This window comes from Morganella sp. HMSC11D09 (assembly GCF_001807955.1).
Classification (GTDB): Bacteria; Pseudomonadota; Gammaproteobacteria; order Enterobacterales; family Enterobacteriaceae; genus Morganella; species Morganella morganii.
In genome coordinates this window covers 52171-109841 of sequence record NZ_KV791696.1, presented here as the reverse complement: position 1 = coordinate 109841, position 57671 = coordinate 52171, and the positions used below count along the sequence as shown (strand labels likewise).

53 protein-coding genes and 1 tRNA gene are annotated in these 57671 nt (G+C 49.9%); 29 read left to right on the top strand and 25 right to left on the bottom strand.

Going from position 1 to position 57671, the window contains the following annotated elements; all coding sequences use genetic code 11:
• Positions 1-159 precede the first annotated feature (159 nt).
• The gene (locus tag HMPREF3119_RS12110) at positions 160-1794 is read left to right on the top strand and encodes a peptide ABC transporter substrate-binding protein (protein ID WP_004235511.1); all 1635 of its coding nucleotides are present in this window, start codon (positions 160-162) and stop codon (positions 1792-1794) included.
• Between the two features lie 88 nt (positions 1795-1882).
• Positions 1883-2866, top strand: coding sequence for a zinc transporter ZntB (gene zntB, locus HMPREF3119_RS12105; RefSeq protein WP_070579854.1), 984 nt, complete (start codon positions 1883-1885; stop codon positions 2864-2866).
• Between the two features lie 273 nt (positions 2867-3139).
• Here the strand turns inward: zntB and ttcA are convergent, their stop codons facing one another.
• From ttcA to HMPREF3119_RS12085, 4 genes are all read right to left on the bottom strand, one after another.
• Positions 3140-4066 (bottom strand): tRNA 2-thiocytidine(32) synthetase TtcA, encoded by a 927-nt coding sequence (gene ttcA / locus HMPREF3119_RS12100; RefSeq protein WP_032098105.1) that lies wholly within the window; start codon positions 4064-4066, stop codon positions 3140-3142.
• 191 nt (positions 4067-4257) lie between these two features.
• Entirely contained in the window at positions 4258-4599 is a 342-nt protein-coding gene (locus HMPREF3119_RS12095) for a helix-turn-helix domain-containing protein (protein ID WP_004235514.1), read from the bottom strand.
• 53 nt (positions 4600-4652) lie between these two features.
• Positions 4653-5030, bottom strand: coding sequence for a helix-turn-helix domain-containing protein (locus HMPREF3119_RS12090; protein WP_004235515.1), 378 nt, complete (start codon positions 5028-5030; stop codon positions 4653-4655).
• Between the two features lie 922 nt (positions 5031-5952).
• Positions 5953-6246: a hypothetical protein gene (locus tag HMPREF3119_RS12085; RefSeq protein ID WP_223302396.1), complete on the bottom strand. Its 294-nt coding sequence runs from the start codon at positions 6244-6246 to the stop codon at positions 5953-5955.
• A 430-nt stretch (positions 6247-6676) separates the two neighbouring features.
• Between HMPREF3119_RS12085 and HMPREF3119_RS12075 the strand changes: the two genes are divergently transcribed.
• Both HMPREF3119_RS12075 and HMPREF3119_RS12070 read left to right on the top strand, forming a co-directional pair.
• Positions 6677-7276, top strand: a complete 600-nt coding sequence (locus HMPREF3119_RS12075; RefSeq protein WP_070579851.1) for a pentapeptide repeat-containing protein — start codon at positions 6677-6679, stop codon at positions 7274-7276.
• Positions 7277-7449: 173 nt separating this feature from the next.
• The gene (locus HMPREF3119_RS12070; protein ID WP_225902862.1) at positions 7450-8004 is read left to right on the top strand and encodes a hypothetical protein; all 555 of its coding nucleotides are present in this window, start codon (positions 7450-7452) and stop codon (positions 8002-8004) included.
• 53 nt (positions 8005-8057) lie between these two features.
• Here the strand turns inward: HMPREF3119_RS12070 and HMPREF3119_RS12065 are convergent, their stop codons facing one another.
• A complete protein-coding gene (locus tag HMPREF3119_RS12065) occupies positions 8058-8624 on the bottom strand; it encodes a class IV adenylate cyclase (RefSeq protein WP_064483077.1) in 567 nt (188 codons plus the stop codon).
• 186 nt (positions 8625-8810) lie between these two features.
• Between HMPREF3119_RS12065 and HMPREF3119_RS12060 the strand changes: the two genes are divergently transcribed.
• Together HMPREF3119_RS12060 and HMPREF3119_RS12055 are read left to right on the top strand one after the other, a co-directional pair.
• The gene (locus tag HMPREF3119_RS12060; RefSeq protein ID WP_004235521.1) at positions 8811-10103 is read left to right on the top strand and encodes an HAD family hydrolase; all 1293 of its coding nucleotides are present in this window, start codon (positions 8811-8813) and stop codon (positions 10101-10103) included.
• A gap of 110 nt (positions 10104-10213) precedes the next feature.
• Complete coding sequence (locus HMPREF3119_RS12055; RefSeq protein WP_004235523.1) at positions 10214-10402, top strand: hypothetical protein; 189 nt, start codon at positions 10214-10216, stop codon at positions 10400-10402.
• Between the two features lie 31 nt (positions 10403-10433).
• Here HMPREF3119_RS12055 and HMPREF3119_RS12050 read toward each other — a convergent pair whose 3' ends face one another.
• Positions 10434-12002, bottom strand: a complete 1569-nt coding sequence (locus HMPREF3119_RS12050; RefSeq protein ID WP_070579848.1) for an ATP-binding cassette domain-containing protein — start codon at positions 12000-12002, stop codon at positions 10434-10436.
• Positions 12003-12358: 356 nt separating this feature from the next.
• Between HMPREF3119_RS12050 and HMPREF3119_RS12045 the strand changes: the two genes are divergently transcribed.
• The 4 genes from HMPREF3119_RS12045 (at position 12359) to HMPREF3119_RS12030 (ending at position 14922) form a co-directional block, all read left to right on the top strand.
• On the top strand, positions 12359-12802 hold the full coding sequence (locus tag HMPREF3119_RS12045) for a hypothetical protein (protein WP_015422745.1): 444 nt from the start codon (positions 12359-12361) through the stop codon (positions 12800-12802).
• 134 nt (positions 12803-12936) lie between these two features.
• Entirely contained in the window at positions 12937-14157 is a 1221-nt protein-coding gene (locus HMPREF3119_RS12040) for a sugar transporter (protein ID WP_004235526.1), read from the top strand.
• Between the two features lie 97 nt (positions 14158-14254).
• Positions 14255-14587: an SMR family transporter gene (locus tag HMPREF3119_RS12035; RefSeq protein WP_004235527.1), complete on the top strand. Its 333-nt coding sequence runs from the start codon at positions 14255-14257 to the stop codon at positions 14585-14587.
• Positions 14588-14616: 29 nt separating this feature from the next.
• The gene (locus HMPREF3119_RS12030; RefSeq protein WP_004235528.1) at positions 14617-14922 is read left to right on the top strand and encodes a putative hemolysin; all 306 of its coding nucleotides are present in this window, start codon (positions 14617-14619) and stop codon (positions 14920-14922) included.
• A gap of 55 nt (positions 14923-14977) precedes the next feature.
• Here the strand turns inward: HMPREF3119_RS12030 and dsbB are convergent, their stop codons facing one another.
• Entirely contained in the window at positions 14978-15508 is a 531-nt protein-coding gene (gene dsbB, locus HMPREF3119_RS12025) for a disulfide bond formation protein DsbB (RefSeq protein WP_004235529.1), read from the bottom strand.
• A gap of 162 nt (positions 15509-15670) precedes the next feature.
• Positions 15671-17218, bottom strand: a complete 1548-nt coding sequence (gene nhaB, locus HMPREF3119_RS12020) for a sodium/proton antiporter NhaB (protein ID WP_024473200.1) — start codon at positions 17216-17218, stop codon at positions 15671-15673.
• Between the two features lie 236 nt (positions 17219-17454).
• On the opposite strand from nhaB, the gene fadR reads away from it, so the two are divergent.
• The gene (gene fadR / locus HMPREF3119_RS12015; RefSeq protein ID WP_004235531.1) at positions 17455-18168 is read left to right on the top strand and encodes a fatty acid metabolism transcriptional regulator FadR; all 714 of its coding nucleotides are present in this window, start codon (positions 17455-17457) and stop codon (positions 18166-18168) included.
• A 45-nt stretch (positions 18169-18213) separates the two neighbouring features.
• Here fadR and HMPREF3119_RS12010 read toward each other — a convergent pair whose 3' ends face one another.
• Positions 18214-19074, bottom strand: a complete 861-nt coding sequence (locus tag HMPREF3119_RS12010) for an alpha/beta fold hydrolase (protein ID WP_004235532.1) — start codon at positions 19072-19074, stop codon at positions 18214-18216.
• Positions 19075-19469: 395 nt separating this feature from the next.
• Between HMPREF3119_RS12010 and HMPREF3119_RS12005 the strand changes: the two genes are divergently transcribed.
• From HMPREF3119_RS12005 to HMPREF3119_RS11985, 5 genes are all read left to right on the top strand, one after another.
• Complete coding sequence (locus HMPREF3119_RS12005) at positions 19470-20768, top strand: D-amino acid dehydrogenase (protein WP_004235533.1); 1299 nt, start codon at positions 19470-19472, stop codon at positions 20766-20768.
• Positions 20769-20794: 26 nt separating this feature from the next.
• On the top strand, positions 20795-21865 hold the full coding sequence (alr, locus tag HMPREF3119_RS12000) for an alanine racemase (protein ID WP_004235534.1): 1071 nt from the start codon (positions 20795-20797) through the stop codon (positions 21863-21865).
• Between the two features lie 96 nt (positions 21866-21961).
• Positions 21962-24256 (top strand): carbamoyltransferase HypF, encoded by a 2295-nt coding sequence (gene hypF, locus HMPREF3119_RS11995; RefSeq protein WP_070579845.1) that lies wholly within the window; start codon positions 21962-21964, stop codon positions 24254-24256.
• Positions 24257-24389: 133 nt separating this feature from the next.
• A complete protein-coding gene (locus tag HMPREF3119_RS11990) occupies positions 24390-25148 on the top strand; it encodes a MipA/OmpV family protein (RefSeq protein ID WP_070579842.1) in 759 nt (252 codons plus the stop codon).
• A 95-nt stretch (positions 25149-25243) separates the two neighbouring features.
• Positions 25244-25834, top strand: coding sequence for a YiiX family permuted papain-like enzyme (locus tag HMPREF3119_RS11985; RefSeq protein ID WP_036415875.1), 591 nt, complete (start codon positions 25244-25246; stop codon positions 25832-25834).
• 35 nt (positions 25835-25869) lie between these two features.
• Here the strand turns inward: HMPREF3119_RS11985 and HMPREF3119_RS11980 are convergent, their stop codons facing one another.
• Together HMPREF3119_RS11980 and gapA are read right to left on the bottom strand one after the other, a co-directional pair.
• Complete coding sequence (locus HMPREF3119_RS11980; protein ID WP_070579838.1) at positions 25870-26751, bottom strand: D-hexose-6-phosphate mutarotase; 882 nt, start codon at positions 26749-26751, stop codon at positions 25870-25872.
• A 112-nt stretch (positions 26752-26863) separates the two neighbouring features.
• On the bottom strand, positions 26864-27859 hold the full coding sequence (gene gapA / locus HMPREF3119_RS11975; protein ID WP_004235539.1) for a glyceraldehyde-3-phosphate dehydrogenase: 996 nt from the start codon (positions 27857-27859) through the stop codon (positions 26864-26866).
• Between the two features lie 329 nt (positions 27860-28188).
• Here gapA and msrB point away from each other — a divergent pair, with 329 nt between their 5' ends.
• Together msrB and HMPREF3119_RS11965 are read left to right on the top strand one after the other, a co-directional pair.
• Positions 28189-28602 carry a peptide-methionine (R)-S-oxide reductase MsrB gene (gene msrB / locus HMPREF3119_RS11970; RefSeq protein ID WP_004235540.1) on the top strand — a complete coding sequence of 138 codons (414 nt, stop codon included), beginning with the start codon at positions 28189-28191 and terminating at the stop codon, positions 28600-28602.
• A gap of 103 nt (positions 28603-28705) precedes the next feature.
• Positions 28706-28981 carry a YeaC family protein gene (locus HMPREF3119_RS11965; protein ID WP_004235541.1) on the top strand — a complete coding sequence of 92 codons (276 nt, stop codon included), beginning with the start codon at positions 28706-28708 and terminating at the stop codon, positions 28979-28981.
• A gap of 42 nt (positions 28982-29023) precedes the next feature.
• Here HMPREF3119_RS11965 and pncA read toward each other — a convergent pair whose 3' ends face one another.
• From pncA to sppA, 3 genes are all read right to left on the bottom strand, one after another.
• Positions 29024-29662, bottom strand: coding sequence for a bifunctional nicotinamidase/pyrazinamidase (gene pncA / locus HMPREF3119_RS11960; protein WP_070579836.1), 639 nt, complete (start codon positions 29660-29662; stop codon positions 29024-29026).
• 10 nt (positions 29663-29672) lie between these two features.
• Entirely contained in the window at positions 29673-30692 is a 1020-nt protein-coding gene (ansA, locus tag HMPREF3119_RS11955) for an asparaginase (RefSeq protein WP_070579833.1), read from the bottom strand.
• A gap of 105 nt (positions 30693-30797) precedes the next feature.
• Positions 30798-32660, bottom strand: a complete 1863-nt coding sequence (gene sppA, locus HMPREF3119_RS11950) for a signal peptide peptidase SppA (protein ID WP_070579830.1) — start codon at positions 32658-32660, stop codon at positions 30798-30800.
• 162 nt (positions 32661-32822) lie between these two features.
• Here sppA and HMPREF3119_RS11945 point away from each other — a divergent pair, with 162 nt between their 5' ends.
• From HMPREF3119_RS11945 to HMPREF3119_RS11935, 3 genes are read left to right on the top strand one after another with little or no spacing between them, the layout of a single operon-like run.
• The gene (locus tag HMPREF3119_RS11945; protein ID WP_004239158.1) at positions 32823-33374 is read left to right on the top strand and encodes an NAD(P)H nitroreductase; all 552 of its coding nucleotides are present in this window, start codon (positions 32823-32825) and stop codon (positions 33372-33374) included.
• A gap of 28 nt (positions 33375-33402) precedes the next feature.
• Positions 33403-34446, top strand: coding sequence for a selenide, water dikinase SelD (gene selD, locus HMPREF3119_RS11940; protein ID WP_004235546.1), 1044 nt, complete (start codon positions 33403-33405; stop codon positions 34444-34446).
• Between the two features lie 2 nt (positions 34447-34448).
• Entirely contained in the window at positions 34449-36413 is a 1965-nt protein-coding gene (locus HMPREF3119_RS11935) for a DNA topoisomerase III (RefSeq protein WP_070579828.1), read from the top strand.
• A 31-nt stretch (positions 36414-36444) separates the two neighbouring features.
• Here the strand turns inward: HMPREF3119_RS11935 and xthA are convergent, their stop codons facing one another.
• Entirely contained in the window at positions 36445-37254 is an 810-nt protein-coding gene (gene xthA, locus HMPREF3119_RS11930; protein WP_004235548.1) for an exodeoxyribonuclease III, read from the bottom strand.
• A gap of 414 nt (positions 37255-37668) precedes the next feature.
• Here xthA and HMPREF3119_RS11925 point away from each other — a divergent pair, with 414 nt between their 5' ends.
• Positions 37669-38532 (top strand): helix-turn-helix domain-containing protein, encoded by an 864-nt coding sequence (locus HMPREF3119_RS11925; protein WP_036417287.1) that lies wholly within the window; start codon positions 37669-37671, stop codon positions 38530-38532.
• 16 nt (positions 38533-38548) lie between these two features.
• On the opposite strand, the gene HMPREF3119_RS11920 is transcribed toward HMPREF3119_RS11925, so the two are convergent.
• From HMPREF3119_RS11920 to HMPREF3119_RS11910, 3 genes are all read right to left on the bottom strand, one after another.
• Positions 38549-38633: transfer RNA gene (locus tag HMPREF3119_RS11920), tRNA-Tyr, on the bottom strand.
• A gap of 158 nt (positions 38634-38791) precedes the next feature.
• The gene (gene purU, locus HMPREF3119_RS11915; protein WP_024473187.1) at positions 38792-39640 is read right to left on the bottom strand and encodes a formyltetrahydrofolate deformylase; all 849 of its coding nucleotides are present in this window, start codon (positions 39638-39640) and stop codon (positions 38792-38794) included.
• 65 nt (positions 39641-39705) lie between these two features.
• A complete protein-coding gene (locus tag HMPREF3119_RS11910) occupies positions 39706-40182 on the bottom strand; it encodes a YchJ family metal-binding protein (protein ID WP_004238203.1) in 477 nt (158 codons plus the stop codon).
• A 168-nt stretch (positions 40183-40350) separates the two neighbouring features.
• On the opposite strand from HMPREF3119_RS11910, the gene rssB reads away from it, so the two are divergent.
• The 4 genes from rssB (at position 40351) to HMPREF3119_RS11890 (ending at position 44836) form a co-directional block, all read left to right on the top strand.
• Positions 40351-41379 carry a two-component system response regulator RssB gene (rssB, locus tag HMPREF3119_RS11905; protein WP_004238202.1) on the top strand — a complete coding sequence of 343 codons (1029 nt, stop codon included), beginning with the start codon at positions 40351-40353 and terminating at the stop codon, positions 41377-41379.
• A 163-nt stretch (positions 41380-41542) separates the two neighbouring features.
• On the top strand, positions 41543-42448 hold the full coding sequence (galU, locus tag HMPREF3119_RS11900; protein ID WP_032098117.1) for a UTP--glucose-1-phosphate uridylyltransferase GalU: 906 nt from the start codon (positions 41543-41545) through the stop codon (positions 42446-42448).
• 22 nt (positions 42449-42470) lie between these two features.
• Positions 42471-43814: a UDP-glucose dehydrogenase family protein gene (locus HMPREF3119_RS11895; protein ID WP_004238197.1), complete on the top strand. Its 1344-nt coding sequence runs from the start codon at positions 42471-42473 to the stop codon at positions 43812-43814.
• Between the two features lie 8 nt (positions 43815-43822).
• Positions 43823-44836 carry an NAD-dependent epimerase gene (locus HMPREF3119_RS11890; RefSeq protein ID WP_004238196.1) on the top strand — a complete coding sequence of 338 codons (1014 nt, stop codon included), beginning with the start codon at positions 43823-43825 and terminating at the stop codon, positions 44834-44836.
• A gap of 117 nt (positions 44837-44953) precedes the next feature.
• Here HMPREF3119_RS11890 and HMPREF3119_RS11885 read toward each other — a convergent pair whose 3' ends face one another.
• Positions 44954-45364 (bottom strand): H-NS family histone-like protein, encoded by a 411-nt coding sequence (locus tag HMPREF3119_RS11885; protein ID WP_004238195.1) that lies wholly within the window; start codon positions 45362-45364, stop codon positions 44954-44956.
• A 499-nt stretch (positions 45365-45863) separates the two neighbouring features.
• On the opposite strand from HMPREF3119_RS11885, the gene HMPREF3119_RS11880 reads away from it, so the two are divergent.
• Positions 45864-46466, top strand: coding sequence for a thymidine kinase (locus tag HMPREF3119_RS11880; RefSeq protein ID WP_032098148.1), 603 nt, complete (start codon positions 45864-45866; stop codon positions 46464-46466).
• Between the two features lie 349 nt (positions 46467-46815).
• Here the strand turns inward: HMPREF3119_RS11880 and adhE are convergent, their stop codons facing one another.
• A complete protein-coding gene (gene adhE, locus HMPREF3119_RS11875) occupies positions 46816-49476 on the bottom strand; it encodes a bifunctional acetaldehyde-CoA/alcohol dehydrogenase (protein WP_004239173.1) in 2661 nt (886 codons plus the stop codon).
• Positions 49477-50031: 555 nt separating this feature from the next.
• On the opposite strand from adhE, the gene HMPREF3119_RS11870 reads away from it, so the two are divergent.
• A complete protein-coding gene (locus tag HMPREF3119_RS11870) occupies positions 50032-50679 on the top strand; it encodes a YchE family NAAT transporter (protein ID WP_004239175.1) in 648 nt (215 codons plus the stop codon).
• Between the two features lie 53 nt (positions 50680-50732).
• On the opposite strand, the gene HMPREF3119_RS11865 is transcribed toward HMPREF3119_RS11870, so the two are convergent.
• The 5 genes from HMPREF3119_RS11865 to HMPREF3119_RS11845 all read right to left on the bottom strand — a co-directional run bounded on the left by HMPREF3119_RS11865 (position 50733) and on the right by HMPREF3119_RS11845 (position 55801).
• Positions 50733-51458, bottom strand: coding sequence for an ABC transporter ATP-binding protein (locus tag HMPREF3119_RS11865; protein ID WP_004238191.1), 726 nt, complete (start codon positions 51456-51458; stop codon positions 50733-50735).
• Complete coding sequence (locus HMPREF3119_RS11860; RefSeq protein WP_004239177.1) at positions 51445-52293, bottom strand: ABC transporter ATP-binding protein; 849 nt, start codon at positions 52291-52293, stop codon at positions 51445-51447. Before HMPREF3119_RS11860 ends, HMPREF3119_RS11865 begins: the two co-directional genes overlap by 14 nt.
• Complete coding sequence (locus HMPREF3119_RS11855; RefSeq protein ID WP_004238189.1) at positions 52286-53110, bottom strand: ABC transporter permease; 825 nt, start codon at positions 53108-53110, stop codon at positions 52286-52288. Before HMPREF3119_RS11855 ends, HMPREF3119_RS11860 begins: the two co-directional genes overlap by 8 nt.
• A complete protein-coding gene (locus HMPREF3119_RS11850; protein ID WP_070579826.1) occupies positions 53107-54153 on the bottom strand; it encodes an ABC transporter permease in 1047 nt (348 codons plus the stop codon). The genes HMPREF3119_RS11855 and HMPREF3119_RS11850 overlap by 4 nt, the downstream gene beginning before the upstream one ends.
• Before the next feature lie 79 nt (positions 54154-54232).
• Positions 54233-55801 carry an ABC transporter substrate-binding protein gene (locus tag HMPREF3119_RS11845; RefSeq protein WP_070579822.1) on the bottom strand — a complete coding sequence of 523 codons (1569 nt, stop codon included), beginning with the start codon at positions 55799-55801 and terminating at the stop codon, positions 54233-54235.
• A gap of 742 nt (positions 55802-56543) precedes the next feature.
• Here HMPREF3119_RS11845 and HMPREF3119_RS11835 point away from each other — a divergent pair.
• Positions 56544-57671 (top strand): ABC transporter substrate-binding protein (locus HMPREF3119_RS11835; protein WP_246829277.1); only part of this gene is annotated, 1128 nt, incomplete at its 3' end.

Sequence of the window (57671 nt, the reverse complement as noted above, 5' to 3'; positions counted from 1 at the left end):
TATCATCCTCTGTACGGGCTCATAATTGTTGGTATAAATAATACCTGGCAGGTGTTTTCTCACCGGATATCGTTAATAAAAATGTAATATCCGGTTGTTGTGTTTCGGTAATCATCAGATAATCTATCGGTTTACCATTTTTAATACAAGGCGCCCGTTATGTTCAGGCCAGCAAAATTTTCCCGTTCCGCACTTCTTGCCGGGACGTTTTTCACTTTTTCTTCACTGTTTTGTGCAACGGCGGCGGAGATCCCCGCAGGAACACAGCTGGCAAAAGAACAATCTGTTTATCGTCATCTGAAGGATGAACCCGCGTCTCTGGACCCGATTAAAGCGGTCGGTCTGACCGAAGCTCAGATCCTGCGTGATTTATTTGAAGGGCTGACCAGTCAGGGTGCGGACGGCAAACCGGTGCCCGGTGTCGCTCTCTCCTGGGAGACCCGCAACAATCAGGTGTGGACATTCCGCCTGCGTGACGATGCCCGCTGGTCTGATGGCTCACCGGTGACTGCACAGGACTTTGTCTACAGCTGGCAGCGGCTGGTGAACCCGAAAAATCTCTCTACCTTCGCCTGGTTTGCACCGCTGGCCGGCATTAAAAATGCGCAGGCGATTATCGACGGCAAAATGCTGCCGGAAACCCTCGGCGTTGAAGCTGTTGACAACCGGACTCTGCGGGTCACGTTAGACCGTCCTGTGCCGTACTTCCCGAATCTGGCGGCCAATTTCAGCCTTTTCCCTGTGAATCGCGCGGTTGTTGAGAAATACGGCGACAGTTGGATCCGCACCGGGCATCTGGTCGGCAACGGGGCATTTGTCCTGCATGATAGGGTGGTGAATGAGAAAATTGTTCTGACGCCGAACCCGCATTACTGGGATCACAAACACACGGTGCTGACATCGGTTACCTTTGTGCCGATTAACCATGAATCCCAGGCCACCAAACGCTATCTGTCCAATGATCTCGACATTACGGAATCATTCCCGAAAAATCAGTATCAGAAACTGAAACAGGCGATTCCGGATCAGATTTATATCCCGGATCAGCTTGGCACCTATTATTACGCCTTTAACACGCAGCGGGCACCGACAAACGACCCGCGTGTGCGGCAGGCACTTTCCATGACCATTGACCGTAAGGTGATCGCAGAGAAAGTGCTGGGCACGGGCGAAAAACCGGCCTGGCATTTCACGCCGGATGTCACTGCCGGGTTTACACCGGAGCCGGGCCTGTACCAGAAATTTACTCAGGATGAGCTCGACAGCCAGGCAAAAACGCTGCTGGCCGCCGCCGGTTACGGGCCGCACAATCCGCTGAAATTATCTCTGCTGTATAACAGCTCGGAAAACCATCAGAAAATTGCCATTGCCGTCGGTTCGATGTGGAAGAAAAAACTGGGCGCGGAAGTGAAGCTGGTCAATCAGGAATGGAAAACCTATATCGACAGCCGCAATACCGGCAATTTTGATGTGATCCGCGCCTCCTGGGTCGGCGATTACAACGAGCCGTCAACCTTCCTGTCTCTGCTGACCAGCACACACAGCGGCAATATCGCGCAGTATCATAATGAAAAATATGATGCTCTGCTGAAAACTGCTGCGCTGGAAACGGATGATAACGCCCGTAATACCGACTATAACGACGCCGAAAAACTGCTGGCGGAAGACATGCCGATAGCACCAATCTACCAGTACACCAACGGACGTCTGATTAAACCGTGGCTGAAGGGATATCCGGTCAATAATCCGGAAGATGTGGCATACAGCCATAATCTCTATATTATTAAACACTAACCCTGCCTCCGGTTCCCTGCTGCGGACGGCTGCAGGAACCGGCTGAACACACTCAGCAGCTGTTTTCACGGACAATGGGGAGAGACGCATGAGCGCTTTGTACGGATCCGCTTTTCAGGGAACAGATCCCATCTGCCGGGTGCAGTTTGACGGAGAGGGCGGTTGTACGCCGGTGGATGTCAACGCCGTTGCCGGGATAAAAGAACCGGTGTGGCTGCACCTGGACTATTTATCCGCGGATAACCAGCGCTGGCTGCGTGAAACGGAACTGTTGCCGCCGCAGGCGCGTGACGGGCTGACAAACAATGTTATCCGCCCCAGGACACTCCGTATTGGTGAGGGTGCATTAATTACCCTGCAAACCATCAACAATAATGACGGCGACCGGCCTGACCAACTGGTGGCATTCCGTATCTGGATCTGCGGCAGTTATATTATCTCCACCCGCCACCGTAAAGTGCATTCCATTCAGACCATTCAGGATGATTTACAAAACGGTGAAGGTGCAAAAAATACCGGAGAATGGCTGGCGGAAGCGGCGTTCTGCATCACCGACGAAGTGGCAGATTTTATTGAGGACTTACACGATACCCTGATTGATATGGAAGATGCGATACTCGATCAGCATATTCCGGCCCGCGGGGAGCTGGCACTGCTGCGCAAGCAGCTGATTGTCCTGCGCCGCTACATGGCACCGCAGCGCGATGTGTTTTCCCGGCTGGCCTCCGAGCGTTACACCTGGCTCTCAGAGCAGGACAGACATCAGCTGACGGATGTCAGTGACCGCCTGGGGCGGATTATTGACGATATTGACTCCTGTATCGCGCGGACATCGGTTATTTCGGATGAAATCACCAATATGATGGCGGATGCGATGAACCGGCGTACTTACACCATGTCACTGCTGGCGATGGTTTTTCTGCCGACAACCTTTCTGACCGGATTGTTCGGGGTCAACCTCGGCGGGATCCCGGGGGGCGATTTCCCGTTTGCTTTCAGTTTGTTCTGTGTGGGACTGGCGGGTGGTATCGGATTTGTTGCCTGGTGGTTACGTAAGAGTAACTGGTTGTAAAAACGTATATTTTTATATGATTTTACGTACCGGACTTGAGCTATATCAAGAAATACCACGCCCGGTTAGGGCACTATTACTCCCGCAGGTGAATACAACGTTGAGCGATGAACGTTGTGCTCCATAATTGTAGTTTTTCTCATATTGAGTTCTTATACAGAATATTGACCATTATCATGCCGGTGTATTTTATACATCGGTTTTTTTTTGCCTGAAACAAACCCGCCAATATTCAGGCCGTACCCTCCGTGGCACGGCACTATAACAGCGTGATTATTTCACTTCCGTCACATCCAGACGTAATTCTGTGAAATCCGGGCTATCGCCGTCATCATCCTCATCTTCCCATACCGGCTGAACAGGCAGAGTTTCGCGGTCAAATGCGAGATCACCACCGTCGACGACTTCACTGCCGTGATGGATAGATTTGAAATCGAATAATTCAGTGTCACATAAATGTGATGGTACGACATTCTGTGTGGCACGGAACATGGTTTCAATCCGGCCCGGATAGCGTTTATCCCAGTCGCGCAGCAGATCTTTGATAACCTGACGCTGCAGGTTCGGCTGAGAGCCGCACAGGTTACACGGAATGATCGGGAACCCTTTGGCTTCGGCGAAACGCTCAATATCTTTCTCACGGCAATAGGCCAGCGGGCGGATCACCACATGTTTACCATCGTCACTCATCAGCTTCGGCGGCATGCCTTTGAGTTTGCCGCCGTAAAACATATTCAGGAACAGGGTCTGCAGAATATCGTCGCGGTGGTGGCCAAGGGCGATTTTGGTTGCACCCAGCTCAGTCGCGGTGCGGTACAAAATGCCCCGGCGCAGACGGGAGCAGAGGGAACAGGTGGTTTTCCCTTCCGGGATTTTTTCTTTCACAATCCCGTAGGTATTTTCTTCGACGATTTTATATTCAACGCCCAGTTTTTCCAGATATTCCGGCAAAATATGCTCAGGGAAACCCGGTTGCTTCTGATCGAGATTCACCGCCACCAGGGAAAAACGGATGGGGGCGCTCTGCTGCAGGCTCTGCAGAATGGAAAGCAGAGTGTAACTGTCTTTGCCGCCGGACAGGCAAACCATGATGCGGTCGCCGTCCTCAATCATATTAAAATCTGCGATTGCTTTGCCGGTATGGCTGCGCAGGCGCTTTTGCAATTTATTGATGTTGTACTGTTCTTTCGGTGTATTCATGTCTTACTGTTCTTAACGGGTTTGGCTGGTGCCTGTGTCAGGCCGGCCGCACGGCAACGGAAATCTGAAATAAGAACGCAATGATAGCAGAAGGACGGGGGATTCGGATACGTATGGATTAAAAAGGATGACAGCCCGGAACGGAATGATCCGGGATGACGGGGGCGGGCTGCTGGTACTCTCTGGTATGGTTATTTTTTACTGCGGATTTTACCCCTTCCTCTGCTCTTCATATCAATAGTGATCGTGTCATAGTCTGTTTCCTGACTCTTTTTCTCTTTATAGTTAAGTGAACTCAGTTTGCTGTTTTTTTCGATACAATCAGTAAAAAAACTTTTTACATCAACATTAAACAAAAAAGCGATTTGCAGTAATGTACTGGCTCTTATATTGGTAATGCCCTGTTCATAGCGGGATATTTGCTGCTGACTTAAACCCAGTAATTCGGCAAGTGCCATACCTGATAATCCCAGCGATTTTCTTTTCCGTGAAATTTGCTGACCGATAAAGAGGCTGATTTCTCTCTCATTCATATGCTATGCCCTTAAATTAAAAGCTGTGTGTAATCTTAAATATAGTAATTATGTTAATTGTGTTTATATTGTTCAAATGTTCCCAGATAACTGCCGTCAGTATAAGAATTAAGATGATTCGACATATGGGATAATAGTTTTTTTGAATCAGGGTCTCTGTTTAAGATAAATAACACTCTGTGTATAAATTTTTCCGGCGATATATTAAAAATACGCAGTATTAATATCAGTGTATCCAGCGGAATAGCACTGTCACCATTCTCGTAACGGGATATCTGCTGCTGCGATAGCTGTATTATTGAACCTAATTCATGGCCGGTGATACCTTTTGATTTTCGTAATATTCTAATTTCCTGGCCTATAACTGCATGAAGCTCCTTTTTAAAGACCTGGTGTTGACAACTAAGTGCGTGGCAATTATCGGGCTGCATAAAGATACCATCAGGACGTCATTAAACTTAATGTATATTTTAAATACTATTATAGGAAATATCTGCAAGGCAAAAACAGTATATTGTGCATAATATGCAAGCCTTATAATGGTTGTCAATAAATAAAATCCGCAATAAAAATGTACAAAAGAATAAAAAGTAAAATTAAAAACTGGAAATATGCAGATATTACAACGCATATAAAAAAGGAATAAATTGGCTTGATTTTTTATGCATTCATTTGATTTTAAAGAAGAAAACAAAACCAATTTCTGGTGATGTGACAAATAACACTTCTGCGTTGTAGTTATACGCATTTTGCGGGTTTCACTGAAGAGAGGGCAATATGATGATATTCTTTTTGTAATTATAATAATGAAATATGTCAACATTTACGACAATAGTATGCCTTTGTGCAGATAATTATATAACAATAAGTAAAACTAAAAGATTTACAGAGTGTATGACCCTGTGTTTCCGCTCGTCACAAAAAGATGTGTAATTGTAAAAATCAGATATCCGCCGGGGGATTGAAAAGATAACGGCAAAAGCATCAATATCTTTAGTTTTAATATCTTAATGTTTTGTTTTTCTTTACTTTTATGAGTCATGATTAACTCAAAAATATCTTTTATTTCATTGTGTTGATAATGATATTCTCTTTTTGTTCTTTTCCGTTCATACCGGAGTATTGTTTATTAAAAATGATAATTCGTTATGAGGAGGAAAAATTAAACGCTTGTTTGTATCCGAATGGAAACAATTATAACAATAATGCAACCATCCGGGATGGAAGTAATAAAAACCTGCGATATTATTCGTTATTACCTTCTTTTAATCATTCAATGCATCAGTAAGGTCACCGGAATATATGTTATGGCTGACAACAGATCCCTGTGACAGCCATGAGAACGGATAAAATTTAAGCGTGATTTTGCATAATCGTATTGAATGTTTTTACAACCAGCAGATTACCGTTTTTCAGTGCAGCGTAGTTTTCCTTTATTTCGGATGCAGCGTATTCACGGATTGCCGTATTCAGATATTCAATCAGCTCAATTTTGCAATCCTTGTTTGTCTTATCCAGTGCTGAGAACGGTGTGCTGAGATCTCTGTTTTCTTCAATCAGTCGCTGAAGGAGTGATTTATCTGTTGCCCGCTCAAAATACTGGCCGACAGTAATAACCCGCTCAAGGCCGGTCAGCTTCATAACCATCAGGGTTAATCTGGAGCATACAGAATAAACAGTCTTATTGCTGACAGACATACTTACCTCATCTACGAAAATCATATGATTTATGCTGGTGTGAAGGTTTACAGCATTTCCCTTTTTTTAAAAGGTAGAATAATCTGAATGTTGTGTAAAATGGTTAAATTATACCAATACAGATTACGTATTGGTGCGTAATATCCGTTTATTCACGTAGCCATATTATTAAAAGGAATAACAGAGTGACTAAAAAAATACCGGGCCTGTTTATTGTACTGATTCTGTCCGGATGTGTTTCAGAGGGTACACAGCCGGAAAAATATGAAAAGAATAACGATGACCCTTATAAAAACAGCACCGTAAATACTATCCGTGAAAATCAGGAGATTTACAGGGAGCAACTGAGAATAAAACAACACACCGGCGGAGAGGGATAATGACAGTTATTGAGAATAATCATGAGTATACCGGCGGCCGGTATGAAAAAACGGATTTCAGTGACAGAACAATCCGTGGTGTGGTATTTGAGGACTGCACCTTTATCCGCTGTGATTTCAGCTCGGCGGTTGCGCAGCAGTGCCGTTTCACTGACTGTGTGTTTGAGCAGTGCAATATGAGTCTGCTGGCAATTCCGGAAACCCGGTTTTCCGGTACTGAATTTACCGGAACGAAAATGATTGGTATTGACTGGACAAAAGCATACTGGCCGAAGTTTGATTTTTATTCTCAGCTGGTGTTCAAAGAGTGCATTTTGGACAGTAATAACTTTTTTGACCTCAGATTGCATGAATCGCACTTTGAATCCTGCCGGATCCATAATGCCGATTTCAGACAGGCGGAGCTGAATAAATCCGTCATGCAGGACTGCGATTTAACCGACACGCTGTTTATGCACACTAATCTGGAAGGGGCGGATCTTTGCGGTTCCCACTCTTTTTATATCGATATCCGTGAAAACAAAACTGCCAAAGCCACATTTTCCGCATACGAAGCCCTGAATCTGCTGCGGGTGCTTGATATCCGTCTGGCTGATTAAATCGTGCGGCACCGGGTATATATACCGGATATCTGCTGAATAAAGAGTATAATTACGCAGTAACATCTTCATCAAATCTGATTTTGATGAATAAAGCGACAGTAAGGCTTCTGGTCACTTGCCGGTCTTTGGTATGATCAGTAATAAGTAACTCAATGTATACAGGCGGGGCAATGAGAAAATTTATTCTGTCAGGGATTATGGCCGCATTATTATCCGGCTGCGCAGGTACAGGAAGTAAAACACCGGAAGCACCCTGGGGCTTTACATGGGGGCAGACGCCCGCAGAATTAAAAGCCCTGAATCTGGACGATTTTGACTGCACAAAAACCCGTGATGGCGGGCAATTATGCAGCTCACTGGCATCACCGGAGGTTGAAAAGCAATTCTTTATGATGGTCTTTTCACCGGAAGGGCAAAAATTAAATGCAATATCCCGCTTCGGTGTCTGGAGCCATGATCAGGCCGCATTACTGAATGAGTACGATAAAGTGAATGCGGAAATGGAGAAAATCTACGGCAAACCGGCCGGGATAAATGAAGAATATGATCGCAAAACACCGTTCCTGGCAAAAGTCGCCAAAGGAAAAATCGGGCAGTTCAAGCGCAAATATGAATCAGAAGATACCGAGGTTGTGGTGGGGGTGGTCAGTAATGCCAATCTGGTACAGATAAATGATGAAAAAGATGTCACTTATACTGTGCTGACCATGTATACACTGAAATAAACCGGTACTTGCGGTGCTGAATATTATCACTATGATTCAGCACCGTTTTTTATTTATTCTGCGTTACAGTTGTTTTTCTGCATTGAACTAACCAGTTGTTTATAACTCTGTTTTTCAATTATATCGTCTGTCAGACCAAATTCTGCGGCTTTCTCCCGCAGCCGTTCCCTGTATTCTGCTAATTTGGTTTCATCGTGCGTCATAATGGCAAACTCGGCAAACCATCCTGCGCCGTTAATATGATCCAGTGTGATATGAATATCACCGAGAAACCAGACACTGCGGGTTTTTGTTAAGGTCATTGTGCAGCGGTAACCCAGCGTCAGCAGCATATTTCTGACATGCTCATGGTCATCAATATTGATAGCTTTGCATTCGCTGGCGGCGGGGCCTTTTACTATCCACAGCTTAATACCCGAGGGCGTCATTGTTCTGACTGACATACTGACATTACCGTCTGCCAGATGCGTTTGCTGCGTATCGAAAAACCAGTCTGTTTCTTCGTTATTTACCACAAAAGGCTCTGCATGCATTGTGCTTAATTGCGACAAAAAAGCGCTATGATCAGCCAGGCGATATTTTATTTCCGCTTCGTATTTACCATCAAAGTGATTACTCATGAATTTATCCGCTGTAAATAACCGGTTTGTGACTGGCCTGATAATATCACGTAACAGGCGGAACAGCCCCGGTAAAAGAATGTGATCAGTTTCGCTTAATGTCAGCCGTTGCTGATTTTTGATACAGCAAAAAAATAGCCTGTGGTATCCCTTTTATTAGTTTTTTTATTTCAAAGGGGATTATCAATGAAATTTATTAATCGTTACAGTGCAATTGCACTGGCTGTTGGTATGTTATCACTGAATATGACGGCACAGGCTGAGACTGTTTCCCTGAATGCTGCCGCAGCACCGCAGGCTGTGACAGAAATAGCGGTATTACAACAGGGGCAGTGGGACAGTTTTAATAAACAGCGCCTGGATGCCATGATCGCCAAAGTAAAACAGTCACCGGTACATACCTATTATGCGGTGTTTGACTTTGATAACACCACGGCATTTCTGGATATTGAAGAAGCGGTGTTGATTTATCAGCTTGAGCATCTGTTATTTGCCATGACACCGCAGGAACTGAAATCCGTTATTTTCAAAGATATTCCGGCTGGTAATTTTTCCGCTGAGTTCAACAATAAAAACGGTAAACCGGTCAATATTGAGAAGGTCGGCGCCGATATTCTGGAAAGCTACCAGTGGCTGTATGACAACTATGATGGCCTGAAGGGTGATAAGCCACTGTCTGAAATCAAAAAGTCGCCGCATTATCAGAATTTCATCACCAAAATGCGTTATTTATATGCGGCAATCGGCGGCACATTTGATCATGCGGTTTCCTATCCGTGGGTCACCTATTTATTTATGAATATGACACCAGAGCAGGTTGCGGATATTACCGCCAAGACCATTGAATGGCAGAAATCAGAGCCGGTTGAAGGTGTGGTATGGGAAAGCCCTGAATCGTTACCGGGACAGGCGGGTATTGTTGAAATTGACTGGCATAATGGTTTCCGTCTGGTACCGGAAATGCAGGACTTGTATCAGGTGCTGCAAAAATCCGGTATTGATGTCTATGTGATTTCCGCGTCGAACCTGGAAGTGATTAAATCGATTGTCACACAACCACCGTATTCTGTACCGGAGTCACAGGTATTTGCCATGCATTTACTGCGCACCAAAGATAACAAACTGACATCCGAGCTGGATCCGGTTTATCCGCAGACTCAGGGTAAAGGGAAAACAGAGACTATCCGCAAGTTTATTCAGGATAAATATGCCGGTAAAGGGCCGTTATTAGTCGCCGGTGACAGTGAAGGCGACCAGAATATGATGTCTGACTTCCCGGATACGGAGGTGGTGCTGATTATTAACCGCCTGCGTTCACCGGATACCATTATCGGGCAGTTATCAAAAAAGGCAGTGAAAGAGCATGGTCAGAAAGACGCCAAAGTATTATTGCAGGGACGTAATGACAGCACCGGTGTATTCGTGCCGTCACAACTTCATACCCCGTTGGGTGCCAAAGAAGGGCGGGCGTTAAAATAACAGCACTGGCTGTCAGTTTAAGGAAATACTGATAACCCCGGCCGGTAATACACACTATGATAGTAAATAGTTATCATTGCAGGGAATTCAGAAGGATATGGATAAATATATTGTGTTATGAAGGTCTGGGGTTAACCGGCTCGGTATTATTCCGCAGCCATGTGGCTATTAATACCGATATCAGCAGAACGGAAGCGGAACGTTTTATCGCGCTGTTTAATAATGCCGCTGCCGCCGATGCGGCAAAGCATAATATTAACGCGGCACGTTATGTTATCGTGAATATCTGTAAACTGTAGTAATACGGCGGGATTACCGCCGTATTCTTTTTCAGGATAATGCCAGTGTATGGGTAATGGCACAATTTTCAGTAAATGCCTCATCATGACTGACCAGTAATAATGCCCCTTTATAACTGCGCAGTACATTTTCCAGTAATAACCGGGAATCGAGATCCAGGTGGTTATCCGGCTCATCCAGCAATAAAATATCCGGCAAAGGTTCGGATAATGTTAATGCCAGCAATGTGACTTTCAGTTGTTCACCGCCGCTTAACTGTGACAGCGGAATTAACCCCTTATCACCCCGGATCCGCAATGCACCCAGATGGGTGCGCCAGGTTTGTGCCGGAATGGCCGGATCAAACTCGCACAGTGCTTCTGTGACCGGCAGGGCTTTATTCAGCAGCGCCAGGTGCTGATCCAGATATCGCAGACGGCCGTGCAGGGAGTACTCCCCGGATTTTGCCGTGAGCAGGCCCGCCAGTACTTTCAGTAATGTGGATTTTCCGCAGCCGTTGCGCCCGGCAATATGCCAGTGTTCACCACCGGAAATGGTCAGTGACAGAGGCTCTTGTGTGCCGGACGGCAAAATCAGATCACGGGTATTGATCCGCACCCGTTTTTGCTCGCCGGTATAATTAAAGGCCAGCATCTGCGGGGTGATATGCTGTATTTTCTCATTTACTTCCCGGCGCTGGCTGTCAAGCTGAGTCATAACACGGTCATGACGGCCGGTTATTTTTGATTGCTGCTTCTCCGCTTTGTTCTTTTTCATATCCAGCAGCAGGGCAGAGGAGGAGCCGGATGAACGGACTTTCTCGCCCTGACGGCGGCGCTGTGCTTTCTTTTCCAGTGTGCGCTGTAACTCCGTTTTTTCTCTGTTCAGCTGTGACTGTAACTGCTTCTCCTCACTCTGTAATGCGCTGAGCTGAAAGGCTTTCTGCTCGGCATAATGGGTGTTATTGCCGCCGTACTCTTCCAGAGCAGATGGAGTGAGTTCAAAAATCCGCTGCATGGTGTCGAGCAAGCGGCGCTCGTGGCTGATCACCAGTGCGCCGGCCGGATGATTCCGCAGTTGCTCACCGAGCCAGCGGCGTCCGGCGGCATCCAGATGGTTTCCGGGTTCGTCCAGTAACAGGAAGGCACACGGCTGTAAAAAGGCACGGCAGAGTGCCAGCCGGGTTTGCTCACCGCCGCTCAGACTTGTGCAGAGGGTGTCCGCCGGGAGATGCGCCAGCTGCGCACTTTCCAGCAGGGATTGCTGTTGTCGTGGCATATCCCATTTATCCGCCAGAAAATCATAATCCTCTGCGGTGGCGGTGCCGTCCTCTGTGCGGCGCAGTGCGGCCAGAATTTCTGCGGTTCCGAGAGCATCCGCCAGTGTGATACCGGAAAGGCGGGTCAGCTGCGGCACATAATAAAACGGCACCTGCCAGCTGATCATACCGGAGGCCGGTTGCCGCTGCTGCGCGAGCAGCGACATCAGCACGGATTTACCGCGCCCGTTATGACCGGTCAACCCCTGAACCTGACGGGTTAATGTGCCGCTGATGTTGTCAAACAGCGGAATATCGTTAAATGTCACTGATAAGTGCGAAAAATGGCATTGTACGGACATACAAAAGCTCCTGAATAAACAGGGGCGGGCGGATATGCCGGATAAAAAAGAAAATGATGACGAGGATAGCTGCCTGCCCGATATCAAAACAGCGCATTAGTAAAAATGCGGATGATACAGTAATGGGATTCAGGCAATTAAATCATGTCGGCAGACATCCTCAGGGGAAATGAACTGCGGCAATGGTGTCAAATAAATGCCGGATTGTAAACCCCCGGTTTCCGGGATTTCCGCAGAGTACGCAGGAATGATTTTTTCCCGGAATGTTACTGTCAATCGCCGGTATTTTCGTTATTCTGTCCGGCCTTGATATTTTTTTATTTTCCGGCAGCGGAAATTCAGTAACAGGATGGGTTATGAGTTCAGCAGAAACGGTATATCAGGTTGATCAGAAACGCAGAATTATCACCTGTGTCATTACATTCTTTGTGGTTATTGTGCTTTATATCGCACTGGCGTATTTATTTCAGACACGGATGCCGGGTGTGGCTGCCGCACTGGGTCTCACGGTATATGTCTATATCGCGCAGTTCCCGGTGATTAAAGTGTACGGCGATAAACTGACATCCAAAATCGCTGTCGGTAAAGTGGTGGCAATGCCGTTTGACGGCGGGCATTTCTCTTTACAGGAAGTGAAGGGGCTGAAAGCGTTAATGGTCTCGTTTTCCACGGACTCTTATATTCTGAGCTATCATCCGGCAAACAGCCGCCGTGTCCGTATTGTCGGGCCGACACTGAAAAAAGCACAGTTAAAAGCGATTTTTGATGCCATCCCGGAACAGTCAAAACGCGCGTTATAATGCGTTTGCCCAGCGCTGATGCCGGGCATTTGCTTCTGTTCCCTCGTTTCCCGTGAAAACCACATGTGTTACCATGGTCACACTTTTCTGCTCAAAAGCTGTATCGATACAGCTTTTCTTTACGGGGGACCATAATGACTGAAACCCTGTCACGAAATCAGGCCTGGCTGCGGGTGATGGTACTTGCGGTGGCGGCATTTGTATTTAATACCACTGAATTTATTCCGGTTGCACTGCTGAGTGATATCTCGGCGGGTTTTTCGATGCAGCCCGCAGAGACCGGACTGATGATCACCATTTATGCCTGGGTGGTGGCGCTGACGTCGCTGCCGCTGATGCTGCTGACGGCGCGTATTGAGCGGCGCAAATTGCTGCTCTGGTTGTTTACCGTATTTGTGATAAGCCACATAGTGTCCGGGCTGGCGCAGCGTTTTGATGTGCTGGTGGTCAGCCGGATCGGTGTCGCACTGGCACATGCGGTGTTCTGGTCGATCACCGCATCGCTGGCTGTCAGGGTGGCTCCGCCCGGTAAAAAATCTCAGGCACTAGGGTTGCTGGCGACCGGTACGGCGCTGGCAACCGTGTTGGGGCTGCCGATTGGCCGTGTTATCGGGCAGTGGGTCGGCTGGCGGATGACGTTCTTCTGTATCGGCGGTCTGGCGTTGATTACCATGGCGGCAATGGCGCGTTTTCTTCCGCTGCTGCCGAGTGAGCATTCCGGCTCCCTGAAAAGTATTCCGGTTTTGTTCAGACGACCGGCGTTAGTGGGGATTTTTGTGCTGACCGCGATTGTGGTAACCGGGCATTTCACTGCTTATAACTATATTGAGCCGTTTGTGCAGACCGTTGCCGGGAAGTCACAGGATTTCGCCACGCTGTTTCTGCTGATTTTCGGGGCTGCGGGGATTATCGGCAGTGTGATTTTCAGTCGTTACAACACCCGGCTGCCGCTGCTGTTTCTGCCTGCGGCGATAACATTACTGACGGTCTGCCTGATGCTGCTGATGACCAGCCGCGTGACCGATACCGCGCTGATTATCCTCGGGGTTGTCTGGGGGATCGGTATGATGTGTACTGCGCTGGGGTTACAGGTCAAAGTGATCGATTTGTCACCGGATGCCACCGATCTGGCGATGTCTGTTTATTCGGGCATTTTTAATATCGGTATCGGCGGCGGGGCGCTGCTTGGTAATCAGGTGATTATTCATATGGGAATGGAACAGATAGGTTATGCTGGGGCGGTGTTTGCGGTGGCGGGTGTGCTTATCTCACTGTTTGTTTTCAGCCGTTACCGGGCCTTGTTTATACAAAGGCCGAAAGCGGAGAGCCGTATTACCTCGCATAATCCGTCATAAATTAATCATATCCCGCACCGTTTCGCTGCGGGATTTTTTTTCTGATTTCTTTATAATATCCGCCTTACTGAGTGATAAAGATATGAACGGGTGATTTATGAATGGTTTATTGTGGCTGACGCTGGCCGTGGGCGCAGAAGTGGTGGCGACCTCAATGTTACGGGCGGCGGACGGTTTTACCCGGCTGATACCGTCGGTCGTGGTGGTTATCGGTTATTGTGTGTCGTTCTGGGCACTGTCTCAGGTGGTGCGGATGATGCCGCTGGGGATAGCGTATGCTATCTGGTCCGGAATGGGGATTGTGATTGTCTCTGCCGCCGCTTATTTTATCTATCACCAGAAACTGGATTTACCCGCAGTTATCGGGATGGCTCTCATTATTGCGGGTGTATTAGTGATAAATTTATTCTCGAAAAGCAGTGTTCACTGAGCTGCATCCGCAGCTATGAGGCCATAATCATGATATCAGTTCCATTTCTCCGCCGTCCGGGGCGGGTATTGTGCAGTGTTATTGTTGCGGCAGCGGCTTTTGCTGCGGGTTGCAGCAGTTCACCGGATACGGTGCAGCAGAAACAGATCCCGCGCTATCAGCAACCGTTAATTGATTTAACCGAAGATGCCCGTGCCAGCTGCAGCTATGCAGGCGGAACGCCGTCACTTATCCGCGAGCTGAACGGCGCACAGACACCGGGGTGTCAGTTTGCCAACGGCAAACGCTGCAGTCAGCAGTCACTGCTTTCCGGAAGTTGCGGATCGGTATTGTGAGAGATGCTCTGAACAGCCGCGTTATGATAACGCGGCTGTTATTGATTGGGTAAGATCAGAACAGGCGACGCGGCTGTTTGCGGTGAATGAACTGGGATAATAATACCAGCGCACTGATCAGCAGATATACAGCAAAGATACCGATAAGCCACTGCGGCATATCCAGTTTCAGGAATACCCACTGCTGAACGGCACAGTCACCGGATGCTTCAAACACTGACGGCAGCCAGGTATTGAGCGGCAGCCATTCCGGGAAATTCACAAAGAAATCACAGGTATTGAACGGAGACGGGTAGAGCTGGATCATGGTGTGTTCCCATGACAGCTGTAATCCGGCAATCCCGCTGTAAATCCACAGGACAATAGCCAGCCAGCGGATAATGGCGCTGCGCGGCGCTATCCAGCCCAGGAATCCGGCAAAGGCAATGCCCAGAACGGCAATACGTTCATAAATACACATCACACACGGCTGTAATCCCATTCCGTGCTGAAAGAACAGGGCGATACCGTCGAGTGCCAGTGCGGAGATCATCAGTAAAAACCATGCACTGCGGCCCCGCGAACACTCATAAAGATAAGTCAGCATAATTGTATCCGGGTTATCCGATTAATAAGAAACAGATTAACTAACGCAGCGACTGTACGATAAAAAATACAGCAACGCACCCCTTTTCCGCATTTACGGCGGGCAGAAACAAAAAAACCGGAATAACACTGTTATTCCGGTTAGTGCAGTGTAAAAAGGTGGTTACGGCAGTGTAATCACACCATTGGCAGCCATCCATTCTGAAACCGGCACCAGCCATAATTCAACACCGAAGAAACCGACCAGTGTCATCACGATGGTATAAGGCAGCGCCATGATCACCATTTTTCCGTAGGAAAGCCGGATCAGCGGTGCCAGTGCGGACGTCAGCAGGAACAGGAATGCCGCCTGGCCGTTTGGTGTCGCCACTGACGGCAGGTTTGTCCCGGTATTGATAGCAACGGCCAGATATTCATACTGTGTATAGGATACCAGTCCGGCTTTCATCGCCGTCATTGCCTCATTGATATAGACCGTGCCGACAAAGACGTTATCAGAGACCGCCGAAAGCAGGCCGTTGAACAGGTAGAACAGCGACAACTGCGACGACGGATCCGAACTGAGAACGAACTGGATAAACGGTGTGAATAATTTCTGGTCAACAATCACTGCAACAACAGAAAAGAACACGGTCAGCAGCGCGGTAAACGGCAGTGCTTCTTCGAAAGCCTCACCGAGAGCATGTTCTTCCGTGATCCCGCAGAATGCTGTCGCCAGAATAATGACAGATAAACCGATCAGCCCGACTTCGGCCAGATGGAAGGCCAGTGCAGTGATAAGCCAGATACCGATAAGGCCCTGAACAATTAACTGCATTTTTTCCTGTTTTGTCCGGCGTGCTGCAGATTTTTGTGCATTATCCTCCAGTACGGCTCTGACCCGCTCCGGCAGTTCCGCACCGTAACCGAACAGTTTAAACCGTTCCACCAGGTAGCAGACCAGCAGACCACAGACAAATACCGGAATTGTTACCGGCGCCATGCGCAGGAAGAAATTCACGAAATCCCATCCGGCATGTTTGGCAATAATCAGGTTCTGCGGTTCACCGACCATGGTCATCACGCCGCCGAGAGCAGTACCGATACCGGCATGCATCATCAGGCTGCGCAGAAAGGCGCGGAACTGGTCGAGTGTCTGGCGCTTTTCGGTGCTGTCGATAAATTCATCATCACTGAGCGTCACCGTTTCTTTTCCGGAAGAGGCATACTGATGATAAATCGCATAAAACCCGACAGACACACTGATCACCACGGCGATCACCGTCAGTGCATCCAGAAACGCGGATAAAAAGGCACTTGCCAGACAGAAAGCAAGAGAAAGCGCGCGTTTGGAACGGATAGACAGGAGCAGTTTGGTAAACAGAAACAGCAGCAGCTGCTTCATAAAGTAAATACCGGCAACCATAAAGATCAGCAGCAGGATAACCTCAAGGTTATTCACAATCTCATGGCTGATTTGCGCCGGCGATGTCATGCCGATCAGTACCGCCTCAATCGCCAGCAGGCCGCCGGGTTGCAGCGGATAGCATTTCAGCGCCATCGCAAGGGTGAAAATAAACTCAATGACCAGCAGCCAGCCGGCTGTAAAAGGGTCAATAAAGAAGTAAACAACCGGATTTATAATTAAAAAAAGAATAATAGCAAGCTTATACCAGTCAGGGGAGTGACCCATGAAGTTCTTCAGGAAGGCCTGCCGCATTGATATTTCCATTGTTGCTGTGTGTCCTCCGCAGGGGGTGAAAAGATGATCCGCGTATAACTACAGTGCTTTATACTACGCCGGTATTCTGAATTTATTAAGAATTTAAATCAACTGATGGTCACAGGTTGTACCATTGTGATTTATGACCGGATTCACTCTTTCGCAAGCTGATTGCTATATCGCAGCGTCACATTCTGTTATCATCCGGATAATTGGAAGGTTAATTGTTTTGGACGAAGTCACCTATGGTAATCAAGGCGCAGAGCCCTGCGGGGTTTGCAGAAGAGTATATTATTGAAAGTATCTGGAATAACCGCTTTCCGCCGGGATCCATTTTACCCGCAGAGCGTGAGTTATCTGAACTGATTGGTGTGACCCGGACAACCCTGCGTGAAGTGTTACAACGCCTTGCCAGAGATGGCTGGCTGACGATTCAGCACGGTAAACCGACAAAAATTAATAATTTCTGGGAAACATCCGGACTGAACATCCTGGAAACCATTGCCCGTCTCGATCACGAAAGCGCGCCGAAACTGATTGAGAACCTGCTGGCAGCCAGGACCAATATTGCCTCTATTTTTATCCGTACTGCGTTTCGCAATAATCCGGAAAAATCACTGGAAATTCTCAGTCAGGAAAATGAACCGGATGATAATTCCGATGCGTTCAGCCAGTATGATTATGACGTGTTCCGCGGCCTGGCATTTGCCTCCGGTAACCCGATTTACGGTCTGATCCTCAACGGTCTGAAAGGGTTGTACACCCGTGTCGGCCGCTTCTATTTCGCAAGCCCGGAAGCCCGTAAACTGGCGCGAAATTTTTATCAGCAGCTGACCGGCCTGTGCCGCGAAAAAGCCTATGATAAAGTGCTGGATTGTGTCCGCAGCTACGGCAAAGAGAGCGGTACTATCTGGCAGACCATGCAGAGCGGCATTGCACAGGATCTGAATCCGCAGTAACACAGACTGTATATGATGAAAAACCGGCGCTGAGCCGGTTTTTTGTTATGCGCGGGCCAGTGCCTGTAATATCGCCTGTGACTGTGTCCAGAGCAGGGAGCCACCTTCTTCCGCAAACAGATGATGCTCCGCGCGGGGAAAGCGTCCCGCCAGGATTTTGCCGCCATCCGGGGAGTGCACGGTACTGGTGTCCTTTTCCCCGTACCACAGTGACACCGGACAGGTAATTTGCTCCGGTGTAAATCCCCATTCCTGCATGGCAATCAGCAGATCCTGTGTATAGCCTTCATTTCCCTGAGAAAATGCCTCTGTCATACACTGCCGGTAAGCGGGTAAAAAATCTGCCGCCTGATAAACTGCCAGGTCTGTTTCCCCGCTGTAGTTCAGAATGAAACTCATCAGCCAGTCTGCGGTGATATTTTCCCGTACCCATGAGGTAAACCCGTCAGGCTGAGTCCGTGCGTTCTTCTGCATATCAATGATATCAGCAGATAACAGCGCCCGGGTTGGCGGGTAATCGAACTGATCCTGCCCGGAAATCAGTGCCAGCGCGGAAACTTGCGCATAATAGGCCAGTGCCATGGCATAAACCGCACCCTGAGAGAATCCGGCTGCTCTGAACCGGGTGTAACCCAGCGACTGCATCAGAAAAGTGACATCAGCGGCAAAGGATTCCGGTGATTTTCCGGCATCGGGAGAAGAATTACCGAGCCCGGGGCGATCCGGTGTGATCAGCCGGATATTATTGTCTGCCAGGTAAGGAATACCGAAGCCGGCAGAGCCACTCATGCCTGCACCAGTACAGAACACAACCGGAATACCGGTCTCAGGGCCGGAGTCATACCAACTGAAGCGGCGGCCGTCGGGTAAGAGGGTGATGTTTTTACGTTGGTTTTTAATATTCATCGTTATTACCGGAAAATATGCCGGAAGGCATAAAAAAGAAGAGGGGTTTTCTGATAAATAACCGGCGTAACGTAAATATACGGATTATTTATTCAGTCTGGTGTCATCGGCAACAAAGACGGGTGTCCGGTTGCGTTTCGCGATGAGTTCGCAGCGGTGCCTGCGACAGATAGACTGCATACTATTTAACAAATGCTTATATTACAAGATAATAAAACCATTTTCGGATAAAAGGATAATTTAATTAATTATATCAGTGATTAAAAAAAACACTGTTTTGTGACAGGCAGCAAAGAAACAGACTTAATATGACGTGAGGGGATTCCGCTATGTTGGCAAAATGTTTCTGAAATATTATGCTGATGCTAATGTGAAATAAATAACAAGGCGGCAACATGAACATTGTCATCCTGGGAAGTGGTGTTATCGGTGTTACAACAGCCTGGTATCTCGCGCAGAAAGGGCACGATGTGACTGTTATCGACAGGCAGCCGGCGGCGGCGGAAGAAACCAGCTTCGGTAATGCCGGGCAAATATCTCCCGGTTATGCCACGCCGTGGGGGGCGCCGGGTATTCCGCTGAAAGCCGTGAAATGGATGTTTGAAAAACATGCCCCGCTGGCCATCAGGCCGGATGGTTCGCTGTTCCAGCTGCGCTGGATGTGGCAGATGCTGCGCAATTGCGGTGCTGATTATTACGTCATGAATAAAAGCCGCATGGTACGGATTGCGGAATACAGCCGTGACTGCATGAAAGCATTACGTGCCGAAACCGGAATACAGTATGAGGGGCGTCAGGGTGGCACACTGCAACTATTCCGCACACAAAAACAGCTGGATAACGCAGCCAATGATATTGCAGTTCTGAAACAGGAAGGCGTGGCGTACCGCCTGCTGAGTGCCGGTGAACTGCATGAGGCAGAACCGGCGCTGGCCCATGCGGAACATAAACTGGCGGGTGGCCTGCAACTGCCGAATGATGAAACCGGGGACTGTAATTTGTTCACCAAAAGGCTGGCAGAAATGGCGGAGCAGGCCGGAGTGAAATTCCGCTTCGGTGTCAATATACATCGCCTGCAATTCAGCGGTGATCGTGTCAGCGGGGTGATTTGCGACGAGGAAGTGATCACCGGTGACCAGTATGTGGTGGCGCTGGGGTCATACTCGACAAAATTACTGCACGGCCATATCGCTATCCCGGTGTATCCGCTGAAAGGTTATTCTCTGACCATGCCGATTATTGACGAAAGCCGTGCTCCTGCATCCACGGTACTGGATGAAACCTACAAAATTGCGGTGACCCGTTTTGACCAGCGTATCCGTGTCGGCGGCATGGCAGAAGTGGTTGGTTTTAACCTTGATATTGTCAGACGGCGCTGCGAAACACTGAAAATGGTGGTGCAGGATCTTTACGGCGGCGGCGGGGATATCAGCAAAGCCACTTTCTGGACCGGTCTGCGCCCGATGACACCGGACGGCACCCCGATTGTCGGGCCGACTGCGTACAGTAATCTGTTCCTCAATACCGGCCACGGCACCCTCGGCTGGACAATGGCCTGCGGCAGCGGGCAGTTGCTTGCCGATATTATGTCCGGCGATAAACCGGCTATCCGCGCGGATGATCTGGCAGTATCCCGTTATCTGAACGGGTTCAGAACCCGGCTGGTGATCCCGCAGCAGTTACATACCGCATAACCAACAAAATAAGGAGCGGTGATTTTATGCCTCGTCCGATACAGGCTGTGATTGACAGTGAAGCTGTCCGCTATAATCTGGCCCGGGTAAAAGAGCGGGTCAGCCCGTCCCGGGTATGGGCAGTGGTAAAAGCGGATGCATACGGACATGGCATTGAACGGATTTTTCCGGCACTGGCGCAGGCGGAGGGCATTGCGCTGCTGGATTTCAGTGAGGCAGTGAAGGTTCGTGAACTGGGCTGGCAAAAGCCGGTTTTGCTGCTGGAGGGATTTTTTCAGCCAGAAGATCTGTCACTGATTGACCGTTATCAACTGTCAACATCTGTACACAGCGAGTGGCAGATTAAAGCGATAGAGGAAGCTTCATTTATTCATCCGCTGAATGTGTATCTGAAACTGAACAGCGGCATGAACCGATTGGGTTTTTCTCCGGCGGCGTACCTGAATGCACTCCAGCGTCTGACAGTATTACCACAGGTCGGCACTATCACACTGATGAGCCATTTTGCGGATGCGGATTTAACTGCCGGTATTCATAAACAGATGTCGCGCATTGCACTGTTCAGTTCTCTGAACTTACCGCAGTGTCTGGCAAATTCCGCAGCGGCCATGTGGGAACCGGACACCCGCGCGGATGAAGTGCGCTGCGGTATCATCCTCTATGGTGTTTCACCCAGCGGCAACAGTGCGGATATTGCAGAGTTCGGCCTGAAACCGGCGATGACTCTCCGCAGTGAAATTATTGCTGTTCATGATATTGAAGCCGGTGAAACCGTGGGTTATGGCAGTCGTTTTACCGCCGCGGCACCGATGCGGATTGCCACCATTGCCTGTGGTTATGCGGATGGTTATCCGCGCCATGCACCGGACGGCACACCGGTCTGGATTGCCGGACAGCGCTGCCCGCTGGCGGGACGGATCTCCATGGATATGCTGACAGTTGATATCACCCGCTGTCCGGAGGCGGATATCGGTACACCGGTTGAATTGTGGGGCGCGAATCTTCCGGCGGATGATGTCGCACAATATGCCGGGACTATCGGCTACGAACTGCTGACAGCGCTGGCACGGCGGGTACCGGTGATCACTGCCGGGTAATTATACGTCTTTCCGGCTGTTTTTATGATCCTGATAAATACCCGGCCACTCTGTGCGCAGTAAACTGTTCCGGTTGAAATCAGGCAGGAGTGCGTTATGCAGGCGGGTGTGGAAATCCGGGTGAAGGGAAAAGTTCAGGGAGTCGGGTTTCGTCCGGCTGTCTGGCAGATAGCCCATCAGATGGGATTGTGCGGTGATGTCAGCAATGACAGTGAAGGGGTGCTTATCCACCTTCCGGCAGAAGCGGATATCGCCGGTTTTATCAGCCGGTTACAGGCACAATGCCCGCCGCTGGCGCGAATCGACCATATCGGGCAGCAGCATTATACCTTTGAACAGTGTCCGGCGGCATTTACCATCACCGCCAGCGGACAGGGGGAAATGGATACCGAAATTATCCCGGACGCAGCAACCTGTGATGTTTGTCTGAGTGAATTGTTTGCCCCCGGCAACCGCCGTTACCGTTATCCTTTTATTAACTGCACACACTGCGGGCCCCGTTTCACCATTATCAGGGGAATGCCGTATGATCGTCCGAATACCGCGATGTCGGTTTTTCCGTTTTGTCCGGTGTGTCAGCATGAATACCGTGACCCGGCAGATCGCCGCTTCCATGCTCAGCCGAATGCCTGTCCGGATTGCGGACCGCATATCTGGCTGACGGATCCGCAGCAGCAGATTACCGCCCGCTTTGATGATGCTCTGTCAGCCGCAGTCCGTTTGCTGAAAGACGGCAAAATTCTGGCGATGCAGGGACTGGGTGGCTTTCACCTGGTGGCGGATGCACAAAACAGTGACGCTGTGGCCGTACTGAGAGCCCGAAAACACCGGCCTGCCAAGCCATTTGCGGTGATGATACCGTCCGTTGACTGGTTGGCGGAATGCACAGGCAGGAAGCCGGATCCCGGCCTGATTACCCTGCTGAAAAGCCCTGCCGCACCGATTGTGCTGACAGATGAACCGGAAGTAATCGCCGCATTGTCTCCGCTGGTCGCACCGGGATTGTGTGAAACCGGCATTATGCTGCCGTCTAATCCGTTACAGCACCTGTTGCTGCATGATATTCAGCGCCCGCTGATTATGACCTCCGGGAATGCATCAGGCCATACTCCGGCGCTGGATCACGCAGCGGCATTTGAGCAGCTCAGTTCCATTGCCGATGCTTTTCTGTTACATAACCGCGAAATTATTCAGCGGGCGGATGATTCCCTTGTCCGCTATCAGTCCGGTGATATTCAGGTGCTGCGGCGCGCACGCGGTTATGTGCCGGATGCTATCGATGTCAGCACAGTGACCGGCAAAAATCCGCCGGCAGTTCTGGCACTGGGTGGTGACCTGAAAAACACCTTCTGCCTGCTGCATCATCAGCAGCTGATTACCGGGCCGCATCTCGGGGATTTGGCTGATCTCTCCGTACAGGGGCAACTGGAGGCTTCGCTGAAACTGTTTGAGCGGATTTATCAGTTCAAACCACAGGTTATCGCCGGGGATGCGCATCCCGGCTATATCAGTCATCAGATGGGGATGGCACTGGCACAGGCGCATCAGGTGCCGTTCATGCCGGTTTATCATCATCACGCGCATATTGCAGCCTGTCTGGCAGAACATGGCTGGCGTCAGGAAGATGGTGAAGTCGTAGGGATAGCACTGGACGGCCTCGGATACGGCGCGGATAACACACTATGGGGCGGTGAAATCCTGGCGGGTGATTACCGTCATATGACCCGTACCGGCGGGTTACCGGCCGTGAGTTTGCCGGGGGGCGACAAAGCGGCGGTGCAGCCGTGGCGTAACCTGCTGGCTCATCTGTATCACGCCGGTTTGTGGCCGTCTTCACCACTGGCATCGCGGCTTGCCGGGAAGAATGTATCATTACTGATTAAAGCCATTGAGCAGGGTATCAATGCCCCGAAAGCATCATCCTGCGGGCGTTTGTTTGATGCAGTGGCCTGTGCGCTCGGATTAACCGCAGATCAGATAAGCTGGGAAGGGGAAGCCGCCTGTGCGCTGGAAAATTGCGCGTTACAGTGTCACAACCAGAATGAGCTTATTACCGGTGAAACACTGCCGCTGACTGCGGATAACACTATTAATTTACGTCCGCTCTGGCAGATGCTGGCGGATGATACTCAGACAATACCGGAAAGAGCATTCCGTTTTCATGTACTGCTGGCAAATACGGTTGCCGGGCTGGCGGATGATACAGCAACCCGGAAAAATACGGATACCATCGTGCTCTCCGGCGGCGTGTTTAATAACCGGTTGCTGCGCCGTATTATTAAGGGCAGATTAAGCCACAGACAGGTGCGGGAACCCCGTCAGTTGCCATGTGGAGATGGCGGAATAGCGGCAGGTCAGGCACTTATCGCGGCAATGACATTACTTAACTGAAACCGGTGGCACGATTTAGCACAGTAAATATTTGTAATTTTTATCATCGCTGAATTATCATTCACCGTAATATATGCGCCCCGCAAACATTTGTTGCGGTAATTTGTACATGAATTTAACTCAGGAAATGATAATGCATAAGAAATTAACCGGCCTGCTCAGTCTCAGTATGTTAACTGTCATGTCAGCCTCTGCCTTTGCAGACGACGGAAAATGGTCTGTCGGTGCTTCCGTACTTTATCAGGAGCAGGCATACCGCGGCACAAAAACATCTGATAAATTTATGCCGGTTCCGATGGTTAACTATGAAGGTAAAAACTTTTATTTTCATACTTTAGCGACCGGTTATTATCTGTGGAATGACAAAAAAGATCAGCTGTCCGTTGACCTGTTCTACTATCCGCAGGCATACCGTGCCAAAGATAATAAAGATTCCCGCATGCGCAAACTCGATAACCGCCGTGATACTGCCATGGCCGGGCTGAGCTACCGCCATCATGAAGAGTGGGGAACACTGCGTACCAACTTCTCCGGAGATATCCTGGGTAAAAGTGACGGTATGCGTTTTGATGCCGCTTACCTTTACGGGTTTGAGGGCGATAAATGGTCTGTCCAGCCGGGCGTGGGTGTAATCTGGTCCAGCGAAAAACAGAACCGTTATGAATACGGGATCACCGCTGCTGAATCCCGCCGCAGCGGTCTGGATGAATACCGTCCGGTCAGCAGCTGGACACCGTATGTTGAGGTGACCGGTCATTATCAGTTTGATGAAAACTGGTCTGCATTCGCCATGGGCCGCATCGACCTGTTACCAAGTGAGGCCAAAGACAGCCCGATGGTGGATAAAAAACACACCTCTATCCTGTGGACTGGTGTGACTTATACTTTCTGATAATTCAGTGGTATAACAGAACTGCACCTGACCTGTGTCCGGTGCAGTTTTTTTATGGCTGTTAACCATGCCGGAGGACTTCTGTGATCAGTGTATTGCGTCATTGTCTGCTGTTGCTCTGTTTTTTTGCCTCCGCTGTGTACGCGTGGCAGCCGCAGCAGGGCGATATTATTTTCCATACCTCGCGCACCTCTCAGAGCCTCGCCATACAAAAAGCGACCGGGTCGGTCTACAGCCATATGGGGATTATTCTGCTGCGTGACGGTAAGCCGTATGTGTATGAGGCGGCAAAAACAGTCCGCTTTACACCGCTGAAACAGTGGATTGCACGCGGCACCGGTAACCATTACGTGGTGAAACGCCTGAAAAAGCCGCTGAGTGCCTCACAGCAGCAGGCGTTATACCGTGAGGCGATACGGTATCAGTCCCGGCCTTACGACCTGACATTTTCATGGGATGATGAGCGGATTTATTGTTCTGAACTGGTCTGGAAAATCTATAAAAATGCCCTGAATACAGAGGTCGGTCAGTTACAGACATTGCGGGAGTTTGATTTATCCTCACCGGAAGTACAGGCAAAGATGAAAGAACGGTACGGAAAGGCGGTTCCGCTGAATGAAACGGTGATTTCGCCGGTGGCTGTGTTTGATTCACCGCTGCTGACAACGGTATATGAAAGCCGGTAAGCATTCACCGGCTTTATATGTTCCTGAGCAGCCCGTCAGCCGATTTTCGGGTTCAGACGGATACGGACAGAGAGATGGGACGGTTTATCGCCCTGCGGTGCCATAGGACGGTTAATCCGCGCACTTTCGGCACACACCATTGTTTTATAACCGTCATCCGGCATATCGGCCATTGAAGCGGACAATGCTGCACCGGGGTTCCAGCACACCACATCGCTGTGATGAAAGTGTAACACTTCAATATGACGTTTTAATTTCTTATCGTGGATATAGGTGGATTGCTCCGGCTCGGTATAGATGCGGTCGGTACGGCCGTTGAAAACCAGCTTTGTCTCTTCCGTATATTCTTCACGCTGTGACAGATTATCCAGCAGATGCTGCCCCAGCCCGCTGATACTGACCTGTGCAATATCGCCGACGGTAAAATAGGTATGCAGTGCAGCGGTTGCCTGATACTGCCCGTAAGCTTCCAGCTCAACCTCACAGGTGTCTCCCAGGCGGATGCGGGCGATCAGTGTGAACTCGTGCGGCCACAATTTGCGGGTTTCCGCACTGTCACGCAAGGTGAATGTGAGAAATACACTCTCTTCATTTTCATTATGAGCGGTGAACTCCCACTGCATAATACGGGCAAAGCCGTGGGAAGGTGCCTGCACCGGACCGAACCACGGCCAGCAGACAGGGATCCCGCCGCGGATGGCCACACCCGGGGTAAATGCACTGTTTTCACTGAGCCATAATCCCGGCTGTTCTGAACCGGCCGGTTGCCATGCCAGCACCTGTGCTCCCTGAAAACTGACCGCAGCACGGACTTTCGGATGGTCGATCACAATAACCGGCAAATCCCCCATCTGACGCTGGGACAGCGAAGGGGTGATCGGACTGGTAACCGGTAACGCAAGAAGGCGCTCAATCATAATTTACCCTTTTGTAATAAAAACAGGACATTTACTTTCTACTTTACGACTGTTTGCCCCAAAACAAAAGAGCCGCAAAAGCGGCTCTTTGTGAGGATAACAGAGTGCAGACTTATTTGGAGATGTGTGCAATCAGATCCAGAACTTTATGAGAATAACCGGTTTCGTTGTCATACCAGGAAACCAGTTTCACAAAGTTGTCGTTCAGTGCGATACCGGCTTTGGCATCGAACACAGAAGTCAGTACTTCGCCATTGAAGTCAGTGGAAACCACGTCATCTTCGGTGTAACCCATTACGCCTTTCAGCTCGCCTGCTGCTGCCGCTTTGATAGCTTCACAGATTTCAGCGTAAGTTGCTGCTTTTTCCAGACGGACTGTCAGGTCAACAACAGAGACGTTAGGCGTAGGAACACGGAAAGACATACCGGTCAGTTTACCGTTCAGTGCAGGGATAACTTTGCCCACTGCTTTTGCTGCGCCGGTAGAAGACGGGATGATGTTCTGGGATGCACCGCGGCCGCCGCGCCAGTCTTTGTGTGAAGGACCGTCAACAGTTTTCTGGGTGGCAGTGGTTGCGTGAACAGTGGTCATCAGACCTTCAACGATACCGAATTTGTCGTTGATGACTTTTGCCAGTGGTGCCAGGCAGTTAGTGGTACAGGATGCGTTAGAAACGATTTCCTGGCCCGCGTAATCTTTGTGGTTAACACCCATAACAAACATCGGGGTCGCATCTTTGGAAGGACCGGTCAGAACGACTTTCTTCGCGCCTGCCTGGATGTGTTTGCGTGCAGTTTCGTCAGTCAGGAACAGACCGGTTGCTTCAGCAACAACATCAACACCGGCTTCGTTCCACTTCAGGTTCGCAGGGTCACGTTCGGAGGTAACGCGGATAGTTTTACCATTAACAACCAGATGGCCATCTTTCACTTCAACGGTACCGTTAAAACGGCCGTGAGTTGAGTCGTACTTCAGCATGTATGCCATGTAATCTGCATCGAGCAGGTCGTTGATTGCAACGATTTCGATATCTGAACGCTCTTGTGCAGCACGGAATACGATACGGCCGATACGACCAAAACCATTAATACCTACTTTGATAGTCATAGTATTACCACCAGCTATTTGTTAGTGAATTAAAGTTGCTACTAAAGTTACCAAAACCTTGCCAGCCGTCAAGCGGAATCGTGTCAATTAATGTCATTTAACATTTAATCTGCTCAACAAATCGCCACTTTCAGTAAATTTGTCGCCGCTATTATCGGGACTTAGCGGAATAAAGACAGCGTGTATGGGGCATAAATGTGAAACATGTCACAAATAAGTGGTGTCAATGCTGACATGACAAGTTTAGAATAACATCCGGTCATTTGATGTTAATTTTTTGTTATTCTGTATTCTGACTGACCCTGCACAATAATGATAAGGATTCAGCTATGTCTGGGACTGATAAAAAGCGGGATACACCCGCTGAGCTGACAGAGATTCAGCGCTATGTCACACAGGAAGCGGGAACTGAGCACCCGTTTACCGGCCGCCTGCTCTATAATGAGAAACAGGGGGTATACCGTTGTATTTGTTGTGGTTCTCCGCTTTTTTATTCGGATACCAAGTTTGATGCCGGCTGCGGCTGGCCGAGTTTTTATGAGCCGGTCAGCAAAAGTGCAGTCCGGTATATTGACGATACCTCTCATGGCATGCATCGTATTGAGACCCGTTGCGGCCATTGTGATGCGCATCTGGGACATGTTTTTCCTGACGGGCCTGCGCCAACAGGGCAGCGTTATTGTATTAACTCAGCATCACTGAGTTTTGAAGATGAAAAAACAAAAGCAATAACAAACGGTTAGTTTGGTTATATTAAAATTTAACATTTATATAACGATAGAAAAAACGATTCAGCTTCTGATGTGATCAAAAGGTAAAATCAGATGCTTTCGGGGAAGGAGTTGTATGGAAATTGATGATTTATTGTCCGCCATGACGCCGGAAGTCTACGGGCGTCTGGTGACAGCCGTCGAACTGGGTAAATGGGCCGATGGTGTACCACTGACGGAATCTCAGAAAAGCAGCAGTCTGCAGCTGGTGATGCTATGGCAGTCCCGCCATAACGCGGATCCGGCACATATGACGGTGGGGACTGACGGGGAAATCAGCCTGAAAAGTAAGCAGGAGCTGAAAGCGCTGTTTACCGATACGCATCTGGCCACACTGAAACCGCAGGACTGAGTGTAAAACGGGACAGTGTTTACTGTCCCGTCATGACATTTGCTATTCTTTCTCGCCGCAGAACTGAGCCGCTGTCTGCAACCGCGCACCGGCGTTCTCCATCTCCGCAAATGCGGTGAGGCTGTCATCCGGCTGTAAATTAACACCCCGGCAGCCGTCTGTGATCACAGTGACGGCAAATCCTTCCGCCAGGGCATCCAGCACCGTAAATTTAACGCAGTAATCGGTGGCAATTCCCAGAACAGCGAGATGCGTGATCTTCAGTTCTGCCAGCAGTTGCAGCAGGGCGGTCGGCTCCCGGTGGTCGTTATCATAAAACGCGCTGTAACTGTCCGTGGCCTGGTTTTCACCCTTATAAATAATATGAGTGATAGCCTGTTTATTCAGGTCAGGATGAAAATCCGCCCCCGGAGTGTTCTGCACACAATGCACCGGCCACCAGACTTGGGGCAGTCCGTTCAGTTCGCCGCATTCACCAATCACTGTCCCGGAATTGACGGCAAAGCTCAGATGCTCAGCCGGATGCCAGTCCTGACTGGCGATCACCGGGATATTCTGTTGCTGACAACGGGCTATCATCCGGTTCGCTGTGCGGATCACCGCATCACTGTCGCGGACAGCCAGGCTGCCGCCCTGACAAAAATCATTCTGAATATCCACCAGAAGCAGTGCCGGTTTCATTGCAGACTCCTTAGTTGTCGTTATAGCTCAGCTCGCCGCGCAGATCCTGCTGCATCAGAATGCGGATCTCATCGCTGGTGTAATCCTGGCTGAGCAGATAATGCAGTTTGGTCAGCGCCGCCTCGAAGGTCATATCAAAGCCGCTGATCACGCCGGCTTCTGCCAGTGCATGACCGGTGGCATAGCCGCCCATATTGACGCGTCCTGAAATACACTGTGTCAGATTGATCACAATGATGCCGCGCTCTGTGGCCTCCCGTAATGCGATGAGCAGTTTTGGCTGCTGCGGTGCATTACCGACACCATAGGAGCGGATAATCAGTGCCTTGACCGGCTGCTGCAGAATGTTGTTCACCACATCCACTGACAAGCCCGGATACACGGTTACCACGCCGATGGGCTGCGGGGTGATGTTATGCAGCGTGAAAGGTGCGGTGCTCTGCGGCAGCGGGTGAGTATTGAGATTGCGGATATTAATCCCGGCTTCCATCAGCGGCGGGTAGTTCGGGGAGGTAAAGGCCGCAAAACCGTCAGCATGTGCTTTGACGGTGCGGTTGCCCCGGTATAAGCGGTTATTGAAGAATAATCCCACTTCATTGACCGGATAATTCGCCGCCAGATAAAGGGCATTAAGCAGATTGATCTGGCCATCTGAGCGCAGTGCCTCAAGCGGGATTTGTGACCCTGTCACAATGACCGGCTTGGTCAGGTTCTCAAACATAAAGGAGAGCGCTGATGCGGTGAACGCCATGGTATCCGTACCATGCAGGATAACGAAACCATCATAGTGGTCATACTGGGCTTTGATATCATCCGCGATACACTGCCAGTCATCCGGTGTCATATCGGAAGAGTCAATCAGCGGCTGGTGCTCGGTGATGGTGAAATCCGGCATCTCCGGACGGAAGAACTCCGGCATTTTGGCAACCTGGCGCTGAAGGTGGCCGGAAACAGGGATATAGCCCTGCGCCGAGTGCTGCATACCGATAGTCCCGCCGGTATAGACCACATAAATGGATTTCTTTTGCATGTTACTGCTCTTAACAATGAGTACAGGGAAGGAAATTATAGGGGCTTCAGAAATAAAAAAAAGCCTGTTCGTCACGAACAGGCTTTTGTCAGCTGAGAAGAAAACTTACTGAATATTGGTGCAATTTAAGCAGAATGCATAACGGTACTGCGGATCCGTCAGCATTTTCATAAAGGATGCCTGTTGTGTCAGCTGTGCGCCGACCGGTGCCGGGATCAGTCCCTGCAATGATGACGGCAGTGTCACCTTCACATTACCGGCCGTTTCCGCAAGCAGTCTGTCAATGAATGTCATTTCCGGCTGCATCCAGTTCAGTACCGGATGCTCAACAGAGGCCAGCTCTGCGGCTTTGGCAACCGCGTCATCAAAATCACCGAGTTTGTCGACCAGACCGTTAGCTTTGGCATCTGAACCGACCCAGACACGACCCTGCGCAATTTTATCCACTTCCTCCGGCGTCTTGTGACGGGATTTGGCAACGAGATTAATAAAATTGCTGTAGCCGCTTTCAATATAGAGCTGCATCAGCTCTGAGAATTCCGGTGTCAGTGCTTTGGTTACGGTGGCATCGGCCAGCGGCGAGGTGGACACGCCGTCAGTGTGCACGCCGATTTCGCTCAGCGAGTCCTCAAATGTGGTGACTACGCCGAAAATACCGATGGAGCCGGTAATGGTGCTCGGTGAGGCAACAATGTAGTTTGCCGGTGTTGAGACCCAGTAACCGCCGGAAGCTGCCACGCCGCCCATGGAAACCACCACGGCCTTGCCGCTCTGTTTCAGTGCCGCGACTTCCGCACGGATCTGCTCCGATGCCGTCACACTGCCGCCCGGGCTGTTCACCCGCAGTACCAGCGCTTTCACTTCCGGATCCAGACGGGCTTCGCGGAGTTGTGCGGCGATAGTATCACTGCCTGCCATTCCCGGGGCATCCGGGCCGTCAACGATAGCACCCTGAACCACAACCACGGCGATGTTACCGGTGGTCTTGCCCTGCGGCACGCCGATATTCATGTTTTTGGCGTACTCGGTAAACGGAATCGCATTGATTGTGTTGTTTTTCTTATCCCAGCCGAAAGTTTTGGTCATTTCTGATTCAAATACGTTAGCCGGCATAATCTCATCAACCAGTTTTTGCGTGACGGCATAAGCGGCATTATCACCTTTTGCCGTTTTCATCAGAGCCAGCATCTGCTGTGCGCCCGGGAAAATAGTATTCTTACCGGTTTTGCGGTTTTCCGCGAGACTGGTGAGATAGTTATCCCACAGCACACTGATAAAACGCTGCGTGGATTCGCGGGCTTCCGGTGACATATCGTTGCGCAGCATCGGCTCAACCGCCGATTTATAGGTACCGACGCGGAAGATATGGGTTTTCACCTTCAGCATTTCCAGTAATTCGTTATAATACAGCGTATTGGTGGCGAAGCCGTAGATACCGACGCTGCCCTGCGGCGGCATATATATCTTGTCTGCATAAGATGCCAGGTAATATTGAGCCTGGTTATAGTTGCCGCTGACAGCATAGACCCGCTTACCCTGTTTGCGGAATTCCGTGATGGTTTTGCCGATATACTGAAGTGACGGCTGGTCAGCACCAATGAAATCATCCAGCTTCAGGATCATTCCGGTAATATCCGGGTCGGTGGCGGCAGTACGGATAGTTTCCACCACATCAAACAGGGAGTTTTCCTGTAACTGACCGGAAGACGCGCCAAGCAGCTGGAGCGAGAGGCTTTCCAGCGGACTGTTACGGGTCAGCTGATCGACGACAACACCGGAAAGATTTACATATAATGCTCCGGGTTCACGGCTGGTCTGAGTATCCTGTTCACTCAGCAGTGCATAGGCCCCGGCGGCTAACAGCAGTATGATGATAAAAAGGACATTGGCGACAAGCTGACGCACAAAATTCAGTATACGCCAGCTCCATTTAAATATTCCGGCAATGATAGTCCATAAAGTATGCATGACGGCTCCAAAGACAAAGATGTCCTGCTATCGTAAAGAGGATGTGCGGATTTGTCAGCCTGAAAACGACACATTGCGGAAAATATAGGCAGTTAAGCAATCTATCCTTAAAAATAGTGAAAAAAGTGGTAGCTTATTAGCGACTAAAAAAGGGGAAAACCGATGGATGCACTGACATTACTACTCAATCGCCGTTCTGCTTCTCGTCTGACCACACCTGCGCCCGAAGGCGAAGCATTAAAAAATATTCTCAATGCCGGGATGCGTGCGCCGGATCATGGCGCGTTACAGCCCTGGCATTTTATCGTGATGCAGGATGACGGCATCACCAAATTCAGTCAGTTGCTCGAAAAAGCGGCAAAAACAGCCGGACTCGGGCCGGAAGTGGAAGAGAAAGCCCGCAATGCGCCATTACGCGCACCGCTGATTATCACGGTTATCGCGAAAGTGAAGCCGGAACATAAAGTTCCTGAATGGGAGCAGGTTGCAGCGGCAGGTTGTTCGGTTCATGCGATGCAGATGGCTGCTGTGGCTCAGGGCTTCGGCGGGATCTGGCGCACCGGTTCGTGGACAAAGGACCCGGTGGTACGGGAAGGTCTGGGATGTGAGGAGCACGATAAAATTGTCGGCTTTCTGTATCTCGGCACTCCGGCACTGAAAGCGCCTGCCAAAGTGGCGGCACCGGATCTGACACCGTTTGTCACGTATTTCTGAGCGGATTGACGTTAACAAGGAGACTATCATGTCAGAAGCGGTGCGTTTAACGCAATACAGTCACGGCGCAGGTTGCGGCTGTAAAATTTCCCCGAAAGTGCTCGACACCATCCTGCACAGTGAGCAGGCAAAATTTATCGATCCTAATCTGCTGGTCGGCAATGAATCCCGTGATGATGCGGCGGTGTATGATATCGGTAATGGTACCGGCATCATCAGCACCACCGATTTCTTTATGCCGATTGTGGATGACCCGTATGATTTCGGCCGTATCGCGGCCACCAACGCCATCAGTGATATTTATGCTATGGGCGGCAAGCCGATTATGGCTATTGCGATCCTCGGCTGGCCGGTCGCCAAACTTGCTCCGGAAATTGCACAACAGGTGATTGAGGGCGGACGAGCTGTCTGCCGCGATGCCGGTATTTCACTGGCGGGCGGCCACTCTATTGATGCGCCTGAGCCGATTTTCGGCCTGGCGGTCACCGGTATTGTCCCGACAGATAAAATTAAACAAAATAACCGTGCAAAAGCCGGTTGTCAGCTGCTGCTGACCAAACCGCTGGGTATCGGCATTCTGACTACGGCTGAAAAACAGAGCAAACTGCGTCCGGAACATAAAAATCTGGCGCGTGACACCATGTGTCAGCTCAATAAACCGGGTGCGGACTTCTCTGAAATCGACGGCGTAAAAGCTATGACCGACGTGACCGGCTTCGGTCTGCTCGGCCACCTGAGTGAAATTTGTCAGGGTTCCGGGTTACAGGCCGTAATCCACACCGATTCTGTTCCGGTACTGCCTGGTGTGTATGACTATATTGCACAGGGTTGCTGCCCGGGCGGCACACAGCGTAACTTTGACAGCTACGGCCACCTTATCGGTGAAATGACCGACGTTCAGCGCAAACTGCTGTGTGATCCGCAGACATCCGGCGGCCTGCTGCTGGCGGTTGATCCGGCAGCGCGTGAGGAAGTGGAGGCAGTTGCCCGCAAATACGGCCTGACATTAAGCCCGGTCGGTGAACTGACTGAGCCGGACGCATCCCGTGCACTGATTGAAGTCACCGCATAAACATGCGTTTGTTTATTGCCGAAAAGCCGAGCCTCGCCCGTGCGATTGCGGATGTATTACCCAAACCGCACCAGCGGGGGGACGGCTTTATCCGCTGTGGTCAGAATGACTGTGTGACCTGGTGTGTCGGCCACCTGCTGGAGCAGGCAGAGCCGGATGCGTATGATCCGCGTTATGCCCGCTGGAACCTGGCTGATCTGCCGATTATCCCGCAAAAATGGATCCTCAGACCCCGCGACGCGGTGGCGAAACAGCTGCGCACCATCGGTACGCTGCTCAGTTCCGCAACTGAAGTTATCCACGCCGGAGACCCTGATCGCGAAGGGCAGTTGCTGGTGGATGAGGTACTGGATTTCCTGGAGCTCGCGCCGGAAAAGCGTCAGCAGGTGCAGCGCTGCCTGGTCAATGACCTTAACCCGCAGGCGGTAATCCGGGCAGTGGATAAAATGCGTCTTAACCGTGATTTTATCCCGCTGTGTGTTTCGGCACTGGCACGGGCACGGGCAGACTGGCTCTACGGCATCAATATGACACGCGCTTACACTATTCTCGGCCGTAATGCCGGGTATAACGGAGTGCTTTCGGTCGGCCGTGTGCAGACCCCGGTGCTCGGGCTGGTGGTGCGGCGTGATGAGGAAATTGAAAACTTTGTGCCGCGCGATTTCTTTGAGGTACGGGCACATATTGTTACCCCGGCGGACGAACGTTTTACGGCGATGTGGGTGCCGAGTGAGGCCTGTCAGGATTATCAGGATGATGAAGGGCGTCTGACTCACCGGCCGCTGGCTGAGCATGTGGTCAGCCGCATCACCGGTAAACCGGCCTTTGTGACTGATTTTCAGGATAAAACGGAAAATGAAATCGCGCCGCTGCCGTTTTCACTGTCTGCGTTACAGATTGAGGCGGCCAAACGCTACGGGCTGAGCGCCCAGGCAGTGCTGGATATCTGTCAGCGTCTGTATGAAACCCACAAACTGATTACCTATCCCCGTTCGGACAGCCGTCATCTGCCGGAAGAGCATTTTACCGGGCGTCACAGTGTGCTCAACGCAATTTCAGTGCATACCCCGCATCTGCTGCCGCAGGATAACCTCGATGATTCGCTGCGTAACCGCTGCTGGGACGATAAAAAGGTCGATGCGCACCACGCCATCATTCCGACCGCCAAATCGGTCACCGTGTCGCTCAGTGAGAATGAAGCCAATATCTACGAGCTGATTGCGCGTCAGTATCTGATGCAGTTTATGCCGGATGCACAATACCGCAAATGCGTGATTGAGCTGGATATCGCCAACGGCAAATTTGTGGCAAAGGCGCGTTTCCTTTCTCAGGCAGGCTGGCGGACCATGCTGGGTGCCAAAGAGCGTGACGAGGAAAACGAAGGTACACCGCTGCCGGTGCTGACCAAAGGGGATGAACTCCTGTGTGAGCGCGGTGAAGTGGTGGAGCGTCAGACTCAGCCGCCGAGACCCTTTACCGATGCCACGCTGCTGTCAGCAATGACCGGGATTGCCCGGTTTGTGAAAGATAAGGCGCTGAAAAAAGTACTGCGCGAAACTGACGGACTGGGCACTGAAGCGACCCGCGCCGGGATTATCGAACTGCTGTTCCGCCGCGAGTTTTTGTACAAAAAAGGGCGGAATATTCATTCGTCCCCGGCAGGGCGCGCACTGATTCATGTTCTGCCCGAAATGGCCACCTTACCGGATATGACGGCGCACTGGGAATCCACACTGACACAAATCAGTGAAAAACAGTATCGTTATCAGGATTTTATGGTACCGTTGTCTGAAACACTGACCGGGCTGATAAACCAGGCCCGGCAGAACCGGAATGTCCGTGCTTTCCGTGATTTACCACCACCGCCGCAGGCGAAGAAGGCCGGCGCGAAAGGCAAAGGTAAAACCGCCGCGAAGGGCAAAGGGAAGACCGGCGGAAAAAAAGCGCCGCGACAGGAAGAAGAATAAAAAATGTCCCGCACTGCGGGACATTTTTTTATCAGCGGGTTAAATCAAATTCAGCCCAGATTGGCGCGTGGTCAGAGGGTTTTTCCATACCACGGATTTCATAATCAATGCCGGTGGCGGTACAGCGTGGTGCCAGCGAGTTGCTTGCCAGAATCAGGTCAATCCGCAGTCCCCGGTTGTCATCAAAGCCGCGTGAACGGTAATCGAACCACGAGAAACGGTCGTCTGCATCCGGATACATCGCGCGGTAAGTGTCAGTCAGTCCCCAGCTGAGCAGGCGATCCATCCACTCGCGCTCTTCCGGCAGGAAAGAGCATTTGCCGGTCTTCAGCCAGCGTTTGCGGTTGGCGTCACCAATTCCGATATCAATATCCTGCGGGCTGATATTCATATCACCCATAATAACAATCGGATCCTGGTTGGAGCGCCCGGACAGGTAGTCCTGTAAGTCCTGATAAAATTTGGTTTTCGCCGGGAATTTCAGCGGGTGGTCGCGGCTCTCTCCCTGGGGGAAATAACCGTTAATCACTGTCAGTACCCCGGCCGGGGTATCAATATCCGCCATAATCAGACGGCGCTGGGCATCTTCATCATCCCCGGCGAAGCCTTTGCGCACGGCAAGCGGCTCTGCTTTGGTCAGCAGGGCGACACCGTAATGGGATTTCTGACCGTGATAAAAAATGTGGTAGCCGAGGTGTTTCAGGTCATCGAGCGGGAACATCTCGTCATGGACTTTGGTTTCCTGGAGGCCGATAACATCAGGCTGATGCTGTGCGATAATCGCTTCCAGCTGGTGAGGCCGGGCTCTTAACCCGTTAATGTTAAAAGAGACAAACTTCATAAAATTCCAACCGGTTGATGAGTTAACAACAAAAGAGTAACAGATCGCAGAAAAAAAGTAACCCGCCGGCAGAATAATAAAAACCGGCACACCCGGCAGGGGTTAATATATCTTAATTTTAATTGACAAAATAATCAGCATTAATAATGATTATTCTTTCTTCTGTACAGTGAAATGAAATGAGTGTGATAAAAATCGGAAGGAAGATTTTAGTGTTTATGTATTAATCTTTAAAATGAACTTTAATAAAACAGAATAATAAAAATATAACATTGCATTATTGTTATTGTATAAATTTTAATAAAAATCGTATTTAAACTCTTTGTGTAAGAAAAAAACACCAGAAATAAAGTCGTTACATATCAATAAGTAATTATTTAACTGATTATTTACTACAGCACAGGAATCGACATTATGTTTTTTTCAAGGAAGTTAGAAGCCTTTATGGCCGTTGTTGAATACGGCTCACTCAGCAAGGCAGCAAAAGTGATGAACAGGACAACCCCGCCGGTGGCGAAGTCTATCAAGGACTTTGAGATCTCGCTGGGTAAGCGTTTATTTAAACGCGAAAAATTTGGTATGAGCCTGACGCGGGAAGGAATGGAGTTGTACAATGATCTTAAGGATCTTTATATGCAGGAAAAAGAAATCACCAAAAAACATATCAGTGGAACGATATGTAATAAGGTGAATATATTTTATGACTGGGGGAAAAGTAAATATATTGCGGCACTGTACCGGACGGCATTCAAAGCAGGTATACAAATTAATATATTTCGTTTCCACTATGATTGTATTGATGAAATAAATGATTTCGAGGGCAATACGCTGATACTGTCGTCAGAGCAGGTTATCAGCGAACGTTTTAGGCTGCTGCGCCACTTACCGCAGGGACAAATCGGAATTTGCTGCCGTCGTTCACTGTTTCAGGACTGTGATAACAATTTACAGACATTATTATCCTCCTGTGTCTGGTTATGTGAGCCGTTATTATATGAAAGCCCGTTACTCAAAACATTATTGCTGCAGCTCGGTGAGCAGAGCAAACATGAACATGTGCATCTGATCGACAATGTGAACAGTTATCTGCATCTGCTGATTGACGGAGATTATCTCTGCTTTATTGACGAACACCCGAAAACGCTGCCGTACAGCGATGAGCTGATTTTTCTGCCGTTATCGCAGAGTGAGGCGGAAAATCATTGTTATCTGTACAAATCGAAATCACACGCGAGTGTGCTGAACAAAATAATGGATTGTATTGAGAATATGAAATAACAGGAGAGAAGATAGATGGTGGTGGGAGAAGGATTCGAACCTTCGAAGTCTGTGACGGCAGATTTACAGTCTGCTCCCTTTGGCCGCTTGGGTATCCCACCAAAAATCAAATTGTCTGTCCGTTCAGCTGTTGCCTTGGGACGGGCTGCATAATAGCAAATATGCGGACGCTGTAAAGTAAAAAAAGAGAAAAAATGTGTGGTCGTTGTTTTTTTGCCCGAAGTGCACGTTAACCGTGCAACTTCAGGCAATTAAGCCGTTATAAAATGACAGTACGGTTACCGTAAACGAATACCCGTTGTGTCAGAACACGCCCCAGGGCATGGCTGAGCACATTTTTTTCCACGTCACGACCGGCCATGACCATATCATCGGCGCTGTAAGTGTGGTCGACGTTAATCACGCTCTGGTGAATAATCGGACCTTCGTCGAGGTTATCATTCACATAGTGCGCGGTGGCACCGATAATCTTCACGCCGCGCTCATATGCCTGATGATAAGGCCGTGCGCCGATAAAGGCCGGCAGGAAGGAGTGGTGGATGTTGATAATCTGGTTCGGATAGTGCTGCACAAATGCCGGGGTCAGCACACGCATGTATTTCGCCAGCACGACGTAATCCGGCTGATACTGATCAATCTGCTGAATGATCTGCATATCATGCTGCTCACGGGTCAGTCCGTCGTGGCTGATATGATGGAACGGAATACCAAACTGTGTGACCAGATGAGACAGCAGATCGTGGTTGCCGATAACCGCTGCAATTTCAACATCCAGACCGCCGTAGGCGCTTTTCATCAGGATATCGCCGAGGCAGTGTGCTTCTTTGGTCACCATAATGACAATGCGGCGGCGTCCGGCGGTGGTTAATTCGCGTGTGGAGCCTTTCGGCAGGGCATCATCCAGGTCGGCCAGCAGGGTTTCATCGTTAAAAATCCCTTCCAGCTCGGTGCGCATAAAAAAGCGGCCGGTACGGTGATCAACGAATTCATTGTTCTGGACAATATTGAGCTGATGCTTGTAACAAATATTGGTGATCTTGGCGATAAGACCTTTTGCGTCAGGGCAAATGGTTCGCAGAATTTTTTTCTGGCTCGTCTGGTGTTGCATGGAAGGTGTGGATCCTTAATAACTGATGTCGGTGATGTTTGTTTACAGAAGGTGCCTGTCCGGTGTCAGGCACAGCATTTTTTATATTTTTTTCCGGAGCCGCAGGGGCAGGGATCATTACGGCCGGTCTGTGGTTTTACGCCGTCGAGGTACATCCAGCCACCGTCAGTCAGGCGAAAACGGGAACGTTCGTGAATGAATTGTTTATCTTCGGACTTTTTATCAATAAAGCAAGCACAAAATTCAACGAAAGCCTCGTCCGGCGCGGTGCCGGGCTGAAAATCAATGACATTCAGTCCCAGCCATTCCGTTTCACCGAATCCGGCGGTCAGTTCTGTCCGCAGTGCTTCCGCGCGTGCCGGTGGATACCATGTCCGGATCAGATGATCAGCATTATGGGTGACAAACGCACTGTAACGCGAACGCATCAGTGCCCGCGCATCGGGGGCGGACTGCGCACCGGAAAGATAAGGCTGGCAACACTGTGCAAAAGTATCCCCGCTGCCGCACGGGCAGGGATCGGTATCTGTAAAATGAGACATAATTATCAAATAATGTGTTCAGGGTAAATAATCGTAAGGAACAGAGCTCAGATGCTACCGGAAATAGCGATCACACGCTATCCTTAATCTCAGCAGCAGTGCGGGAGCAGCGGCATTCCCGGTGTTCCGGGCACGCTGGGTTGTGAGGCCGGGCAGAAAGGGGATGCGATGAAGCAGGCACTGGACGGAAAACGATTGTTAGTCATCGATGACGACCCGGCATTCAATATGGCGCTGTCATCCTATCTGCGCCTTCTCGGTGCCACGGTGTTATCTGCCGGTGACGGTGCGCGCGCATGGGAATGTATAGAACAGGGCTTTCAGCCGGAACTGATTTTCTGTGACCTCAATATGCCGGTGATGACCGGCGCGGAATTTATTGCCCGGTCACAGTCGGATTTACCGGCCATTCCGGTGATTGTTATCTCTGCGACACAAAAAATGTCGGATATCGATGAAGTGCTGCGTCTCGGGGCAAAAGATGTGTTGTTAAAACCCCTGAACAGGCTGGAAGAAGTGAAAAAATTATGTTTGTCCCACCTGTATCCGTCATTTTTCTCACCGGGGGTGCTGGAAAATAATGATCTCTCCGGGATCTGGGCTCAGTTACAACATAATGTGGATGATGTTTTACGTTTATTAAAACAGCTGAATCCGCCGCCGAGCCAGGTGCTGGCCAATTATCAGATCCGCTATGCGCAATTATCTGATAGCTGCCGGGCGGGGCTGGTATTTGATGTGGCAGAATTTTCTGATAATGAAGTGGCGTTTTATTGTCTCGATATCAGTCAGAATACCGGCAACGGCCCGCTGATGGCGATGTTAATCCGCGTCATCTTTAACGATCTGCTAAAACGCTATATTCATAATCACCACCGGAAATTACCGAGCATGACCGCCATCTTAAATAAGCTGAACCGGTTATTACAGGACGCAGGTATTCCGGGACAGCTGCCGCTGCTGCTGGGGTATTATCACACCCGGCGTAAGTCGGTGTTATTGTCCAGTGCCGGTATCAGTGCGGAATTACGCTCTGACAATCATGTGATCCGCGTTAACCGGGGTATTCCGCTGGGGACACTCTCTTCTGTTTATTCCAGTCAGATAAGTGAATTCAGCCGCCATCTGCAATGCCGGATCTGGAACAGCAGCAGTCAGATTAAATTAAGCCTGACCCCCGGACCGCATCAGGGATAATTACCGGACTTTACCAACCCGTTCAGATATTAAACATCTCTTAACACTAAACCGCATTTACGCGGCACAGAGTATTTATCCCGGAAAATTAGCTGGTATACTCAGTCTCATTATTTTTTATAAATCGCGTATTTATTCTGTTTATGCGCATTGAGGATGATGTATGTCAGTGCAGAAAAATAAAGTACACAAGGCTGTGATCCCGGTTGCAGGATTAGGAACACGTATGCTGCCGGCCACAAAAGCGATTCCGAAAGAAATGCTGCCGCTGGTGGATAAACCGCTTATTCAGTATGTGGTGAATGAATGTATCGCGGCGGGGATCACTGAAATTATTTTAGTGACCCACTCATCAAAAAACTCCATTGAAAACCATTTCGATACCAGTTTTGAACTGGAAGCCATCCTGGAAAAACGTGTAAAACGTCAGTTGCTGGATGAAGTCCAGTCAATCTGCCCGCGTCACGTTACTATCATGCAGACCCGTCAGGGGATCGCCAAAGGGCTTGGTCACGCCGTATTATGCGCCAGACCAATGATTGGTGATGAGCCTTTTGCCGTGGTATTGCCGGATGTGATTATTGATGAATACAGCACTGACCTGGCGAAATTCAACCTGAAAGAAATGATTGCACGTTATGAAGAACACGGAGCAAGCCAGGTAATGGTCGATCCGGTTCCGCAGGAAATGGTGGCAAATTACGGCGTGGTGGATTGCCACGGTGAAAGCCTGGCCGCCGGTGAAAGCAAACCGATGTTTGCCGTGGTGGAAAAACCGGAACCGGCTAAAGCACCGTCGAATATGTCTATCGTCGGGCGTTATGTGCTTTCCCAGGATATCTGGCCGCTGCTGGGGAAAACTGCCCCGGGGGCCGGTGATGAGATCCAGCTGACTGACGCTATCGCCATGCTGATTGAAAAAAATCCGGTGGAGGCGTACCGTCTGGTAGGCCGCAGCCATGACTGCGGCGACAAAATGGGCTATATGAAAGCCTTTGTCGAGTACAGCATGCGTCATAAGCACCTGGGCCGTGAATTCTCAGACTGGCTGAAAACATTACAGAATTAATAATTGTTGCAATAGGTGAACTATGAAAGTAACCGTATTTGGAATCGGATATGTCGGTCTGGTGCAGGCGACTGTACTGGCGGAAGTCGGCCATGATGTCATGTGTGTCGATGTTGATGCAAAAAAAGTGGAAAACCTGAAAAATGGTGTGATCCCGATTTTTGAACCGGGCCTGACCCCGCTGGTGAAGAAAAACTATGAAGAAGGCCGTTTAAGCTTCACCACGGATGCGGCACTGGGTGTGGCACACGGCACACTGCAATTCATCGCGGTCGGTACACCGCCGGATGAAGACGGCTCTGCGGATCTGCAATATGTCACCGCGGTTGCCCGTACTATTGCACAGCATATGCAGGACTACAAAGTGGTTATCGATAAATCCACCGTTCCGGTCGGTACCGCGGATAAAGTTAACGCCACGATTAAAGCCACACTGGCTGAACGCGGCGCGGATATTGCCTATGACGTGGTGTCCAACCCTGAATTCCTGAAGGAAGGGGCGGCGGTTGCTGACTGCATGCGTCCTGAGCGCATTGTTATCGGCTGTGATAATGATCGTGTTATCGATATTATCCGCGAACTGTATGAGCCGTTTAACCGTAATCACGACCGCATGATTGTGATGGATATCCGCAGTGCGGAGCTGACCAAATACGCGGCAAACTGCATGCTGGCGACAAAAATCAGCTTTATGAATGAGATCTCCAACCTGGCGGAAATGCTGGGCGCGGATATTGAGAATGTGCGCCAGGGTATCGGTTCTGACTCCCGTATCGGTTATCACTTTATTTATCCGGGCTGCGGCTACGGCGGTTCCTGCTTCCCGAAAGACGTGCAGGCGCTGATCCGCACCGCGGAACATATCGGCTTTACCCCGCGCATTCTGCGTGCGGTGGAAGAAGTGAACGAACAGCAGAAATACAAACTGCCGTCCTTTATCAAACGTCATTTCGGTGAAAACCTGGAAGGTAAAACCTTCGCGGTCTGGGGCCTGTCTTTTAAACCGAATACCGATGATATGCGTGAAGCCTCCAGTCGTATCCTGTTACAGGAATTATGGGCCGCCGGTGCCAAAGTTCAGGCGTATGACCCGGAAGCGATGCAGGAAGCGCAGCGTATTTTCGGGCTGCGTGATGACCTGGCGCTGATGGGTACCAAAGAAGCGGCACTGCATAATGCGGATGCACTGGTTATCTGTACTGAGTGGCAGAGTTTCCGTGCGCCGGACTTCGATGCTATCAAAGCAGGACTGAAAACCCCGGTTATTTTTGACGGACGTAACCTTTATGACCCGGAACGTTTAGAAAATCGCGGCTTTATCTATTATGGTATAGGCCGTGGTGCTTCCATTAATCCGGTAATCTGAGTCTGAATATGAAAATACTTGTAACCGGCGCGGCTGGTTTTATTGGTTATCATGTCTCGCAGCGCCTGCTTGAGCAGGGGCACGAGGTTGTCGGTGCCGACAACCTGAATGACTATTATGATGTGAATCTCAAGCAGGCCCGTCTTGATCTGTTATTACCGCATCCGCAATTTCAGTTTTTTAAAATGGATTTGTCGGAAAAAGCGGCTGTCAGTGAGCTGTTTGCCGCACAGAAATTTGAACGGGTGATCCACCTGGCGGCGCAGCCGGGCGTGCGTTACTCCATCCAGAACCCGATGGCGTATATTGACGCGAATATTCTGGGGCATATGAATATTCTGGAAGGGTGCCGCCATCATAACGTCGGGCATCTGATCTACTCCTCCTCAAGTTCTGTATACGGTCTGAACCGCAAACAGCCGTTCTCTGTTGAGGATGATGTGGACCATCCGGTGTCGTTGTATGCGGCAACGAAAAAAGCCAATGAATTAATGTCACACAGTTATTCACATCTTTATCATCTGCCGACAACCGGTCTGCGGTTCTTCACCGTCTACGGCCCGTGGGGTCGTCCGGATATGGCGTTATTTAAGTTTGTGAAAGCCATGCTGGACGGAAAACCGATCGATGTGTATAACCACGGCAATATGGTGCGCGATTTCACCTATGTCGGTGATATTGCGGAAGCGGTGGTGCGTCTGGTGGATGTGGTTCCGGCGGTAAATAATGACTGGACGGTGGAAGAAGGGCTGAAGTCAGCCAGCTCTGCGCCGTACAAAATTTATAATGTCGGTAACGGTCAGCCGACCCGGCTGGGTGATTTTATTCAGGCGATTGAAACGGCGCTGGATATTAAAGCTGACAAACACTATATGGATATGCAGGATGGTGATGTGTTATCCACTTGTGCAGACTCCTCCGAATTGTATAAAACGATTGGTTTCTCACCGGATACGCCGGTTAATTACGGCGTACAGCAGTTTGTTGACTGGTATATGTCGTTTTATCACGGAAAAAAATAAATAACAGCAACGGTTATAAGTATAAAAAGGAGGCGAAAGCCTCCTTTTTGCTGTCCGTCTGACCGGCAGATATAAAAAAGCCCTTCAGAGAAGGGCTTTTTCGGCAGATATTATCACTTACTTGATTAAGAAATCGTTCAGAGATTTACCTTCGTTATCGATAGCTTGTTTGATCACAGCTGGTGTACGGCCCTGGCCGGTCCAGGTTTTGCTTTCACCGTTTTCATCGATATATTCGTATTTGGCAGGGCGCTGAGCACGCTTGGATTTGCGGGCTGTTTTGCCTGTACCCATAGACTGAATTAATTCTTCCGGGTTGATATTCTGCTTTTCAAGCAGCTGACGGAATTCTTCTAATTTACGGGTGCGCTCTTCTTCTTTAGCCTGAGCCTGGGATTCTTCCAGACGGCGTTCTTCAACAACAGAAGTCAGCTTTTCCAGAATTTCTTCTAAAACTTCTAAGCTGGATTCTCTCGCCTGAGCGCGAAGAGTACGGATATTATTAAATGGCTTCAAAGATTCACTCATAATCCTGGTCTCAAATTAAATGTTGGCTGGTGTATAGATAATAATAGATTGCTATTTAAAAATCTGCAATAGCAAATTTCGGAGTAAGGTTAAAACACATTTTTTTTAAAAGCAATTATTTCTGAGGAATAATAAGGGTCTTTTTGGCTTTTCGTTTAAATTTGATAAGGGGACGGGGTGAAAATGCGTTGATGTTCAGCATCTTCATAAAAATTGTTCATAAATGTGGTAGGGAATACAAATTATATTTAACCTTATCTTATGTAAAGAAACGTTATTCTTCGCTCCCGGTATAATGAAAAACAGGATAAAGCGAAGGATACCTGATAACAACAGTGAATATCCGGTATGTAACCATGACCTGTGTGAATTTACGTGTGCGATGAACTCAGGATATTGTGCATGCGATCACGGCATGTGTGAAATACAGATTGCGCTGTTTTTAACACTAATGTGTTAGTATTGTCCCGGATCTTGAATGTGTAAGGGGAGAGAGCCGGTGGCTCAGCTTTATTTTTATTACTCCGCAATGAATGCGGGAAAATCGACAGCGTTACTGCAGTCATCCTATAACTACAATGAACGCGGCATGCGCACGCTGATATTTACCGCAGAGATAGACAACCGCTATGAGCAGAGCAAAGTCACCTCACGTATCGGCCTGAGCGCCGATGCACGGGTCTTTGGCCCTGAGACGGACGTCAGCTCGGTTATTATTCGTGAACATCAGCAGACACCCGTACACTGCGTATTAATCGATGAATGCCAGTTCCTGACCAAAGCACAGGTGGAACAGCTCTGCTATATCGTCGACGATATTGATATCCCGGTTCTGTGTTACGGGTTACGCACAGACTTTAAAGGTGAGTTATTCAGCGGCAGCCATTATTTATTAGCCTGGGCGGATAAATTAGTTGAATTAAAAACTATTTGTTATTGCGGACGAAAAGCCAGCCGTGTTTTACGTTACGACGGACAGGGGCGGGTTATGTCAGATGGTGCACAAATTGACATCGGCGGTAATGAAAAATATGTATCCGTCTGCCGCAAACATTACAATGAAGCGATACGCGAAGTAAAAGCAGCAGAATATCGGTCATAAATCAGGGAAGTCCCTCTGTTATACAAAAAGTGCCGGGCGTCATTGTCCGGCTTTTTTATATCCGCTGCGGATTGCGCCGGATATCAAAAAACACCGGAACGGTTTCTGCAGGGAAAGTGATGAGGCGGTATTTGAGTCAGCAGGGATAAAATACCGGTGAATATCCCCGGGAGTTACCACAGTTTTGTAACGGGTATTAAGTGAAATATTAAAAACCGGCTGTTCCGGAAAACATGATCAAAAGTGAACAGCTGTTAATACAAAGACAATTATTTAATAATTATTATGAGACGGATATAAAAAAGCCCTCCGGGGAGGGCTTTATGGTTATTATTTGCCGGATTGATGATTATTTCTTAGCATTCCGTTTGGCAACCGGTTTTGGCGCCGCAACAGGAACAGATTCGTCATAGGTGCGTCCGTAATAGGTATCCAGCATGATTTGTTTTAATTCAGCAATCAGCGGATAGCGCGGGTTTGCACCGGTACACTGGTCATCAAAGGCATCTTCGGACAGTTTATCCAGTTTTGCCAGGAATTCCGCTTCCGGTACACCGGCTTCACGGATGGATTTCGGGATCCCCAGAGACGCTTTGATTTCGTCCAGCCAGATCAGCAGTTTTTCAATCTTCTGCGCGGTACGGTCGCCGGCAGCACTCAGTTGCAGATGGTCAGCAATCTCCGCGTAACGGCGGCGTGCCTGCGGACGGTCATATTGGCTGAACGCAGTCTGTTTGGTCGGGTTATCGGTAGCGTTATAACGGATGACGTTACAGATAAGCAGGGCATTAGCCAGACCGTGCGGAATATGGAACTCAGAGCCCAGTTTGTGCGCCATGGAGTGACATACCCCGAGGAAGGCGTTGGCAAACGCGATACCGGCGATAGTCGCGGCATTATGTACGCGTTCACGGGCAACCGGGTTCTTCGCACCTTCGTGATAGCTGGCCGGTAAAAACTCTTTCAGCAGTTTCAGCGCCTGTAATGCCTGGCCGTCAGAGAATTCGTTTGCCAGCACGGATACATACGCTTCCAGTGCGTGAGTGACCGCATCCAGCCCGCCGAACGCGGTGAGGGATTTCGGCATGTTCATCACCAGGTTGGCATCAACAATCGCCATATCCGGGGTCAGCGCATAGTCCGCCAGCGGGTATTTCTGGCCGGTGGTATCATCTGTCACAACCGCAAACGGAGTCACTTCAGAACCGGTACCGGATGTGGTGGTGATAGCAACCATTTTTGCTTTCACGCCCATTTTCGGGAACTTATAGATACGTTTACGGATATCCATAAAGCGCAGTGCCAGTTCCTCAAAATGTGTTTCCGGATGCTCATACATCACCCACATAATTTTGGCTGCATCCATCGGGGAGCCGCCGCCGAGGGCAATAATCACGTCCGGTTTGAAGCTGTTCATCTGCTCTGCGCCTTTGCGGACCACAGAAAGTGTCGGGTCAGCTTCCACTTCAAAGAAAATTTCCACTTCCATACCGTAGGATTTCAGCACACGGGTGACTTCATCCACATAGCCGTTATTGAACAGATAGCCGTCAGTCACGATAAAGGCGCGTTTTGCACCGTCACCGGCGATCTCTTCCAGGGCAACCGGCAGAGAACCACGGCGGAAATAGATAGATTTCGGAAGTTTATGCCACAACATATTTTCAGCTCGTTTTGCCACGGTTTTGGTGTTGATCAGATGTTTCGGTCCGACGTTTTCGGAAATGGAGTTACCACCCCAGGAGCCGCAACCCAGTGTCAGTGACGGAGACAGTTTGAAGTTATACAGGTCGCCGATCCCACCCTGTGATGCCGGGGTGTTAATCAGGATACGTGCGGTTTTCATCTTCTCACCGAAGAATTTCACGCGCTCCGGCTGGTTGTCCTGATCGGTATATAAGCAGGAGGTGTGGCCGATCCCGCCCATTTCCACCAGTTTTTCCGCTTTGATCACCGCGTCTTCAAAATCTTTGCCGCGGTACATGGCTAACAGCGGGGAGAGTTTTTCGTGTGCAAACGGCTCGGATTCATCCACTACGGAGACCGCACCGATAAGAATTTTGGTCCAGGCAGGTACTTCGATGCCGGCCATTTCAGCAATTTTCACCGCGGACTGACCGACAATTTTCGCATTCAGTCCGCCGTTAAGCAGAATGATGTCCTGAACGGCTTTCAGCTCTTTGCCTTTCAGAATATAACCGCCGTGGGTTTCAAAACGTTCTTTGACCTGCTCATACACATCATCCACTACGATAACCGATTGCTCAGAGGCACAAATCACGCCGTTATCGAAGGTTTTTGACATCAGAATAGAGGCCACCGCGCGTTTGATATCAGCGGTTTCATCAATCACGACAGGGGTGTTACCCGCGCCCACACCAATGGCCGGTTTACCGGAACTGTAGGCGGCTTTCACCATGCCCGGCCCGCCGGTGGCGAGGATCAGGTTGGTATCAGCGTGATGCATCAGGGCATTGGACAATTCCACTGACGGCTCGTCGATCCAGCCGATAATATCTTTCGGGGCACCGGCGGCAACAGCCGCGTTGAGGACAATTTCAGCTGCTCTGTTAGTGGCTTTTTTTGCACGCGGATGCGGGGAGAAAATGATCCCGTTACGGGTTTTCAGGCTGATCAGCGCTTTAAAAATTGCGGTGGAGGTCGGGTTAGTGGTCGGGACGATACCGCAGATAATACCGATAGGCTCTGCGATGGTGATGGTGCCGAAGGTCGGGTCTTCCGATAAGATGCCGCAGGTTTTCTCATCGCGGTAGGCGTTATAGATATATTCAGAAGCAAAATGGTTTTTGATCACTTTATCTTCAATAATACCCATGCCGGACTCTTCAACCGCCAGTTTTGCCAGCGGGATACGGGCATCTGCTGCAGCGAGTGCCGCCGCCCGGAAGATAGCATCCACCTGTTCCTGGGAGAAACCGGCAAACTCGCGCTGAGCTTTCTTCACGCGGGCAACTAATTCATTGAGTTCGGTAACGTTCGTTACGGCCATACAGATCACTCCTGATAAATTGTTAAACTTTTTAAGCAAATCAGCGAATTGATACAAATTGATTATAGCGGTGATATCTTCCGGTAACTAAATCGATTTTGCCGGTAACATAATGCAGATATGCCCGCTGATTTGCTTAAAAAGCCCGTCAGGTCTTTCTGTTCACATTATAGTTGAATCGATTCAACTATAATGAAAGCAGCTTAACATTCAGGGGGAATATTAAAGTGATCCAAATCACAAATACATCAAGCTGACACCATTCAGCATGAGTCAAAACGGGAACAATACGGAGTGACGGGAATGGTATCGGGTTTCAATTTCACAGAAGAACTGATGATTGTCTGAAATTCAGTCAGAAGTAAGGCGATATAACTGTATCGAATCAGCCGGAAGCAGAAAATATTCTGCGTAAAGCAATTCCTTTTCCTGCACATTCAACGGTATGATGTCTGTGTTAATAATCACATTTATAATTATTACAACCCCCAGGCGATAGCCTGCTGTTATTATCAGCAGGCTATCACTGTATTATCATCAGGTTGAGGATCCTTTGTGGGCAACACTTTGCTGGATTTTTCCGGTTATTTAAAATTTTTTGTCGGCTTATTTGCCTTAGTCAACCCGGTCGGTATTTTGCCGGTCTTTATGAGCATGACAAATTATCAGACTGCCGCAGTGCGCAATAAGACCAACATGATTGCGAACTTTTCGGTGGCCGTGATTTTGTGCACATCACTTCTGGTCGGCGATAAGATCCTCATTATGTTCGGTATTTCCATCGAATCTTTCCGGATAGCGGGGGGGACACTGATTGTCCTCATCGCCATGTCCATGATCAGCGGTAAGCTGGGGGAAGATAAGCAGAACAAACAGGAGCAGTCGGAAACGGCTATCCGCGACAATATCGGTGTGGTGCCGCTGGCGCTGCCGCTGATGGCGGGGCCGGGGGCTATCAGTTCCTGTGTGGTCTGGAGTGCCCGCTGGCAGGGCTGGCAGAACTTTTTCGGACTGGCGCTGACCAGCATCGTATTCGCGTTCTGCTGCTGGCTGTTGTTCCGCTCCGCGGGACTGTGGGTAAAATACCTCGGACAAACCGGCATCAACGTAGTGACCCGTATTATGGGTCTGATGCTGATGTCATTAGGTATTGAGCTGATCATTACCGGCATGAAAATGAGTTTCCCGGGATTATTGTCATAATCACGTAGTTCATTATTATCAGAACGGGGCCATCGGCCCCGTTTTTATATCTCTTAGTTCTCCATCCGGTGGTCGCCGCGCAGCAGGGCGGCGCGATCAAATTCCCGTTCAATTTTCCCGTTCGCCATAAATGCCGCCCGGTCTGACATATGCGCCACCACATCCGCATCGTGACTGACCAGCAGATAGGTCATGCCGTGGGCGGTTTTCAGATGATTAAGCAGATTGAGAATTTCCGCCTGCACAGACATATCAAGTGCGGATGTTGGTTCATCGAGTAACAGGATTTGTGGGCGCAGCATCAGGGCACGGGCAATAGCAATGCGCTGGCGCTGTCCGCCGGAGAGCTGATGCGGATAACGCTGTGCCACATCCGGCGGCAGCCCGACAGATACAATGGCCTCTGCCACCCGGTTGCCGATGTCATTTTCGCGGTGAATGCGTAATGGTTCGGAAAGCGCCCGGTGAATAGTATGGAACGGATGCAGAGACGCATAAGGATCCTGAAAGACCATCTGCACATTGCGGCGCAAAGCCCCCTGATAACGCTGGCCGGGGTGGATATGCTGTGACAGCAGTTGCACGCCGCCCAGCCATTCCCGCTGTAATCCGGCGATCACCCGCAAAATGGTGGATTTTCCACAGCCGGACTCACCGATAAGACTGAACGTCTCTCCGGCATTGAGATGAAAACCGGCCTGACAAACCACCTGCCGCTGTCCGAAGCTGACGGAAAGATTATTAACTTCAATAATCGGCGCTGAATTATTTTCCGGCATGATGTGTCTCCTGAGTCAGTAACGCCTGCAGGGCGGTGCGATCCAATACCGGCAAATCGGTGCCGTACGTTTGTGCATCCGGGCGGCAGGTCCATAATGTGCGGGTGTAAGGGTGTGTTGCCTGCGGCAGTTGTGCGGCGGGCAGTTCATCCACCTGCTGACCCTGATACATCACCATTACGCGCTGACAATGCGCCGCCACCAGTGGTAAATCGTGGCTTATCAGCAGCAGCCCCATCCGGCGTTTCTCACATTGGCTGACAATCAGTTCCAGAATCTGGTGGCGCAGCCGGGCATCCAGGGCGGAAGTCGGTTCGTCGGCAATTAAGACTGACGGGTTGTTGATCAGGGCAATCGCAATCATGGCACGCTGTCCCATACCACCGGAAAGTTGTCCCGGATAGCGGGAGAGCGCCTGTTCTGATAACCCGGCGGCACGGGCCATTTCAAAAACACGGTCGCGGCGATCAGATTTGTTCAGTGTCTGATGACGCAGCAGGGATTCTTCAATCTGCTGATACAGATTTCTGACCGGATTCAGCGCATAGCGCGGATCCTGCATGATCATGGCAATGTCATTGCCGCGCAGTGCCGCCCACTGTTTTTCCCGCAGAGACAGCAGGGAGGTCTGACCGAATGTCAGTGTATCCGCACTGACAATCCCCGGTTTGCGCACCAGGCCCATCAGCGCTCTGGCGGTCATGGATTTGCCGGAACCGGATTCCCCGACCAGCGCCAGCCGCTCCTGCCCCAGGGTAAAGGAGATATTTTTCACCACTTGTGCGCGGGGGTAATCCACACACAAATTACGGACACAAATAAGCGGCTCAGTCATGTTGCGGCTCCATAATATCCCGTAAACCATCACCCAGAAGATTGAATGCCATACCGGCAATCAGAATGGCCGCGCCGGGAACGGCGGCTATCCACCACTGGTCAAAAATAACCTGCATACCATCAGCAATCATGGCTCCCCATTCCGCCATCGGCGGTTGTGCGCCCAGCCCGAGGAAACCCAGACCGGCGGCCGCCAGGATAATGGTGGCGAGATCCAGTGCCAACCGGACAATAGCTGACGGCAGACAGAGCGGCAGAATGTGTCCCCACAGCAGACGCAGACCACGGATCCCCAGCATTTCCGCACTGGCCAGATAATCACTGTTGCGCAGATGGCGGATTTCACTGCGTGCCTGGCGGGCATAGGCGGGCCACGAGGTCAGGGCGAGAGCCAGTGCGCCGTTAATCAGCCCCGGGCCGAGAATAGCAACAAAGGCAAACGCGAGGATCAGGCGCGGCATCGACATGACAATATCGGTAAAGCGCATCAGAATCGTTTCCACCCAGCGGCCGTAAAATCCGGCCAGAATGCCGATCAATAACCCGGCGGGCAGGGTGATTGCTGCGACCAGTGCAACCAGACCAAACATCGGGCGGGTGCCGTAGATCAGGCGGGAGAGCACATCACGTCCGTAGCTGTCCGTTCCGAGCCAGTGTTGAGCATCCGGTGCCAGCAGGCGTTGTGCCGGGTTTTGCAGTACCGGGTCATAAGGGGCGAGCCACGGCGCAAACAACGCCACCAGCAGCAGAAACAGAATAATCAGGGTGCCCGTCAGCGCGGACGGGGAACGGCGGATTTTCGGCAGTAATGTCATGATTTCACCCGCGGATCCGTTAAACGCACAATCATATCTGTCACGTTATTAATAAAGATAAAGCAGATACCGATCACCAGGGTCCCGCCCATTACGGCGGTGGTATCCCCGGCAAATAAGGCGGCGGTCAGGTAACGGCCGATGCCGGGCCAGGAAAAGACCGTTTCGGTCAGTACCGCGCCCTCCAGCATCCCTGTATAGGCAAGGGCAATCACTGTGATCAGCGTCCCCCGGATATTCGGCAGCACATGACGGAACAGTACCTGCATGTCGGTATTGCCTTTGGCGCGGGCCAGCGTGACATACTCTTTATTCATTTCACTCAGACAGGCGGCGCGCGTCAGCCGGGTGATCCCCGCCAGGCAAAAATAGGCCAGTAACGACACCGGCAGGATCAGATGTGCCACCGCATTGGTAAATGCGCCGGAGTCATCGGACAACCAGGTATCTATCAGCACAAAACCGGTTTTCGCCTCGACGGTATACTGATAGATATCATCCAGCCGCCCCGGTCCGGGGCTCCATTGCAGCGTGGCATAAAACAGCAGCAGCATCAGCAGTCCCAGCCAGAAAACCGGTACCGAGTTGCCGAGGAGTGTCAGGGTGCGGATGATAAAATCAAACGGCGTACCTGCATAACGGGCACATAACACGCCGCAGAGGATCCCGAGCGAAGCGCCGATCAGCAGTGAGAGTGTTGCCAGTTCAATGGTCGCGGGCAGCGTAGTCAGTACGCCGTCAAGCACCGGCTGTCCCATAGAGGAGGCCATGCCGAGATCGCCGTGCAGCAGACGCTCTGCATAATGCCAGAACTGAATATAGAAGGGCTGATCCAGCCCCAGCTCCAGCCGCACCTGCTCATAGGTTTCATGGCTGGCGTGATCGCCGACAATCTGTAATACCCGGTCAACCGGGGAGAGTGCCGACAATGCAAAGGTGATCACCAGTAACCCGAGCAGTGTCAGTGCCAGGGTGAAAATACCCTGAAGCGTCACACGCAGCGTATGGCGAAACAGTGTTCCGGCAGGGGAAATATCGGACATACAGCAGTTCCTGAATAAAAACAAAACACACAAACCCCGTCAGCGGTACTGACGGGGTGATAACCGGAAAATCAGCAGATTATTTGGTGACTCTGTCGTAATACACCATGTCTGCGTTCAGTCCCTGCTGATAGCCTTTCACATTGTCACGCAGTACCACCTGGTTTTGTCCCTGTGCCATAAACACATACGGAGAACTGCGTTGTAACTCTTCCTGCATGGCGGTATACATCTGCGCACGTTTGGCTTTATCCGGCTCCGCCACGGCTTTCAGTGTGGTTTGTGATAACTGAGGGATATCCCAGCCGTTCAGCCACGCGACGGTGCTGCTCTTGCCGTCATTAAAGGCGAAAGCGCTGGCATTGGAATGGGCATCAAAATAGTCCGGGATCCAGAAACGGATGGCCGCCTGATGCTGGCGTGCCCGCACGCGGGAATAGACCTGACTGCCTGCCGCCGGTAATAATTCCACTTTGATGCCGCCTTGCGCAAAACTGGCCTGAAGTGACTGAGCGATAGTGATATACGGCGGTTTGTTTTCCACATCGAGGGTGAAATGGGCATCTTTAATTCCGGCGTTTGCCAGAATCTCTTTGGCTTTGGCCGGATCAAATTTATACGGGTTATTTTCCAGCGCGCCCGGTAAACCGACCGGCAGGAAGCTCTGATGAATAAAATACTGGCCTTTCAGTAAATCGCGGGTAATGCCTTCGTAATCGACCAGATAACGGGCTGCTTCCCATAATGCCGGGTTTTTCAGCAGCGGATTGGCGCTGTTGCCGGTGTTGAATGCCATATAATCCTGCTCGGCGGACGGAATATTTTCCACCCGTACCCCGGCGCTGTTTTTCAGTGCGGCTGTCTGGTCAGCACCGAGTTCACGGGCAATATCCGCATCACCCTGCTGAATCAGCAGACGGCGGGAAGCCGGATCCGGCACGTTTTTAATAATAACGGACGGGATTTTCGCCTCGCCGGTGGAGACATGCGGGTTAGCGGCCATCACAATCGCCTGGTTTGGCTGATAGACCTTCAGGGAATAAGCACCGCTGCCGGCAGAATGCATTTTCAGCCAGGCATTACCGAAGTCATTATTTTTAATATTCGGTGTCACCAGTTTTTCGTCCACCACTGAGGCTATCGGGGTGGACAGCAGATTCAGTGCCACATCCGGGCTGATATCCGCACTCCATTTTATTTTCAGGGTGCGGTCGCCGGTTTTTTCAAACTGCTGCGCGATATTCTCTTTATTCCAGCCAAGAATATTGAGAATAAACGCAGGCGATTTATTCATGACCACAGCGCGCTGGTAAGAGAAGATAATATCTTCCGGGCGCACCGGGTTGCCGGAGGCAAATTTTGCATTCTCTTTAATCCGGACGGTCAGGGTTTTATTGGCGGCATCGGCCTGCCAGTCTTCCAGCAGGATAGCGTCAAGCTGCTCCGGATTATCGCGGTTCGGCTGTACCAGACGCTGATATAAGCTGGGAACGGTCTGGATACTGGACAGTTCATTACTTTCTGCCGGATCCAGGCTGACAATATCATCCAGACTCTGGACAACAATTAAGGTGTTCGGTGGTGTGGCGGCAAATGCGGAGACGGAAAAGAGCAGGGCCAGTGACGCTGCCGGATATGTTTTTTTCATATATTTCCCCTGAAACGCGGTGTTATTGATTTTTTGTAATACTGACACGTTAAAAAAAACGGCGTTGTTTTGCAAAGTCTGTTACGTGCTTGTTTATAACTTTTCGTTATAGCCAAAATTAATCATAGTCTGAAATTGCTGACCGGGAGATTTCACCGGCAAAAAAAGCGGAAAAACAGCAGTAATATAACAACGGGTTATCAGCCCATAAAAAATAACACTAAAAATGGTGCTGTGTGGGTGGATACCGTAACCCATACCGTTCAGTAATAAACGGGTATAACAGATAAATGTGGTTAAATAAACAACAGAAACTATATTTGCTGTCAATCCATTATTTTCAGCGCTCACCAGATTGATATTTCAGTGAAATTTTTTACTTTACTCTTTTTATTTACAGTTGTTTTTTAAGTGGTTGTTAATATTTAATCAGTTAAAACTGTGATAGAGGCAGGGTTTTTATCTGGAAAAATTGCTTTTTGTTAATTAAATGTTTACTTTTTTATCCGGGCTGAGCAAAACAGCCGGATCATAAGCAGTCTTGGGTTAATGTTTTATTTCAGCGGCAGAACGGCACTGTTTGCAGATAAAAACAATCACTGCCCCGGAAAATGCACATCAGGCCGGAAAACAGCACCGAAAAACAGGCTGATCCCGTCGCTGACGGCACTTATAAATAAAGCATTTGCGATTTTTTAATCACGTTGTTCATTTAACAGGTGTTATTCAGAAGGGACGGAAGATGAAAAAACACACTATTGCTGTTTCCCTCACGCAGGCGCTGCTGCTGAGTGCACTCTCTTATTCCGCATGGGCGGCACAGGTTCCGCCGGGAACAAAGCTGGCGGAAAAACAGGTTATTGTTATCAATAACGGTACTGAACCGGTATCACTTGATCCGCATAAAGTGGAAGGCGTGCCGGAATCCAACATTATTCTTAATCTGCTGGAAGGGCTGGTTTCCACTGACGGTGATGGTCATATCGTGCCCGGGGTGGCAGAGAGCTGGTCGTCCCCGGATAACCGCATCTGGACATTCACGCTGCGGCCGGATGCTAAGTGGAGTGACGGCTCGCCGGTGACCGCACAGGATTTTGTCTACAGCTGGCGGCGGCTGACTGACCCGAAAACCGCATCACCTTACGGCAGCTATCTGCATTATGCCTATGTCGAAAATGTGGATGATATTATCAGCGGTAAAAAACCACCGGAAAGTCTCGGCGTCAAAGCGGTTGATGACAGAACCTTTCAGGTTCAGCTGACTCAGCCGGTGCCGTATTTCCCGGATATGCTGAGCCATACCGCACTGAAGCCGGTACCGAAAGGGGCGATTGAACAATTTGGTGATAAATGGACATCCGCCGGAAAATTTACCGGTAACGGCGCATATACCCTGTCTGCCTGGAATGTGAATGAACGGCTGGTGCTTAAACGCAACCCGAAATACTGGAATGATAAAGATACCGTGATTGAACAGGCGACATTCCTGCCGCTCCAGTCAGAAACCAGTGATATTAACCGCTATCGCGCCGGTGAAATAGATGTCACCAACAGTTCGGTGCCGCCGGTTCTGTTCGCCAAAATGAAAAAAGATATTCCGGCGCAGGTTCAGATTTCCCCGTATTTATGCACATTCTATTATGAAATAAATAATACCGCGGCACCGTTTACCGACCCGAAAGTACGCGAAGCCGTTAAACTGGGGCTGGATCGCGACATTATCACTCATAAAATCATGGGACAGGGACAAATTCCCGCTTACGGTTTTACCCCGCATTATATTAACGGCGGGCATTTCACCACACCGGAATGGGCATCCCTGACTCAGGAACAGCGCAATGAAAAAGGGCGCAAACTGCTGGAAGAAGCC

Bases quoted from the DNA above. Each gene is read 5' to 3' on its own strand.
- HMPREF3119_RS12110 (WP_004235511.1), top strand. From the start codon at position 160: ATGTTCAGGCCAGCAAAATTTTCCCGTTCCGCACTTCTTGCCGGGACG.
- zntB (WP_070579854.1), top strand. From the start codon at position 1,883: ATGAGCGCTTTGTACGGATCCGCTTTTCAGGGAACAGATCCCATCTGC.
- ttcA (WP_032098105.1), bottom strand. From the start codon at position 4,066: ATGAATACACCGAAAGAACAGTACAACATCAATAAATTGCAAAAGCGC.
- HMPREF3119_RS12095 (WP_004235514.1), bottom strand. From the start codon at position 4,599: ATGAATGAGAGAGAAATCAGCCTCTTTATCGGTCAGCAAATTTCACGG.
- HMPREF3119_RS12090 (WP_004235515.1), bottom strand. From the start codon at position 5,030: ATGCAGCCCGATAATTGCCACGCACTTAGTTGTCAACACCAGGTCTTT.
- HMPREF3119_RS12085 (WP_223302396.1), bottom strand. From the start codon at position 6,246: ATGGTTATGAAGCTGACCGGCCTTGAGCGGGTTATTACTGTCGGCCAG.
- HMPREF3119_RS12075 (WP_070579851.1), top strand. From the start codon at position 6,677: ATGACAGTTATTGAGAATAATCATGAGTATACCGGCGGCCGGTATGAA.
- HMPREF3119_RS12070 (WP_225902862.1), top strand. From the start codon at position 7,450: ATGAGAAAATTTATTCTGTCAGGGATTATGGCCGCATTATTATCCGGC.
- HMPREF3119_RS12065 (WP_064483077.1), bottom strand. From the start codon at position 8,624: ATGAGTAATCACTTTGATGGTAAATACGAAGCGGAAATAAAATATCGC.
- HMPREF3119_RS12060 (WP_004235521.1), top strand. From the start codon at position 8,811: ATGAAATTTATTAATCGTTACAGTGCAATTGCACTGGCTGTTGGTATG.
- HMPREF3119_RS12050 (WP_070579848.1), bottom strand. From the start codon at position 12,002: ATGTCCGTACAATGCCATTTTTCGCACTTATCAGTGACATTTAACGAT.
- HMPREF3119_RS12045 (WP_015422745.1), top strand. From the start codon at position 12,359: ATGAGTTCAGCAGAAACGGTATATCAGGTTGATCAGAAACGCAGAATT.
- HMPREF3119_RS12040 (WP_004235526.1), top strand. From the start codon at position 12,937: ATGACTGAAACCCTGTCACGAAATCAGGCCTGGCTGCGGGTGATGGTA.
- HMPREF3119_RS12035 (WP_004235527.1), top strand. From the start codon at position 14,255: ATGAATGGTTTATTGTGGCTGACGCTGGCCGTGGGCGCAGAAGTGGTG.
- HMPREF3119_RS12030 (WP_004235528.1), top strand. From the start codon at position 14,617: ATGATATCAGTTCCATTTCTCCGCCGTCCGGGGCGGGTATTGTGCAGT.
- dsbB (WP_004235529.1), bottom strand. From the start codon at position 15,508: ATGCTGACTTATCTTTATGAGTGTTCGCGGGGCCGCAGTGCATGGTTT.
- nhaB (WP_024473200.1), bottom strand. From the start codon at position 17,218: ATGGAAATATCAATGCGGCAGGCCTTCCTGAAGAACTTCATGGGTCAC.
- fadR (WP_004235531.1), top strand. From the start codon at position 17,455: ATGGTAATCAAGGCGCAGAGCCCTGCGGGGTTTGCAGAAGAGTATATT.
- HMPREF3119_RS12010 (WP_004235532.1), bottom strand. From the start codon at position 19,074: ATGAATATTAAAAACCAACGTAAAAACATCACCCTCTTACCCGACGGC.
- HMPREF3119_RS12005 (WP_004235533.1), top strand. From the start codon at position 19,470: ATGAACATTGTCATCCTGGGAAGTGGTGTTATCGGTGTTACAACAGCC.
- alr (WP_004235534.1), top strand. From the start codon at position 20,795: ATGCCTCGTCCGATACAGGCTGTGATTGACAGTGAAGCTGTCCGCTAT.
- hypF (WP_070579845.1), top strand. From the start codon at position 21,962: ATGCAGGCGGGTGTGGAAATCCGGGTGAAGGGAAAAGTTCAGGGAGTC.
- HMPREF3119_RS11990 (WP_070579842.1), top strand. From the start codon at position 24,390: ATGCATAAGAAATTAACCGGCCTGCTCAGTCTCAGTATGTTAACTGTC.
- HMPREF3119_RS11980 (WP_070579838.1), bottom strand. From the start codon at position 26,751: ATGATTGAGCGCCTTCTTGCGTTACCGGTTACCAGTCCGATCACCCCT.
- gapA (WP_004235539.1), bottom strand. From the start codon at position 27,859: ATGACTATCAAAGTAGGTATTAATGGTTTTGGTCGTATCGGCCGTATC.
- msrB (WP_004235540.1), top strand. From the start codon at position 28,189: ATGTCTGGGACTGATAAAAAGCGGGATACACCCGCTGAGCTGACAGAG.
- HMPREF3119_RS11965 (WP_004235541.1), top strand. From the start codon at position 28,706: ATGGAAATTGATGATTTATTGTCCGCCATGACGCCGGAAGTCTACGGG.
- pncA (WP_070579836.1), bottom strand. From the start codon at position 29,662: ATGAAACCGGCACTGCTTCTGGTGGATATTCAGAATGATTTTTGTCAG.
- ansA (WP_070579833.1), bottom strand. From the start codon at position 30,692: ATGCAAAAGAAATCCATTTATGTGGTCTATACCGGCGGGACTATCGGT.
- sppA (WP_070579830.1), bottom strand. From the start codon at position 32,660: ATGCATACTTTATGGACTATCATTGCCGGAATATTTAAATGGAGCTGG.
- HMPREF3119_RS11945 (WP_004239158.1), top strand. From the start codon at position 32,823: ATGGATGCACTGACATTACTACTCAATCGCCGTTCTGCTTCTCGTCTG.
- selD (WP_004235546.1), top strand. From the start codon at position 33,403: ATGTCAGAAGCGGTGCGTTTAACGCAATACAGTCACGGCGCAGGTTGC.
- HMPREF3119_RS11935 (WP_070579828.1), top strand. From the start codon at position 34,449: ATGCGTTTGTTTATTGCCGAAAAGCCGAGCCTCGCCCGTGCGATTGCG.
- xthA (WP_004235548.1), bottom strand. From the start codon at position 37,254: ATGAAGTTTGTCTCTTTTAACATTAACGGGTTAAGAGCCCGGCCTCAC.
- HMPREF3119_RS11925 (WP_036417287.1), top strand. From the start codon at position 37,669: ATGTTTTTTTCAAGGAAGTTAGAAGCCTTTATGGCCGTTGTTGAATAC.
- purU (WP_024473187.1), bottom strand. From the start codon at position 39,640: ATGCAACACCAGACGAGCCAGAAAAAAATTCTGCGAACCATTTGCCCT.
- HMPREF3119_RS11910 (WP_004238203.1), bottom strand. From the start codon at position 40,182: ATGTCTCATTTTACAGATACCGATCCCTGCCCGTGCGGCAGCGGGGAT.
- rssB (WP_004238202.1), top strand. From the start codon at position 40,351: ATGAAGCAGGCACTGGACGGAAAACGATTGTTAGTCATCGATGACGAC.
- galU (WP_032098117.1), top strand. From the start codon at position 41,543: ATGTCAGTGCAGAAAAATAAAGTACACAAGGCTGTGATCCCGGTTGCA.
- HMPREF3119_RS11895 (WP_004238197.1), top strand. From the start codon at position 42,471: ATGAAAGTAACCGTATTTGGAATCGGATATGTCGGTCTGGTGCAGGCG.
- HMPREF3119_RS11890 (WP_004238196.1), top strand. From the start codon at position 43,823: ATGAAAATACTTGTAACCGGCGCGGCTGGTTTTATTGGTTATCATGTC.
- HMPREF3119_RS11885 (WP_004238195.1), bottom strand. From the start codon at position 45,364: ATGAGTGAATCTTTGAAGCCATTTAATAATATCCGTACTCTTCGCGCT.
- adhE (WP_004239173.1), bottom strand. From the start codon at position 49,476: ATGGCCGTAACGAACGTTACCGAACTCAATGAATTAGTTGCCCGCGTG.
- HMPREF3119_RS11865 (WP_004238191.1), bottom strand. From the start codon at position 51,458: ATGCCGGAAAATAATTCAGCGCCGATTATTGAAGTTAATAATCTTTCC.
- HMPREF3119_RS11860 (WP_004239177.1), bottom strand. From the start codon at position 52,293: ATGACTGAGCCGCTTATTTGTGTCCGTAATTTGTGTGTGGATTACCCC.
- HMPREF3119_RS11855 (WP_004238189.1), bottom strand. From the start codon at position 53,110: ATGACATTACTGCCGAAAATCCGCCGTTCCCCGTCCGCGCTGACGGGC.
- HMPREF3119_RS11850 (WP_070579826.1), bottom strand. From the start codon at position 54,153: ATGTCCGATATTTCCCCTGCCGGAACACTGTTTCGCCATACGCTGCGT.
- HMPREF3119_RS11845 (WP_070579822.1), bottom strand. From the start codon at position 55,801: ATGAAAAAAACATATCCGGCAGCGTCACTGGCCCTGCTCTTTTCCGTC.